At 67.5% G+C, this 55416-nt stretch carries 54 protein-coding genes (2 of these 54 cut by a window edge); 27 read left to right on the top strand and 27 right to left on the bottom strand.

Going from position 1 to position 55416, the window contains the following annotated elements; translation table 11 throughout:
• Positions 1 to 46 carry the start of a poly-beta-1,6-N-acetyl-D-glucosamine N-deacetylase PgaB gene (gene pgaB, locus AC6CIE_RS21655; RefSeq protein WP_498093907.1) on the bottom strand. 1988 nt of this gene lie to the left of the window's left edge, so the window shows 46 of its 2034 coding nt (coding positions 1-46); its start codon is at positions 44 to 46; its stop codon lies beyond the left edge, outside the window.
• 21 nt (positions 47 to 67) lie between these two features.
• Complete coding sequence (pgaA, locus tag AC6CIE_RS21650; protein ID WP_498093905.1) at positions 68 to 2470, bottom strand: poly-beta-1,6 N-acetyl-D-glucosamine export porin PgaA; 2403 nt, start codon at positions 2468 to 2470, stop codon at positions 68 to 70.
• A 613-nt stretch (positions 2471 to 3083) separates the two neighbouring features.
• Here pgaA and AC6CIE_RS21645 point away from each other — a divergent pair.
• Positions 3084 to 4313: a GGDEF domain-containing protein gene (locus AC6CIE_RS21645; RefSeq protein WP_175124057.1), complete on the top strand. Its 1230-nt coding sequence runs from the start codon at positions 3084 to 3086 to the stop codon at positions 4311 to 4313.
• Here the strand turns inward: AC6CIE_RS21645 and AC6CIE_RS21640 are convergent.
• Positions 4303 to 6219 (bottom strand): S9 family peptidase, encoded by a 1917-nt coding sequence (locus AC6CIE_RS21640; protein ID WP_498093903.1) that lies wholly within the window; start codon positions 6217 to 6219, stop codon positions 4303 to 4305. The genes AC6CIE_RS21645 and AC6CIE_RS21640 overlap by 11 nt on opposite strands.
• A 155-nt stretch (positions 6220 to 6374) precedes the next feature.
• On the opposite strand from AC6CIE_RS21640, the gene AC6CIE_RS21635 reads away from it, so the two are divergent.
• Positions 6375 to 6830: a BPTD_2524 family lipoprotein gene (locus AC6CIE_RS21635; protein WP_175124059.1), complete on the top strand. Its 456-nt coding sequence runs from the start codon at positions 6375 to 6377 to the stop codon at positions 6828 to 6830.
• A 17-nt stretch (positions 6831 to 6847) separates the two neighbouring features.
• Here AC6CIE_RS21635 and AC6CIE_RS21630 read toward each other — a convergent pair whose 3' ends face one another.
• Positions 6848 to 7270, bottom strand: coding sequence for a PaaI family thioesterase (locus AC6CIE_RS21630; RefSeq protein ID WP_175124060.1), 423 nt, complete (start codon positions 7268 to 7270; stop codon positions 6848 to 6850).
• 75 nt (positions 7271 to 7345) lie between these two features.
• Between AC6CIE_RS21630 and dinB the strand changes: the two genes are divergently transcribed.
• Positions 7346 to 8443 (top strand): DNA polymerase IV, encoded by a 1098-nt coding sequence (gene dinB / locus AC6CIE_RS21625; RefSeq protein ID WP_498093901.1) that lies wholly within the window; start codon positions 7346 to 7348, stop codon positions 8441 to 8443.
• A 39-nt stretch (positions 8444 to 8482) separates the two neighbouring features.
• On the opposite strand, the gene AC6CIE_RS21620 is transcribed toward dinB, so the two are convergent.
• Entirely contained in the window at positions 8483 to 8941 is a 459-nt protein-coding gene (locus tag AC6CIE_RS21620; protein WP_056569773.1) for a GatB/YqeY domain-containing protein, read from the bottom strand.
• Between the two features lie 148 nt (positions 8942 to 9089).
• Between AC6CIE_RS21620 and hmpA the strand changes: the two genes are divergently transcribed.
• The 6 genes from hmpA to AC6CIE_RS21590 all read left to right on the top strand — a co-directional run bounded on the left by hmpA (position 9090) and on the right by AC6CIE_RS21590 (position 15209).
• Positions 9090 to 10307 carry an NO-inducible flavohemoprotein gene (hmpA, locus tag AC6CIE_RS21615; protein ID WP_218343390.1) on the top strand — a complete coding sequence of 406 codons (1218 nt, stop codon included), beginning with the start codon at positions 9090 to 9092 and terminating at the stop codon, positions 10305 to 10307.
• Positions 10308 to 10366: 59 nt separating this feature from the next.
• A complete protein-coding gene (locus AC6CIE_RS21610) occupies positions 10367 to 10804 on the top strand; it encodes an Rrf2 family transcriptional regulator (RefSeq protein ID WP_175185039.1) in 438 nt (145 codons plus the stop codon).
• 107 nt (positions 10805 to 10911) lie between these two features.
• Positions 10912 to 12159 (top strand): D-amino acid dehydrogenase, encoded by a 1248-nt coding sequence (locus AC6CIE_RS21605; protein ID WP_239213870.1) that lies wholly within the window; start codon positions 10912 to 10914, stop codon positions 12157 to 12159.
• Positions 12160 to 12365: 206 nt separating this feature from the next.
• Entirely contained in the window at positions 12366 to 13274 is a 909-nt protein-coding gene (locus AC6CIE_RS21600) for a DMT family transporter (protein WP_498093899.1), read from the top strand.
• A gap of 133 nt (positions 13275 to 13407) precedes the next feature.
• Complete coding sequence (locus tag AC6CIE_RS21595; protein WP_367351844.1) at positions 13408 to 14367, top strand: proline dehydrogenase family protein; 960 nt, start codon at positions 13408 to 13410, stop codon at positions 14365 to 14367.
• A 20-nt stretch (positions 14368 to 14387) separates the two neighbouring features.
• Positions 14388 to 15209: a helix-turn-helix transcriptional regulator gene (locus AC6CIE_RS21590; protein WP_498093897.1), complete on the top strand. Its 822-nt coding sequence runs from the start codon at positions 14388 to 14390 to the stop codon at positions 15207 to 15209.
• Here the strand turns inward: AC6CIE_RS21590 and AC6CIE_RS21585 are convergent.
• The gene (locus tag AC6CIE_RS21585; RefSeq protein ID WP_239213874.1) at positions 15149 to 15823 is read right to left on the bottom strand and encodes a flavodoxin family protein; all 675 of its coding nucleotides are present in this window, start codon (positions 15821 to 15823) and stop codon (positions 15149 to 15151) included. The genes AC6CIE_RS21590 and AC6CIE_RS21585 overlap by 61 nt on opposite strands.
• A 116-nt stretch (positions 15824 to 15939) precedes the next feature.
• Between AC6CIE_RS21585 and AC6CIE_RS21580 the strand changes: the two genes are divergently transcribed.
• Positions 15940 to 16824 (top strand): LysR substrate-binding domain-containing protein, encoded by an 885-nt coding sequence (locus AC6CIE_RS21580; RefSeq protein ID WP_498093895.1) that lies wholly within the window; start codon positions 15940 to 15942, stop codon positions 16822 to 16824.
• Here the strand turns inward: AC6CIE_RS21580 and AC6CIE_RS21575 are convergent.
• Positions 16781 to 18124 (bottom strand): MFS transporter, encoded by a 1344-nt coding sequence (locus AC6CIE_RS21575; RefSeq protein WP_498093893.1) that lies wholly within the window; start codon positions 18122 to 18124, stop codon positions 16781 to 16783. The two genes, AC6CIE_RS21580 and AC6CIE_RS21575, sit on opposite strands and share 44 nt — an antisense overlap.
• Before the next feature lie 104 nt (positions 18125 to 18228).
• On the opposite strand from AC6CIE_RS21575, the gene AC6CIE_RS21570 reads away from it, so the two are divergent.
• The 4 genes from AC6CIE_RS21570 to AC6CIE_RS21555 all read left to right on the top strand — a co-directional run bounded on the left by AC6CIE_RS21570 (position 18229) and on the right by AC6CIE_RS21555 (position 21787).
• Positions 18229 to 19146 (top strand): LysR substrate-binding domain-containing protein, encoded by a 918-nt coding sequence (locus AC6CIE_RS21570; protein ID WP_498093891.1) that lies wholly within the window; start codon positions 18229 to 18231, stop codon positions 19144 to 19146.
• Positions 19143 to 20048 (top strand): LysR family transcriptional regulator, encoded by a 906-nt coding sequence (locus tag AC6CIE_RS21565; protein ID WP_239213880.1) that lies wholly within the window; start codon positions 19143 to 19145, stop codon positions 20046 to 20048. The genes AC6CIE_RS21570 and AC6CIE_RS21565 overlap by 4 nt, the downstream gene beginning before the upstream one ends.
• A 105-nt stretch (positions 20049 to 20153) precedes the next feature.
• Positions 20154 to 20807, top strand: a complete 654-nt coding sequence (locus tag AC6CIE_RS21560; RefSeq protein WP_498093889.1) for a glutathione S-transferase family protein — start codon at positions 20154 to 20156, stop codon at positions 20805 to 20807.
• A gap of 29 nt (positions 20808 to 20836) precedes the next feature.
• Positions 20837 to 21787, top strand: a complete 951-nt coding sequence (locus AC6CIE_RS21555) for a pyridoxamine 5'-phosphate oxidase family protein (RefSeq protein ID WP_498093887.1) — start codon at positions 20837 to 20839, stop codon at positions 21785 to 21787.
• Positions 21788 to 21789: 2 nt separating this feature from the next.
• On the opposite strand, the gene AC6CIE_RS21550 is transcribed toward AC6CIE_RS21555, so the two are convergent.
• On the bottom strand, positions 21790 to 22242 hold the full coding sequence (locus AC6CIE_RS21550; protein ID WP_218343399.1) for a winged helix-turn-helix transcriptional regulator: 453 nt from the start codon (positions 22240 to 22242) through the stop codon (positions 21790 to 21792).
• Between the two features lie 92 nt (positions 22243 to 22334).
• On the opposite strand from AC6CIE_RS21550, the gene AC6CIE_RS21545 reads away from it, so the two are divergent.
• Positions 22335 to 23582, top strand: a complete 1248-nt coding sequence (locus tag AC6CIE_RS21545; RefSeq protein ID WP_498093885.1) for an MFS transporter — start codon at positions 22335 to 22337, stop codon at positions 23580 to 23582.
• Positions 23583 to 23606: 24 nt separating this feature from the next.
• Here the strand turns inward: AC6CIE_RS21545 and AC6CIE_RS21540 are convergent, their stop codons facing one another.
• The 6 genes from AC6CIE_RS21540 to AC6CIE_RS21515 form a co-directional block, all read right to left on the bottom strand.
• Positions 23607 to 24617: a transketolase family protein gene (locus tag AC6CIE_RS21540; protein ID WP_175124075.1), complete on the bottom strand. Its 1011-nt coding sequence runs from the start codon at positions 24615 to 24617 to the stop codon at positions 23607 to 23609.
• On the bottom strand, positions 24614 to 25477 hold the full coding sequence (locus AC6CIE_RS21535; protein WP_498093883.1) for a transketolase: 864 nt from the start codon (positions 25475 to 25477) through the stop codon (positions 24614 to 24616). The genes AC6CIE_RS21540 and AC6CIE_RS21535 overlap by 4 nt, the downstream gene beginning before the upstream one ends.
• 27 nt (positions 25478 to 25504) lie before the next feature.
• Complete coding sequence (locus AC6CIE_RS21530) at positions 25505 to 26764, bottom strand: TRAP transporter large permease (protein WP_175124077.1); 1260 nt, start codon at positions 26762 to 26764, stop codon at positions 25505 to 25507.
• 13 nt (positions 26765 to 26777) lie between these two features.
• A complete protein-coding gene (locus AC6CIE_RS21525) occupies positions 26778 to 27308 on the bottom strand; it encodes a TRAP transporter small permease (RefSeq protein WP_175124078.1) in 531 nt (176 codons plus the stop codon).
• A gap of 74 nt (positions 27309 to 27382) precedes the next feature.
• Complete coding sequence (locus AC6CIE_RS21520; protein WP_175185047.1) at positions 27383 to 28372, bottom strand: TRAP transporter substrate-binding protein; 990 nt, start codon at positions 28370 to 28372, stop codon at positions 27383 to 27385.
• A 34-nt stretch (positions 28373 to 28406) separates the two neighbouring features.
• Positions 28407 to 29156 carry an SDR family NAD(P)-dependent oxidoreductase gene (locus tag AC6CIE_RS21515; protein ID WP_218343403.1) on the bottom strand — a complete coding sequence of 250 codons (750 nt, stop codon included), beginning with the start codon at positions 29154 to 29156 and terminating at the stop codon, positions 28407 to 28409.
• 125 nt (positions 29157 to 29281) lie between these two features.
• On the opposite strand from AC6CIE_RS21515, the gene AC6CIE_RS21510 reads away from it, so the two are divergent.
• A complete protein-coding gene (locus AC6CIE_RS21510) occupies positions 29282 to 30178 on the top strand; it encodes a LysR substrate-binding domain-containing protein (protein WP_175138495.1) in 897 nt (298 codons plus the stop codon).
• Between the two features lie 33 nt (positions 30179 to 30211).
• Here AC6CIE_RS21510 and AC6CIE_RS21505 read toward each other — a convergent pair whose 3' ends face one another.
• Positions 30212 to 31981, bottom strand: coding sequence for an acyl-CoA dehydrogenase family protein (locus AC6CIE_RS21505; RefSeq protein WP_495601869.1), 1770 nt, complete (start codon positions 31979 to 31981; stop codon positions 30212 to 30214).
• 35 nt (positions 31982 to 32016) lie between these two features.
• Positions 32017 to 33672 carry an acyl-CoA synthetase gene (locus tag AC6CIE_RS21500; protein WP_175138493.1) on the bottom strand — a complete coding sequence of 552 codons (1656 nt, stop codon included), beginning with the start codon at positions 33670 to 33672 and terminating at the stop codon, positions 32017 to 32019.
• A gap of 160 nt (positions 33673 to 33832) precedes the next feature.
• Here AC6CIE_RS21500 and AC6CIE_RS21495 point away from each other — a divergent pair, with 160 nt between their 5' ends.
• The gene (locus AC6CIE_RS21495) at positions 33833 to 34543 is read left to right on the top strand and encodes a Crp/Fnr family transcriptional regulator (RefSeq protein WP_498093882.1); all 711 of its coding nucleotides are present in this window, start codon (positions 33833 to 33835) and stop codon (positions 34541 to 34543) included.
• Between the two features lie 6 nt (positions 34544 to 34549).
• Here AC6CIE_RS21495 and AC6CIE_RS21490 read toward each other — a convergent pair whose 3' ends face one another.
• On the bottom strand, positions 34550 to 35284 hold the full coding sequence (locus tag AC6CIE_RS21490) for an aspartate/glutamate racemase family protein (protein WP_498093881.1): 735 nt from the start codon (positions 35282 to 35284) through the stop codon (positions 34550 to 34552).
• 255 nt (positions 35285 to 35539) lie between these two features.
• Between AC6CIE_RS21490 and AC6CIE_RS21485 the strand changes: the two genes are divergently transcribed.
• Together AC6CIE_RS21485 and AC6CIE_RS21480 are read left to right on the top strand one after the other, a co-directional pair.
• Positions 35540 to 37825: a nitric-oxide reductase large subunit gene (locus AC6CIE_RS21485; protein ID WP_175124194.1), complete on the top strand. Its 2286-nt coding sequence runs from the start codon at positions 35540 to 35542 to the stop codon at positions 37823 to 37825.
• Between the two features lie 111 nt (positions 37826 to 37936).
• Positions 37937 to 38776: an SUMF1/EgtB/PvdO family nonheme iron enzyme gene (locus AC6CIE_RS21480; protein WP_498093880.1), complete on the top strand. Its 840-nt coding sequence runs from the start codon at positions 37937 to 37939 to the stop codon at positions 38774 to 38776.
• An 88-nt stretch (positions 38777 to 38864) separates the two neighbouring features.
• Here the strand turns inward: AC6CIE_RS21480 and AC6CIE_RS21475 are convergent, their stop codons facing one another.
• Complete coding sequence (locus AC6CIE_RS21475) at positions 38865 to 39725, bottom strand: Crp/Fnr family transcriptional regulator (protein ID WP_498093878.1); 861 nt, start codon at positions 39723 to 39725, stop codon at positions 38865 to 38867.
• Positions 39726 to 39916: 191 nt separating this feature from the next.
• Between AC6CIE_RS21475 and nirK the strand changes: the two genes are divergently transcribed.
• A complete protein-coding gene (nirK, locus tag AC6CIE_RS21470; RefSeq protein WP_175124087.1) occupies positions 39917 to 40999 on the top strand; it encodes a copper-containing nitrite reductase in 1083 nt (360 codons plus the stop codon).
• Between the two features lie 71 nt (positions 41000 to 41070).
• The gene (locus tag AC6CIE_RS21465; RefSeq protein WP_175124088.1) at positions 41071 to 41397 is read left to right on the top strand and encodes a c-type cytochrome; all 327 of its coding nucleotides are present in this window, start codon (positions 41071 to 41073) and stop codon (positions 41395 to 41397) included.
• 73 nt (positions 41398 to 41470) lie between these two features.
• On the opposite strand, the gene AC6CIE_RS21460 is transcribed toward AC6CIE_RS21465, so the two are convergent.
• A complete protein-coding gene (locus AC6CIE_RS21460) occupies positions 41471 to 42094 on the bottom strand; it encodes a LysE family translocator (RefSeq protein ID WP_498093876.1) in 624 nt (207 codons plus the stop codon).
• Positions 42095 to 42220: 126 nt separating this feature from the next.
• Here AC6CIE_RS21460 and gorA point away from each other — a divergent pair, with 126 nt between their 5' ends.
• Positions 42221 to 43579, top strand: a complete 1359-nt coding sequence (gorA, locus tag AC6CIE_RS21455; protein ID WP_498093874.1) for a glutathione-disulfide reductase — start codon at positions 42221 to 42223, stop codon at positions 43577 to 43579.
• A 57-nt stretch (positions 43580 to 43636) separates the two neighbouring features.
• On the opposite strand, the gene AC6CIE_RS21450 is transcribed toward gorA, so the two are convergent.
• Positions 43637 to 44458, bottom strand: coding sequence for a DUF72 domain-containing protein (locus tag AC6CIE_RS21450; RefSeq protein ID WP_498093872.1), 822 nt, complete (start codon positions 44456 to 44458; stop codon positions 43637 to 43639).
• 153 nt (positions 44459 to 44611) lie between these two features.
• Here AC6CIE_RS21450 and AC6CIE_RS21445 point away from each other — a divergent pair, with 153 nt between their 5' ends.
• On the top strand, positions 44612 to 45244 hold the full coding sequence (locus AC6CIE_RS21445; protein ID WP_498093870.1) for a LysE family translocator: 633 nt from the start codon (positions 44612 to 44614) through the stop codon (positions 45242 to 45244).
• Positions 45244 to 45540 carry a hypothetical protein gene (locus AC6CIE_RS21440; protein ID WP_175124093.1) on the top strand — a complete coding sequence of 99 codons (297 nt, stop codon included), beginning with the start codon at positions 45244 to 45246 and terminating at the stop codon, positions 45538 to 45540. Before AC6CIE_RS21445 ends, AC6CIE_RS21440 begins: the two co-directional genes overlap by 1 nt.
• Before the next feature lie 6 nt (positions 45541 to 45546).
• Here the strand turns inward: AC6CIE_RS21440 and pdxR are convergent, their stop codons facing one another.
• A complete protein-coding gene (pdxR, locus tag AC6CIE_RS21435) occupies positions 45547 to 47040 on the bottom strand; it encodes a MocR-like pyridoxine biosynthesis transcription factor PdxR (protein WP_498093868.1) in 1494 nt (497 codons plus the stop codon).
• Between the two features lie 122 nt (positions 47041 to 47162).
• On the opposite strand from pdxR, the gene AC6CIE_RS21430 reads away from it, so the two are divergent.
• Positions 47163 to 47915, top strand: a complete 753-nt coding sequence (locus tag AC6CIE_RS21430) for a GNAT family N-acetyltransferase (RefSeq protein WP_175185060.1) — start codon at positions 47163 to 47165, stop codon at positions 47913 to 47915.
• A complete protein-coding gene (locus tag AC6CIE_RS21425) occupies positions 47906 to 48790 on the top strand; it encodes a DMT family transporter (RefSeq protein WP_218343416.1) in 885 nt (294 codons plus the stop codon). The genes AC6CIE_RS21430 and AC6CIE_RS21425 overlap by 10 nt, the downstream gene beginning before the upstream one ends.
• Before the next feature lie 46 nt (positions 48791 to 48836).
• On the opposite strand, the gene AC6CIE_RS21420 is transcribed toward AC6CIE_RS21425, so the two are convergent.
• The 5 genes from AC6CIE_RS21420 to AC6CIE_RS21400 form a co-directional block, all read right to left on the bottom strand.
• Positions 48837 to 50189, bottom strand: a complete 1353-nt coding sequence (locus tag AC6CIE_RS21420; RefSeq protein WP_498093866.1) for a carotenoid oxygenase family protein — start codon at positions 50187 to 50189, stop codon at positions 48837 to 48839.
• Positions 50190 to 50291: 102 nt separating this feature from the next.
• Entirely contained in the window at positions 50292 to 51257 is a 966-nt protein-coding gene (locus tag AC6CIE_RS21415) for a DMT family transporter (RefSeq protein WP_498094167.1), read from the bottom strand.
• Positions 51258 to 51259: 2 nt separating this feature from the next.
• Positions 51260 to 51595, bottom strand: a complete 336-nt coding sequence (locus AC6CIE_RS21410) for a thioredoxin family protein (protein ID WP_175124098.1) — start codon at positions 51593 to 51595, stop codon at positions 51260 to 51262.
• A gap of 8 nt (positions 51596 to 51603) precedes the next feature.
• Complete coding sequence (gene ertE, locus AC6CIE_RS21405) at positions 51604 to 52881, bottom strand: N-carbamyl-l-glutamate amidohydrolase ErtE (protein WP_498093864.1); 1278 nt, start codon at positions 52879 to 52881, stop codon at positions 51604 to 51606.
• A gap of 62 nt (positions 52882 to 52943) precedes the next feature.
• Positions 52944 to 53738 (bottom strand): enoyl-CoA hydratase/isomerase family protein, encoded by a 795-nt coding sequence (locus tag AC6CIE_RS21400; protein ID WP_498093862.1) that lies wholly within the window; start codon positions 53736 to 53738, stop codon positions 52944 to 52946.
• Positions 53739 to 53878: 140 nt separating this feature from the next.
• On the opposite strand from AC6CIE_RS21400, the gene AC6CIE_RS21395 reads away from it, so the two are divergent.
• Positions 53879 to 54790, top strand: coding sequence for an SDR family oxidoreductase (locus tag AC6CIE_RS21395; protein WP_498093860.1), 912 nt, complete (start codon positions 53879 to 53881; stop codon positions 54788 to 54790).
• Here the strand turns inward: AC6CIE_RS21395 and AC6CIE_RS21390 are convergent.
• Positions 54754 to 55416: the 3' portion of a TetR/AcrR family transcriptional regulator gene (locus tag AC6CIE_RS21390; protein WP_239213923.1), read on the bottom strand. 69 nt of this gene lie beyond the right edge of the window; only the last 663 of its 732 coding nucleotides appear in the window; the start codon falls outside the window, past its right edge; its stop codon occupies positions 54754 to 54756. The genes AC6CIE_RS21395 and AC6CIE_RS21390 overlap by 37 nt on opposite strands.

Raw genomic sequence — 55416 nt, 5'->3', positions numbered from 1 at the left:
ACAGGATGCCGGCCAGGAGCAGCCGGGTATGCAGTTTGAGCATCATGTCGTTTCCGGAAAAGCCAGGTCAGAAGCGGTAGGCAAGGTCGAAGACGACGCGCAGTTCACGCTCGCGCTCGCCGTCATAGGGCCGGCTGGTGCCGGTGACCATGAAGCCCATGTCCAGAACGTCGTTCGCGCGGTAGCGCTGGCCGTAGCCCAGCGCGACGACGCCGCCCGTGCCGTAGCCCTGCTGGCTGTAAGTGCCGGCGCCCAGCGTGCCGATCTGTTCCCATGCGGTTTCGTAGCGGCGGTGCAGCGTGTGCGTCAGCCGCACGCCGGGCAGGGCCAGGAAATCGGCGCTGGGGTTGAAGTAGGGCGCGTCGTCGCGGTTGTTGTGCTGGGTGGACAGGCCCAATTCCAGGTCGGCCTTCAGGTGCGGCGCGGTGTAGACACGCTCGCGGCCAGTCAGTGCGAATGCCCAACGGGTGTTGCCGTCGCTGAAACGGGACGGGGCGGCCGACAGGGTCCATTCGCGCCGCTCGTCGGCGCGCCAGCGCACGTACATCGACAGGCCGTTGGACGAGACGTCGTTGGTCAGCGCGCGCAGCGGCGTGTCGCGCGACAGGATTTCGGCCGAGCCGCCCACCTGCCAGTGGTCGTTCAGGTCGTAGGCGGCGGACAGCCGCGCGCCGGGCTTGACGCCGTGGCCGTAGTCGTTGGTGGAGACTTCGCCTTCCACCGTCAGATCGCGCACGCGCCATTCCACGCCGGTGCGCAGCCAGCGGTAGATGCCGCGGCCTTCCTCGAAGTCACCCGATGCGTAGCCGCCGCCGCCAAAGACGCGCCAGTCGTAGCCCATGGGCGGGGAATACAACACCGCGTCGATGCCGAAATCGCCGTTGCCGGTGACCGGACTGTCCGAGGCCAGGCCGCGGTAGCCGGTGATGCGCAGCTCGGCCTTGCGGTGGACCTCCCACTCGCGGGCCAGCCGCCGGCTGGTCAGGTTTTCGGGCGAGCGGGCCAGCGTGTCGGCGGATAGCGCTTCGGCCTGACGCCATTCCTGCAGGTCCATCGCCGTGAAGCCCTGGCCGTTCTCCACCGCCAGGTCGCGCGGCGCCAGCGTTTCGGCCAGCTTCAGTTCGATTTCCGACGCGCGGGGCTGCGAGCGGACGCGGTGGACGGTGGCCAGATCGCTGCGCAGCGCGGAATTGTTGGGCGCCTGCTGCACCATCTGCGCCAGGCGCTGGTGGGCCTCGATGGTGTCGTCGGCCTGAAGGTGCGTGGCGGCCAGCGTCTGGCGGCTTTCCAGGTTCAGGTCGTTGGGCATGCGCGTGGCCTGGCCCTTGTAGTAAAGCCAGGGGGCGTAGCCGGCCTGGACGGCGTCCGTGATCGGGGGCGTTTCGTCGAATTGTTCGCCTTCGGCCAGCGCGTAGTACAGGCCGGTCTGCGTGGCCAGACGCTGCGCCGGATCGTCGCCGGGCGCGCTGTCGCTGGCGGCCACCTGCCGGTACAGGTCGCGGGCGCGCTCGGGCTGGCGCAGGTACAGATAGGCGGAGGCCACGTCGCTCAGCGCGTAGCGCGGTACGTCGATGCCTTCGGCCAGCAGCGCCTCGTACTCCTGGATCAGCGTCTGCATCTGCACCCGGGCGTGCAGGGCGTGCAGGCGGTCGATGCGGGCGCGCAGCACGTCGGCGCGGGCGTCGTCGCCCAGTTTGCGCCAATCGGCAATCGCGGCGTCGTAGCCGGCCAGCGCGCGGTCGGCGATGGCAAACCGTTCGGCCTCGCCGCGCGCGGGCATGGCCGCCAGCCGCGCCTCCTGCGCCAGTGCGTCGGCCTGCAGGGCGCGCATCTGGGCGGGGGTAAACAGCGTTTCATGGCGACGCGCCCAGTCCAGCGCCACGTCGGCCATGCGCGCGCTCTGAAGCGCCCGGATGTATTCGCGCAGCACGTAGGGCGTGGCGGGCGCCAGCGCCAGTGCCTGGTCGGCCTGATGCAGGGCTTCAAATGGTTGGGACTGGCGCGCGTAGACGTAGCTGAGCGCCAGCCGGGCGTCGGCGTCGCGCGGCTGACGGGCGATGCGTTTCTCGCCTGCGGCGATCGCGGCTGGGAATTGCCCGGCGTCCGCCAGCGTCATGATCTCGCCCGCCGCGAAGGCGGCTTCGCCTGGATGGCGGCGCATCCCCTGGCGGTAGGCGTCGAGCGCCTGCGGCCAGCGCTGCTGGTCGCGGTAGGCCCGCGCCACGGCCAATTGGACGTTGGCCGGCAGCACGGCGCCGGCCGGCAGCGTCTCGTACGCGACGATGGCTTCGTCAGGCTTGCCCGCCCAGCCGGCGATGACGATCCGGTCGTAAACGGGCCGCATGCCCGCGGCGCTGCCCTGCGCGCGCAGCATTTCCAGCGCAGGTTCGTAGTCGCCGGCGCGAGCGCGCTCGATCAGCGCGTCGTAGTGGCTTGACGGGGCGGCCAGCGTCAGCACGGGCGCGAGCATTGCGCTGGCCGCCATCAAGTTCAGTCTGGGTCCAACGGCGTTTGACCGCCTGGTTCGTTCGATTGGCATCTGTATGACATCCGCAGTGGCAATTCGGGGCGTCCATGGCTCCGCCACGCCGGACGGGCGCGAGCACCCGGCAAGGGCGGCCGCAGGCGAACCAGGCGCCTGCAGCGCGGAAATGAACGTTTGATTGGGACTTGCGCGGCGCCCGCTACGGGGACCTTCGCACTCGCGCTATCGGAGTGCATGGCTAGTACGCGCCACGCCCGTTGGGCGTGATCGCGGCGCTTATGCTGCGCCATCGACGGATGGAACTTTACGGAAGATTGCCCAAGTTAACTGTCAATTACTGCAAAGGGGGCGTCACGGCGAAGGCGCCTTGGCGTATTCTCTCGTCGCAGGCCGTGCAATCGTCTTGGCGCGGCGGTAAAGGTTCTGGTCGGACGGACGCGCGGTGCCCAACAGGGCAAACGTCATGCGCGTCCTTTCGCCATTCTCGTAACAAAAAGCATCAAGAATGCTGACGTGTAACGCGCTTTGCTTGCGCGAACCCAGTGCAACTGCAGTCCCAACGGCGGGGCGGGCCGACAAGCCTGAGCCCGAGCGAACCATGACGACTAGCTTGTTTTTCCTGATGTGGGGCCTGGCCACGGCGCTGGCGTTGCCGTTGCTGCTGCCCTTTCACGTCCGCGGCGTCGAAGGCGTGCCTGCGTTCATGGCGGCCAACGCGCTGGCCGTGCTGTCTCTGCTGGCCTACGCGTCGGCCGAGATGATCCCGCCCGCCGCCTATGTGATGGTGTCCAACGCCGCCTGGGCCTGTTCCGCCGCGCTGGTGTACATCGGCGTGCGCCAGTTCTTCGGCATGCATCCGCATATCCTGCGCACCACCTTGTTGTGCTCGCTCTGCACCTTCGGCTTTGCCCTGCTGCTGTACCGCAGCGACAGCCTGGTGTGGCGCATGGTGCTGTATTCCGTCTACACCTGCGTGCTGATGGCAGCGACCGGCGCCGTCATCTTCCGGCAGCGCAGGCGCATCAAGACGAAAGGCGTCGTGCTGTATCTGCTGCTGGCATTTTTCGGGGTGGTGGCGTTGCACGCGCTGCGCGGATATGTCTACGGCGCGGGCGTGGAGACGCCGGTGTCGCTGCTGCAGCCGTCGGCGTGGAGCCTCTTTTTCATTGTGTGCGGCTCGGTCACGGTGCCCGGACTCTTCCTGGCGCTGCTCTTCATGATCCAGACCAGCCAGGCGGAAAAGATGCAGGCCGCGCTGACATTCGACAGCCTGACGCAAGCCTATTCGCGGCGCAGCATCATGGACGAGCTTGAACACGAGCTGCTGCGCTGTGAGCGCACGGGCGGCAAGCTGGCGGTGCTGGTGCTGGACATCGATCACTTCAAATCCATCAACGACCGCTACGGCCACGCGGGCGGCGACACCGCGCTGCGTCACTTCGCGCGCGTGGTGCAGAATGCGGTCCGGTCGAGCGATCGCTTCGGCCGCCTGGGCGGCGAGGAGTTCGTGCTGCTGATGTACGACTGCGATCCGGCGAGCGCGCTGGTGCAGGCGCAGCGCGTCTGCGACGCCTTGCGCGACATGCCGCTCTATCTGCAGGGGCTGGAAGTGCAGCTGACCACAAGCGGCGGGCTGGCGTCCTATCAGCCGGGCGACAGCGCCGACGTCATCCTGGCGCGGGCCGACGTGGCGTTGTACCGGGCCAAGGAGCAGGGGCGGGACCGCGTGGAAATGGCCTGGAGCGGCCGCGGCGTCGTCAAGACAAGCGGCGGCCTGCCGGCCGCCGCGAATGCCCTGGAAGCGGAAACCGCAGGGACTACGGCTTGAGGTGTTCCGTCAGGAACTTCTCCATGGCCTCGTAGAACTCGAACTTGTTCTCGTCGTTGTGAAAGCCATGGCCTTCGTTGTCTTTGACCATGTATTCCACGTCCACACCGCGGGCCTTGAGCGCTGCCACCATCTGGTCGCTCTCGTCCTTGATCACGCGCGGATCCTTGGCGCCCTGCGCGACGAGCAGCGGCGTCTTGATCTTGTCCGCGTGCAGCGCCGGTGAAGTTGCGGTCAGGCGGTCGCGGTCGCGCACCGGGTCGCCCACCATGTCCTGCATCTTGTCCAGCATGGGTTTCCAGTACGGCGGAATGGACTTCATGAACGTGAAGAGGTTCGATACGCCCACGTAGTCCACGGCCGCGGCGTACAGGTCCGGCGTGAAGGCCACGCCGGCCAGCGTGGCGTAGCCGCCGTAGCTGGCGCCATAGATGCCGATGCGCTTGGGGTCGGCGATGCCTTGCTCGACCAGCCATTGCACGCCGTCGGTGATGTCGTCCTGCATCTTCAGGCCCCATTCCCCGAAGCCGGCTTCCCAGAAGTCGCGGCCGTAACCGGTGGACCCGCGGAAGTTCATCTGCAGCACGCAGAAACCGCGGTTGGCCAGGAATTGCACTTCGGGGTTGTAGCCCCAGCCGTCGCGGGCCCACGGGCCGCCGTGCGGATTGACGACGCAGGCCAGGTTCTTGGGGTCGCGGCCGGCGGGCAGCGTGAGGTAACCATGGATGGTCCGGCCGTCGCGACTTTGATAGCTGATGGGCTGCACCCGCGACATGTCAGCTTCGGGGATGGCCGGGTTCAGGTCCGCCAGCTTGGTCAGCGTGCCGGCCACGGCGTCGTAGATGTAGCGCGCGCCGGGCGTGCGGTCGTTGTAGGCCGCCACGATGAACTTGTTCTCGTCGCGGTTGCCGCCCTGGATGACGACGTCGTAACCCGGCAGGAGATCGGCAAGCGTCTTGTACAGCGCTTCGGTTTCCGCGTCGAAGAACTTGTATTGCGGCTTGTCGGTCTGGTAGGACGCCACGGTCAGCACGCGGCGCTTGCGCGAGAACGCGGCGCCGTCCAGGTCGACGGCCTCGGGCGTGAAGATGACATCCTCGGCGTCCGGCGTGGCCGGGTCGATGACGACCAGCGAGAGCTTGTCGCGATTGCGGTTGCTCAGCGCGTAGAACTTCTTGTCGTCGAACGTGAAGAATGCGGGGCTGACGCTGGTGCGGTAGTCGGTGGTGATGAGCGGGCGGAAGTCGGACGCTTCGTCGTCGCGGTAGAGCAGGGTGGTGTTCAGCCCGTCGCTGGCGACGGCGGCGCGCACCTTGCCCGCGTGGTCGGTCTGCCAGCCGACGATGTTGCCCGGATTCTGCGCCACCAGCACAGCCGCGCCGGTGTGGACGTTGACGCGGTAGACGTCGAAGACCTCGGGGTTGCGCTGGTTGTGGCTGATCAGCACGTGGTCGGGGTCGTCTTCGAGGTCGTCCTCGATGCCGGCGCGCACGCCCTCGTACGGGGTCAGGTCCGTGATCTTGCCGGTCTTGGCGTTGACGGCCAGGACGTGGAAGTTTTCGTCGCCGCCAAAGTCCTTCTGGTACAGCACCACGTCCGGGCCTTTCCAGAAATAGCCGCTGATGTCGCGCGCGGTCTCGCTGGTCAGCTGGCGCGGCTCGCCCACGAGCTGGCTGCCTTGCAGCGGCTGCACGTAGATGTTCATGCGGGCGGGGTTGCCGTCCACGCTGGTGGGCTGCATGAACGATAGCGTCTGGCCGTCGTCGGCCAGCCGGAAATAGCCGCGCTCGGGATTGCGGAAGAAATCTTTCAGGGGATAGGCGCGGGGAGGCGGCTGCGTGGCGCAGGCACCCAGGGAGGCGCCGACGATGCCGGCAGCCAGGACGGTGCGCAGAAATGAGAACAAGGGGAAACCTCCGTGATGTCGATCCGCGTTGCAAATAGGCTGGTCGATAATGCCATAGCCGCGCAAGGGGTGTCGAACCGGCCCCGCCGATCCGGCGCCACTTATGCCGCCAGGCGGTTTGCGGGATAATCGCGGCACTTCTTCTGGAGATTTACATGTACAGGAATCTGGTCGCGGCCTCGGCGCTGGCCCTGGGGCTGGCCGGCTGCTCGCTCGGCATTTCGCCGGACAGCGCGTCGCCGCACAGCGAATTCAAGGCGCCGGTGGCCTTCAAGGACGCCTACGATGCGGTCATCCGCCAGTCCAACGCGTGCCTGCGCAGCACCGACAACGCCTACCGCGTCGTTTCCGACCTGAACGAAAGCGCGCAATCCGGTGTGGTGCGCGTGCTGGCGCCGTATTCCGATCGCGAGATGTCGCGCGTTGACCTGAAGTCCGAGGGGCCGAAGTCCACGGACGTGCGCATCGTGATGTGGGGCAAGGGCACGTGGGACCCCGCTGCCATGCGCGCGATGCAGGACGCGGTGTATTACGGGTTGGTGTCGTGCAGCACGTACATGCCGCTGGATCCGCGCCCGCCCGTCAAGCCGACGCGCGACCTGCCGAAATAAGGCAGGACGAAAAAAGATCAGTCGCCGCCCGGACGGCGGCGGATGATCTTGAAGGTGGCGGTGGCGCGCGCCACCAGTTCACCGTCGGCGCGGCGGATGTCGCCCTCACAGAAGGCGATGGACGCGCCGCGGCGCAGGCAACGCGCTTCGATGACCAGGTCGCCCGTGCCGGGAGACAGGAACGTGGTGTTCATGTCGATGGTGGCCATGCCCTCGGTGGCGTCCGCGGAGCCGCGTGCGGCGGCGCTCAGGGTGAAGTCCAGCACGCTCATCAGCGTGCCGCCGTGCACGTCGCCGCGGCTGTTGGTCAGGTCTTCGCGCCACGGCAGCGTCGTGCGGGCATAGGCGGGCGCGATGCTTTCCGGCACCAGGCCGATGAAACTCATGAAGGGAATGGTCAGGCCGAAATAGTCGGTTTTGGCGGAGGCGGGTGCAGTCATGGAACCGTCGTGGGCGAGAAGGGATAGCGGATTGCCGCCGGTCATAATATATGTTTTTGCCACGGGATTGAGGTCATGACGGGGCAGGCGTCGGCGCAGTCTGCGCGCAAAATCGTGCATGTGGACATGGATGCGTTTTACGCGTCCGTGGAGCAGCGCGACAATCCCGACCTGCGCGGCAAGCCAGTGGTGGTGGCCTGGACCGGACCGCGCTCGGTCGTGTGCGCGGCGTCCTACGAAGCGCGGCGCTACGGCATCCATTCCGCCATGTCGGCCATCAAGGCCGAACGCCTCTGTCCGCACGCGATCTACGTGCCGCCCGATTTCAACCGCTACCGCGACGTGTCGCGACAGGTGCGGCAGATCTTCGCCCGACATACCGACCTGATCGAACCCTTGTCGCTCGACGAGGCCTACCTGGACGTGACGGTCAACAAATGCGGGCTGCCATCGGCCACCGAGGTGGCGCAGGTGATTCGCCAGCAGATCCGCGAGGAAACCGGACTGACCGCGTCGGCCGGTGTAGCCCCGAACAAATTCCTGGCCAAGATCGCGTCGGACTGGAACAAGCCCGACGGCATTTTTGTGGTGCGGCCCAGCAAGGTGCTGGCGTTCCTGGAGCCCTTGCCCGTGCGCAAGGTGCCGGGCGTGGGCAAGGTCACGCAGGCGCGCCTGGAGCAGCTTGGCATCCAGACCGTGGGCGACCTGGCCACGCACAGCGCGCAGGAGCTGGAGCACTACTTCGGCCGCTATGGCCGGCGGCTGTACGAGCTGGCGCGCGGCATCGACGAACGCGAGGTCCAGACCGACCAGCCGTTGCAACAGGTGTCGGCCGAAACCACGTTTTCCAACGACGTCCGGCTGGAGGCCGTGGGCGACGCCCTGGACCGCATGGCGGAAAAGGTGTGGGATCAGGCGCTGAAGAAGGGCGCCTTGGGACGCACGGTGGTGCTCAAGCTGAAGACCGACCGCTTCCGCATCCTGACGCGCAGCCAGACCTGCGCCCAGCCGCCAACGTCCGCCATGGAGTTGGCCGCGCTGGCACGGCTGCTGTGCGATCGCGTGGAACTGCCGCCGGACACGCTGTACCGGCTGGCGGGGGTGGGGATGAGCAACTTCGCAGATCCGGGCGAGCAGTCGCGCCAGCCGGATCTGTTTGGAGGGGCCTTCTAAAGCCGGGCCCTATGGGATGCGGGCCCGACAACGCGACCTTTACAGGCGGGCCTTCACTTGTTGCGACAGCGCCGTCATGTCGGCGCGGCCGGCCAGCTTCTGCTTCAGGATTGCCATCACCTTGCCCATCGCGGGCGCGCCCGTCACGCCTTGCGCGGCGACTTCAGCCAGTGCGGCGTCGATGGCGGCGGCCACTTCCTCGGGGGTGGCGGCCTGGGGCAGGAATTCCTGCAGCACGGCCAGTTCGCCCTTTTCCTGCTCGGCGGTTTCCGTGCGGCCGGCCTGCTCGAACGCGGCGATCGACTCGCGGCGCTGCTTGACCTGCTTTTCGATGATGGCGGTAATTTCGGCGTCGGACAGGTCGCGGCGTTCGTCGACTTCCTTCTGCTTGACGGCGGCCAGCAGGAAACGCAGCGTGGTCAGGCGCTCGCTGGCCTTGGCGCGCATCGCGTCCTTGACGGCGTCGGACAGGCGGGTCTTGAGCGTAGCAGTGCTCATCGGTAAACCTTTGTGGTGTTGCGGTAATCGGGAAGTGTAAACCGGGCCGGGGCACGACGTCGCCAAGCCGATTTCGCCGTTCGGATTTAAAGATGTATTATGAATATATGTTTAAAGGCGAGCCCGTTCGCCATTCAAGGAGCAGTTGATGTTGAGCCCCCAAATCCGCGAGCTGGTCAAGGCCACGGCCCCTGTCCTGAAGGTTCATGGCGTCGCCCTGACCAAGCATTTCTACGCGCGCATGTTCCAGCACAATCCGGAACTCAAGCACGTGTTCAACCAGGCCCACCAGGCGGGCGGCGCGCAGCAGCATGCGCTGGCCGGCGCGGTGACCGCGTATGCCGAGCACATCGACGATCCCTCGGTGCTGATGCCGGTGGTGACGCGCATCGTGCACAAGCACGTCAGCCTGGGCATCCGGCCCGAACACTACGCCATCGTGGGCAAGCATCTGCTGGCTTCCATCCGTGAAGTGCTGGGCGATGCCGCCACCGACGAGCTTGTCGATGCCTGGGGCGCGGCCTATGGCCAACTGGCGGACCTGCTGATCGCCGAAGAGGCGCGTCTGTATGCGGAATCGGCCAACAAGCCGGGCGGCTGGACGGGCTGGCGCGCGTTCCGCGTTGTGGGCAAGCAGCCCGAAAGCGCCGAAATCACTTCTTTCTACCTGGCCCCTGCAGACGGCGGCACCGTGCCGGCATACCGCCCGGGTCAATACGTGTCCGTGCGCGTGTTCGTGCCGGAACTGGGCTTGATGCAACCGCGCCAATACAGCCTGTCGGACGCACCGGGCCACGATCGCCTGCGCATCTCGGTCAAGCGCGAGCCGGCCGGCGATCAGACGCCGGCGGGCCGCGTGTCCAACGCGCTGCACGACCGTCTGGAAGAGGGCGGCGTGCTGGACGTGGCGCCGCCGCAAGGTGATTTCCACCTGCGCGAAGACGGCGATGCCCCCGTCGTGCTGCTGAGCGGTGGCGTGGGCCTGACGCCCATGGTGTCGATCCTGAACCACCTGGTGCGCGCCAACGACGAACGCCAGATCCGCTTCGTGCACGGCTGCCGCAACCGCTCGGTGCACGCCATGCGCGAGCACGTGAACGACATTACGGCGTCGCGCGCCAACGTGCGCAAGGCGGTGTTCTACGAAGAGGTGGGCCACGGCGACCAGGCCGGCCGCGACTACGACCACACGGGGCGCGTCGACCTGCACGCCATTCGCGATGAAGCCATCGTCCCCGGCGCCGATTACTACCTGTGTGGACCGGCGGCCTTCATGCGTGCCCAGCGTGAAGCGTTGCTGGGGCTGGGCGTGGCCGAAGACCGCATCCACGCCGAGGCGTTCGGCACTGGCGGCCCCGGCGCCTGAGCGGTGTATCCTGGCGGCCTGATGTTTCCGGGCCGCCCGGGCCACGCTCCCCACCCATCATGCAACTGAACCGATTCACCGACTTCGGCCTGCGCGTCCTGATGTATCTGACGCAATGCCGCGACCGGCCCGTCGCCGTCACGATTCCCGAGATCGCGGATCGCTTCGGCCTGTCCCGCAATCATCTGGTGAAGGTGGTGCACTTCATGTCGCAGCGCGGCTGGGTCAGCACCACGCGCGGCAAGGGCGGCGGGCTCAGCCTCGCCCGTCCCGCCACGGAGTACCGGGTGGGCGATTTGGTGCGGGAACTCGAACAGCAGGGCCCCCTGATCGATTGCCGCGAACCGCCCTGTGCCCTGGATGGCGTGTGCCGGCTGTCCGGCGTGCTGGCGAAGACCCTGCAGGCGTTCTACGACACGCTCAATGGCTACACGCTGGCCGATCTGGTCCGCGAACCCACCGCCGCCGCCATCATCAAGCTGCATCGGGTGGCCTGAAGCCCCGGGCATGATGTTTGGTTATGGCCCCTGCGGCGTTTGGCATTTGCCGGCGCGGGGGCGGCCGTTACAGAATGGGCCCGTTCGCGGTCTTCTTGGATAACGGTATGCGCGTTTGTGTGATCGGCGCCGGCGTGGTCGGTGTGACGTCGGCCTATTTCCTGGCGCGCCAGGGACATGAGGTGGTGCTGGTCGACAGCCAGCCCCGCCCGGCGGAAGTCTCCAGCTATGCCAACGGCGGCCAGCTCAGCTACAGCTATGTGGCGCCGCTTGCCGGGCCTGGCGTGCTGCCCAGCGTGCCGGGATGGCTGCTGCGCCATGACTCGCCGCTGCGATTCCGGCCCCGGCTGGACCCGCATCAATGGCGCTGGTGCCTGCAGTTCGCGCTGGCCTGCCGCGCATCGGTGGCCAAGGCGTCCACCGCGCAGATGCTGACGCTGTCCTACCTTAGCCGCGACGTCATGCATTCGCTGCTGGAACAGGAAGACCTGGCGTTCGGCCACCTGAAGAACGGCAAGCTCATTGCGTACCGCAGCCCCGATCTGCTGGAAAAGGCGCGCGCGCTGGTGGCCTACCAGGCGGCGCACGGCGCAGACCAACAGGTGCTGGACGCCGCGCAGGCCGTGGCGCGCGAACCCGCGCTGGCCGGCATGGGCGCCAGCCTGGCGGGCGCCATCTATACCCCCAGCGAAGAAGCCGGCGACTGCCGGCAGTTCACCGAAGCGCTGTTCGACCGTCTGCAAACGATGGGTAACGTGCAGTGCGCCATGTCCAACCCCGTCTCCGGCCTGCAGCGCGAAGGCCGCCGCATCGTCGCGGTCAATACGCGCGACGGCGACATCGGCGCGGATGCCGTGGTGCTGGCCACCGGCATCGGCACGCGGGCGTTGCTCGGTCCCCTGGGCCACGACGTGCCGCTCTATCCCTTGAAGGGCTACAGCCTGACCGTGCCGCTGGCGCCGGACGACACCGTGGCGCCCCGCATCAGCGTCACCGATTACGAACGGCGCATCGTCTACGCCCGCGTGGGCGGCGTGCTGCGGATCGCGGCCATGGTGGACATCGGCAGCAACAACGCCGACATCGACCCGGCGCGCATCAGTCTGCTCAAGCAGCAGGTGCTCGAAGCTTTCCCGCAGCTCGACCTGCGTCAGGCCATTCCGTGGGCGGGCCTGCGCCCGGCCACGCCGACCGGCAAGCCGCTGATCGGCCGCAGCCCCGCGGCGGACAATCTGTGGTTGAACGTGGGGCAGGGGGCGTTGGGCTTCACCTTGTCCTGCGGCAGCGCGGCGTTGCTGACCGCGCAGATGGGGGGAATGGAGTTGCCGCTGGACCCGGCGCCGTTCAAGCCCTGACCGCTAAGCCCGAACCTGGAGCCTGGCGCCTGAGCCCTGCCTCTGTCGCCCTGCGCGCCGCAACAGGCAATGTCCATTTCGCAATAGCCGATGCCATTTCATCGGCAGACGGGCTGATGCCGGCTCAATAGGATAGCGATCATCCTTTGCTCGCCGCCGCAATCGGCGGCAGCGAAGGAGCCGATCCATCCTTCGAGTTCATCGCCATGTCCTTTCTCTTTCCGTTGTTCGCCATCCTGTTCTGGGCGGGCAACGTCATCGTCTCCAAGATGGCCGCCAGCGCCATCTCGCCCACCGCCATCACCTTCTACCGCCTGCTGCTGGCGCTGTTCCTGATGGGGCTGTTCACGGCCCGTCCGGCGTGGCGCAACCGGCGGGTCATCATGCGGCACTGGCCCAAGCTGGCGCTGTACGGCGCGCTGTCGGCGGCCGTGTTCCAGGCGCTGTCCTACCGGGCGGCAGAGACCACCACCGCCACCAACATGGCCATCCTGACGGCGCTGATCCCGCTGCTCAGCATGCTGCTCAGCGTGGTGATCCTGCGCGATCCGCTGACGCTCGGCATGGCCGCGGGCGGCGCGTTGTCGTTCCTGGGCCTTTTGTACCTGGTGGGGCAGGGCGACATGCTCAGCGTGTTCCAGCATGGCGTGCACGTGGGCGACGGCCTGATGCTGCTGGCCGCCTTGTCGTATGCGCTGTACGGCGTGCTGCTGCGCCACTGGAAGGTGCCGGTGCCCGCCTGGCAGTCCACCTTCGTGCAGTCCATCTTCGCGCTGATCTACATGTTCCCGCTCTACCTGCGCGTGCCGGCAGCGCAAGCGGCGCTGGACGTCAATACGGTGCCGCTCATTCTGTATGCCGGCATCTTCTCGTCGGTGTTGCTGTCGTATCTGTGGATCGAAGGCGTGCAGCGCTTGGGGCCCAACCGCTGCAGCATTTTCATCAACCTGCTGCCGCTCTTCACAGCGCTGGCCGCCTTCGTGATGCTGCGCGAACGCCTGCACAGCTATCACCTGCTGGGTGGCGCGGTCACCCTGGCGGGCGTGCTGCTGGCGCAGACCGTGCAGCGGCCGCTGTTCGGCGCCGGACGCGCGCTGGCGGCAGGCAAGGCCTAGCCGGGCATTCACGGGTGCTCACGTCCGGCGCTGGCCTTGCGCCGGAGGGAGGTAATGCCTGGCCACGCATTCACGGGCGTTCAAGACAGGCGCCCGCAGCCGCCGCATAGTGGCCGCTTTGCGCGGTGAGGCAATGAGCATTTTCCAGAAGACCACGATTGCGCTGGCCCGCAGCCCGGCGGTCGGCCACATGATGCGGGCGATGGCCGCCCGGACGTCGCTGGCGCGCCGTTTCGTCGGCGGCGCCGATGTGGACGAGGCCGTGCGGACCGCCGTGAAGCTGCGCGAGGCGCACGGCATCCGCGCCTCGCTCTTCTATCTGGGCGAATACGTGGCGGACCGCGCTGCAATCGACCATAACGTCAATCAGGCCGTCGACGCGTGCCGGGCGCTGGCCGCGGCCGGCCTGGACGTGCACGTCTCCGTCGATCCGACTGCCATCGGCTACATGCGCGATGACACGCTGGGCGAGGAAAACGCGCGGCGCATCGGCACGGCGGTGCAGCGCTTTGGCGGCCAAGGCTGCGACTGGCTGGTGCTGGACATGGAAGATTCCAGCATCCGCGACCGCACCTGCACGCTGCATCGCACGCTGTTGGAAGCGGGCATCCCCGCCGGCCTCACGCTGCAGGCCCGGCGGCGCCGCACGCCGGAGGACCTGGCCTGGGCGATCCGGCAGCGCACCTCACTGCGGCTGGTAAAGGGTGCGTTCCCCGAGCGTGAGCTTGACCACGCCGGGCGCGCGCGCATCGACCAGGCCTATCTGGACGCGGCGTCCATCATGCTGTCGCGCGAGGCGCGGGACTCTGGCTTTTACCCGGTCTTCGGCACGCACGACGACCGGCTGGCCGGCGCCATCATCGACCTGGCGCGCGAGCGCGGCTGGCCTGCCGGCAGTTTCGAATTTGAGATGCTTTACGGCGTGCGGCCGGACTGGCAGATCGCGCTGCGCCGGTTGGGCTATAACGTCAGGGTCTATCTCCCGTTTGGCGCGGACTGGTGGCCGTATGCCATCCGCCGGGTGGGGGAAAATCCTCGCAACGCGTGGCTCCTGGCCCGTTCGCTGAAAGCGGACGGGCATTACTTCGGGTAGCCGCGAATGGCTGGCAATTCATGGCGGTTTCTCAACATATCTGGCATTGCGGCGCGGGACTGCCCGGCGACGTACTGATCGCGGATCTGCGCGCGTATCGCTACGCGCCGCATTTCCACGACGCCTGGTCCATCGGCGCCATTGAACACGGCCGCTGCGACTTCACCGTGCAGGGCGTGGCCCATGCCGCCAGCGCGGGCGAGCTGGTGGTCATCGCGCCCGGGCAGGTGCATACCGGCGGCACAGCGGCGGGGGCGCTCGCCTATCGGATGGTCTACATCGATCCCGCGTGGTTCCGGGATCATGAACGGACGTTGCACGCGCACGGTGCGCGGCTGGCGGGGCCGGTGATCGCGGATGCCGCGCTTTGCGCGCAATGGCTGGAGGCGCTGGCGCCCGGCGAGATCGCGCCGGCTGAGCGCAGCGCACGCATTTCGGCGGCCCTGTTCGGGACGCTGGCCGCGCATGGAGAGGCGGCGGAGGGCGGTGCTGCGCCGGCCGCCGGCCTCGCCGATGTATGCGCCTTGCTGCGCGAGCGCATGGCGGCGGATCCCGCCTGCGCACCCGACCTGGACGCCTTGGCGCAAGCGCAAAACCGCCATCGCACGACGCTGGTCAAGCAGTTTGCCCGGCGCTATGGATTGCCGCCCCAGGCGTGGCTTCGCAATTGGCGGGTGGCGCGCGCACGGGTGCTGTTGCGCGGCGGCCTGCCGTTGGCCGATGCGGCACAGGCCGTCGGGTTTGCCGACCAGGCGCATCTGACGCGGGTGTTCAAGCAAGTCTACGGCAGCCCGCCGGGCGTGCTGCTCAAGGCCGGCGCGGGCGGCTCCCACACGTTGTGACTGCGGGGCGTCTCAAGCCGGTAGTCCGAGTATTTCCGCGTGAAGAATTCCGCGCCCAGCGACTGCGCCGCGGCAAGCGGCCGCCGCGGATCGAGCGCCACCTCGCCGCGCCGGTTGCCGGCGCCATGCACGTAGCCCACGAAATCCGAATGCGTATACCGCGCATATTCCTGCACCTGATGCACGATGCCCAGCGCCGCGCCGGGATAGGTTTCTTCCGAGGCCACGGCCAACCCCAGCCGCTTGCCGGCCATGCCGGCCTTGACGCGTTCCGGCTCTGGCCCGGATCCCGCGTAATGGCTGAATGACCGGTCGAAGAACGCCTTGGTCTGCGCGGACATGCCATACCAGTAGATGGGCGTGCAGAACAGCACGCCATCGGCGGGCAGGAAGTGTTCAAGGAAGAGCTCGGCGTAACGGTCGGCGGGCGGCTTGGCGTGGCGCAAGTCGGGCAGCAGACCCTGGATGTAGTCGTCCAGGAAATGCACCGACGCCAACGTGCCGGCCGTTTCCGCGCCCTGGCGGGCGGATGCGGCCAGCGCGGCGCTATTGCCATCGCGGCGGGGACTGCCGACCAAGATCAACAAGCGTTTGACTCGATGAGTTGAATTCATGCCTGGCTCCTATCAAAGATAACGATCTGAAGCCGAATGGTGGCGTCATCGGGCATGAGGCGACAACTGATCATTCCTTCACTAAGATGAACGCAATTCATCCCAGGATTTCCGCGATGTTTGCTACGCTTCCCGTCACAGCGCTGCGTACGTTCGAGGCCGCCGCGCGGTTGCGCAGTTTCAAGCTGGCCGCGGCCGAGCTGTCGGTCACGCCCACCGCGGTGTCGCATCAGGTCAAGGCACTGGAGCGGCATGTGGGCTGCGCGCTGTTCGAGCGCGTGCCGCGCGGCGTGCGGCTGACCGACAAGGGGGCGCGTCTGTTTGCCGGCGTACATGGCGCGTTGCTGGACGCCGCGCAGACGCTGGACGCCTTGCGGCCCGCGCCCGAGTCCGGCGCGCTGACCGTGTCCACCACCCATTCCTTTGCCGCTTTGTGGCTGGTGCCGCGGCTGGGGCGCTTTCACGAGGTCTATCCGCAGTACCAGTTGCGCCTGGACACGTCGCCCGACCCCGTGGACCTGTTGCAGGACGCCAGCGTGGATGTCGCCATCCGCTACAGCCGCCGGCGCTATCCCGGCTTGCATGCGGCCTGCACGCTGCCCGAGTGGTTTGGGGTGTATGGCGCGCCCGCGCAGATCGCGCACGCCGGCCGCCGTGCGCCCGCGCTGGTGACGGTGCGCTGGCGCGATTCAGAACTGTATGACGAAGGCTGGCAGGCATGGTGCGCGGCCGCCGGCCTGACAGCCTGGCGGCGGCCTGCGGCCGAACATGCCTACACCGAGGAACACTACGCGCTGCAGGCCGCCATTGCAGGCCAAGGCCTGGTGCTGGCCAGTTCGGTCATGGTGTCGGACAGCGTGGCCGCGGGAACGCTGGTTTCCTTCCGGCCGGAGATACGCGTCGCGGGGTCGGCCTACACGGCGCTGTGCGCGCCGGGGCGCGAACGCCACCCGCCGGTCAAGGCTTTCCTGTCGTGGCTGCGCAAGGAATTCCGCGCGTAGCGGCATCCGTGGCCGGACGCGCGGCGGCGCGCGGCAGCAGCGGCAGAGCGGCCAGCATGCAGGATCCCGCGATCAGCCAGGCGACGGGCCACGAGCTCGCGGCGACGATATGCGCGATACCCAGCGGCGTGGCAAACAGCACCAGATAGACGCAGGTGTTGGCCATGCCGAGCGCCGTGCCCGCCCGCGAGGCGCCCGCCAGCGTGGCAAGTTCGGTGTAGGCGACGCCGTGCCAGGCCGACGCGCAAATGCCGGCGGCGGCCAGCAGCACGGCCAGGGCGAATACGTGCCATCCGGTGGGGCTGGCGCCCGCCGCCCATGCCGCGCCTGCCAGCGCCGCGTACAACGCAAAGCTCAGCAGCGCGCAGCCGCGCAGGTAAGCGCGCCGGTTGCCGCGGCGATCGGTCCATCGTCCGCTCGCGATGCGCGCGGCCATGGCGCCCAGTTGAACGGCCACCATCACTGCCGTGAGCACGCCGATCCCCGCATGCAGGGCATCGTGCAGAAAGACGGCGGCAAAGGTCAGCACTGCGAATTGCGGGCCGCACATGATGCCGATGGCGAACGCCGCGCGCCAGACGCGGGTGTCGGTCATGGGGCTGCTGGTGGAAGGGCGAGCTGGCGCGGGCGCATATGAAACTTTCGGCTCGCCAGGCACAGCCGGCAAAGCGGCCACACCCGCCACACCCCGCTCGCCCGGCTCCCGCAGCCAGCACGCCGCAAGCAACGCTGCCGTGCCGCACATCACCGCCAGCACGCCAAACACCGCCCCGAACCCGGCATTGGCCGCCAGCCAAGGCAACAGCAGTGCGCCCAGGCCGCCGCCCAGCGGCACGGCGGTCTGGCGGATGCTCATTGCCAGTCCGCGCTCGCCGTCGTCGAACCACGCCATCACGGCGCGGCCGCTGGCGCCATTGACGCTGCCGCCCAGCATGCCGACCAGCACCAACCCCACGGCCAGCAGCCAGAGGCTGGGCACGAAGCCGCCCACCGGCGCCACCCAGCCGCTCATCCAGGCCAGCGCTGCCGCGGTCGAGCCTAAACCGCCGAGCAGCACGGGACGGTCGCCCCACCGATCGGTCAGCAATCCCCAAGGCAGCTCAAAGAGCGCCACGCCCAACCCCAACAAGCCCAGCGCCAGCGCCAATTGATCGGTATCGAGACGGTAGCCCGCGCGCATGAAGACAGCGGTGGTGGGCAGGCCGGCCGCGACGGCGGAGAACGCGGTGTTGGCGGCGACGCCCACGGCCAGCACCTTCCAGCGGTGAGGTGGGCGGACAAGGGTAGGGCGATCGGACATGGCAGGCGCCTGCAGAAACATTGACGGCGCCAGTGTGCGCGCCTAGCATGCTTCTGAAAATCAGGAAGTTTTGTACCAATGCTTTTGAAAATCGGGATTATCGAATGAGGCCGAGCACGTTCGACCTGGAGGTGCTGCGCAGCTTCGTCGCGGGCGTCGACCTGGGCAGCTTCGGGCGCGCGGCTGACCGGTTGGGCCGGTCGACGTCGGCCGTCAGCGCGCAGCTGAAAAAGCTGGAAGAGCAGGCCGGCGTACCACTGCTGCGCAAGGACGGGCGGGGCTTGGCGCTGACCGATGCCGGCGAGACCATGCTGGCCTACGCCCGCCGGCTGCTCGACCTGAACGACCAGGCCGCGCGCGCCGTGCGCGGCACGCAATTGCACGGCCGCGTGCGTCTCGGCCTGCAAGAGGACTTTGCCGAGATGCTGCTGCCGCGCGTGCTCGGCCGCTTTGCGCGCGCCCATCCCAAGGTCCGGATCGAGGCGCGCGTCGCCCGCAACACGGAACTTCTGGAACGCGTCGCGCTGGGCCAGCTTGATTTGGCGCTGGCCTGGGACCACGACGCCCGCCAGCCGCAGGCACAGCGGCTGGCCGAGCTGCCGATGTGCTGGATCGGGCCCGCGCACCCTGCGCCGGTGCCGGATGCGGACGGCGCGCTGCCGCTGGCGGCCTTCGAGTCGCCCTGCCTGTTCCGCGGCTGCGCCACCGACGCGCTGGACGGCGCCGGCATTGCCTGGCTGGCTGCCTTCACCAGCCCGAGTCTTTCCGGCCTGTGGGCGGCAGTTTCCGCGGGGCTGGGAGTGGCCGTGCGCACGCCCCTTGGCCTGCCGTCCACCGTTCGCGTGATGAAGCCGGGCGAACACGGGTTGCCCGACTTGCCGGTCATCGCGTTGTCGCTGTACCGCGCGCAGGCGCAGCCCGATCCGGTCTGCGCGGCGCTGGACGAAATCCTGGTGCAATGCGTCAATGACAGCGTCGCCGCGTTGGCGGCCACGCGTTTTCAGGAGCGGGCCTCGCTGTGAACCAATTCCATGAAATGACGGTATTCCTGGCCGTGGCGGACGCGGGCAGTTTTTCCGGTGGGGCCCGGCGCCTGGAAATGTCCGCGCCCACCGTCACGCGCAGCGTGGCGGCGCTGGAACGTCGTCTTGGTGCCTTACTGCTGGTGCGCACCACGCGCAGTCTGCGCCTGACCGAAGCCGGCCAGCGCTATGCCGCCGATTGCCGCCGCATCCTGGAAGACGTTGAACGCGCCGACGACGCCGCCGCCGGTGCTATGGCGGTGCCGCGCGGCGCGCTGGCGATCACCGCGCCCGCGCTGTTTGGCGAGCTGCATGTGATGCCGGCAGTGCTGGGATACTTGCGCGCCCATCGCCAGGTGTCGGTGCGGGCGCTGCTGGTGGATCGCGTCGTCAATCTGGTGGACGAAGACATCGATGTCGCCGTGCGGATCGGCGCACTGCCCGATTCCTCGTTGACGGCGGTGCCCGTGGGACACGTCCGCCGCGTGGTGTGCGCCGCGCCCGGCTTTCTGCGCGACCATGGCGAGCCGGCCGACCCCGAGTCGCTGCATCGCTTCTGCACCATCACGGCTGCCATGGAAGGCCGCGCGCCGCAGTGGCGTTTTGCGCAGGCCGGCCAGACCGTGCGCCTGAACCTGCAATCGCAGTTGACCGTGACGTCGTTCCAGGCGGCGGTGGCGGCCGCGCGCGAAGGCTGGGGCCTGACGCAGGTGATGTCCTATCAGGTGGCGCCGCACCTGGCCAGCGGCGCCTTGCAGGTGGTGCTGCGCGGCTTCGAGATGCCGCCCGTGCCCGTGCATCTGGTGTATCCGGAAGGGCGCAAAAGCTCGGCCAAGGTGCGCAGCTTTGTGGATTTCTGCGTGGATGCGCTACGCGCGGACCTGGCGGCGCTGCCCGCCTGACCGGTTTATTTCATTTACCGCAAGAGTGTCTTGCCGGCGCCGGCCGTTCCGGATTTGCGTCGCGGGTCCCAACATGGAGTCTCGAATCCACCAGGGAGATCCCCGATGCAAACCAACCCCGCCCCGGCGCAGGATGCCGCTCCGCTGAAGTTCTACAGTTTCCCGCTGTCCGGCCACGCGCATCGGGTCGCGCTGATGCTGTCACTGCTGGATGTCGCGCACGAACGCATCGACGTCGACCTGCGACAGCGCGAACAAAAGCGGCCTGATTTCCTGGCGCTCAATGCCTTCGGCCAGGTGCCCGTCATTGACGACAACGGCGTCGTGGTGGCCGACTCGACCGCCATCCTGGTGTACCTGGCCAAGCAATACGGCGGCCGCGCCTGGCTGCCTGACGATCCGGTTGGCGCGGCCGCCGTGCAGCGCTGGCTGTCGGTGGCATCGGGGCCGCTGGCCGGCGGGCCCGCATCGGCGCGGCTGGTGACGCTATTCGGCGCGCCGCTGGATGTGGACGCCACGTTGGCGCGGGCCCATGCGCTGCTTGGGGTGATGGAGGGAGAACTCACGCACCGCGAGTTCCTGGCCGGCAGCGCGCCGACCATCGCCGATGTCGCCTGCTACGCCTATGTGGCGCATGCGCCCGAAGGCAACGTGTCGCTGGCCGATTACCCGCGCATCCGTGCGTGGCTCACGCGCATCGAAAACCTGCCGCGCTTCGTTCCCATGGCGTCGTCGCCCGTGGGCCTGCTGGCCGCCTGAAGACCCGCGCACACTGCAAGGACACCGTCATGAATCTGCCCGAACACACCGCACCGTCTCCCTGGCATGCGGGCGAACTGCAGTTGCAGGAGCACGCCGGCGTGGCCGCGCGCATGGACATGGTGGGCCGCAAGGTCATCCGCGACTACATGCCGGATCAGCATCGCGAATTCTTCGCGCAGTTGCCGTTCGTGGTAGCCGGCGCCGTGGATCCGCAGGGCGATCCGTGGGCCGGCATTCTGGAAGGGCAGCCGGGCTTTGCCGTGTCGCCGGACCCGCATACGCTGCGCATCGCGGCCATGCCGGACGAGGACGATCCGCTGCGCGCCGGGTTGGGATTGGGCCAGCCCGTCGGCTTGCTGGGCATCGAGCTGCACACGCGCCGGCGCAACCGCATGAACGGCCGCATCGCCGCCTGGGATGGCAAGCGCTTCGACGTGGCGGTGGCGCAATCATTCGGCAATTGTCCGCAGTACATCCAGTCGCGCGACTTCTTCTTCTCGCGCTCGCCGTCGATGCGCTTTGCCGCCGCATTGCCGGAGCGCGGCGGACTGGATGACGCGGCGCGCGCCCTGATCTCGGCGTCCGACACCTTCTTTGTCGCCAGTTATGCCGGGCACGCCGTCGATGTGTCGCACCGGGGCGGCAAGCCCGGCTTCGTGCGGGTGGACGGCGACGTGCTGACCATTCCGGACTTTTCCGGCAACCGCTTTTTCAACACCCTGGGCAACCTGGCCGCGAATCCCGTTGCCGGTCTGCTGTTCATCGACTTTGAACGCGGCGACCTGCTGCAACTGACGGGGCGCGCCGAGGTGATTCTGGACAGCCCCGAAATCGCCGTGTTCGAGGGCGCCGAACGCCTGTGGCGCGTGCACGTGCGCCGCGTGGTCCGCCGGCCGGGTGCACTGGCCCTGCGCTGGCGCTTCGATGCGTGGTCGCCCACGGCACTGGCGACCGGGCGGTGGCCGGCAGCCGCCTAGTCTCAGGCGTCCGCCACCTTGCGCACGACAGTGTCGTCGGGGTGCAGCAGGCGGCCGTCCTGCGCGCGGATCTCCATCCGTTGCACCGGCTGCCCGCGCTGGCGGTCGATCAGGGTGGAATGCGCCTCATCGGGGCCGTAGTAGTGGTCCTCGCCCCACTGGCGCAGTCCGACGATCACCGGAAACAGCGCCTTGCCTTTATCCGTGAGCACGTATTCCTGGTAGGCGCTGCCGTCGGACGCCGGCGCGACGGCAAGAATGCCGTGCGCGACCAGCGTGCGCAGCCGGTCGCTCAGGATGTTCTTGGCCATGCCCAGGCTTTTCTGGAATTCGCCGAACCGGCGCAGGCCGTCAAAGGCATCCCTCACGATAAGCAGTGACCACCAGTCGCCGATGGCGTCGAGCGAGCGGGCGACCGGGCAGGCGGCGCCTTCAAGGCTGGTGCGTTTGACCATGCGGGCTCCTTGCAGTTTTTCAGAACGAAGTTGGTTGCATTATAAAACCTGGAGGTCTAGCATTCTGGTTTCGTAATAAAACCAGACTAATCATGAACCCGACCGCCCGATCCGACCCGCCCGAAGGCGATGCGACCCCCTCGATGCCGCCCGCGCTGGTTTTTCTGCTGGCAGCGGCGTGCGCGCTCAGCGTCGCCAACGTGTATTACGCGCAGCCGTTGCTCGACGCCATCGGCCGCGAATTCCGCCTGGACCAGGCGGCCGTGGGCATCGTTATCACCGCCACCCAGCTGGGCTGCGCGCTGGCGCTGTTCTTCGTGGTGCCCCTGGGCGACCTGCTGGATCGGCGGCGGTTGATGCTGGGGCAGTTGGAACTTCTGGTGCTGGCCTTGGCCGCGGTGGCGGCGTCTGCGAACGCGCCGTGGCTGCTGGCTGGAATGGTGGCGTTGGGATTGCTGGGCACGGCGATGACGCAGGGCCTGCTTGCGCTGTCCGCGGCGCTGGCGGCGCCGGCTGAGCGCGGACGCGTCGTAGGCGCGGCGCAGGGCGGGGTGGTCATCGGCCTGTTGCTGGCGCGCACCTTGGCCGGCGCGCTGGCGGACTTGTGGGGCTGGCGCGCGGTGTATGTGGCGTCGGCCATTCTGTCGGCGGTGCTGGCGCTGGTGCTGGTCCGCTGGCTGCCGCGGCGGCAGCTGCCGGTGGCCGGGCTGGGCTACGGCGGCCTGCTGCGTTCCGTCTTCACGTTGCTGGTCACGGAACGCGTGCTGCGCGTGCGCGGCATGATCGCGCTGTTGATGTTCGCCGCGTTCAGCGCGTTCTGGACCGCGCTGGTGCTGCCGCTGAGCGCGCCGCCGCATTCGCTGTCGCACACGGCGGTGGGGGCGTTCGGACTGGTCGGGGTGGTGGGCGTGCTGATGGCGGCGCGCGCCGGCCGTCAGGCCGACGCCGGGCATGGCCAGCGCACCACCGCGATCGGCCTGGCGCTTCTGTGCATGGCGTGGGCGCCGATCGCTTTGCTGGACCACAGCCTGTGGCTGCTGGCGCTGGGCGTGCTGGCGCTGGACCTGGCGCTGCAGGCGCTGCACGTGACCAATCAGGCGATGATCTTCAGCATCAGCGCGCAGGCGCACAGCCGGCTGGTGGCCGGCTACATGATGTTCTACGCGGTGGGCAGCGGCCTGGGGTCGATTGCCGCGACCGCCGTGTACGCGCGCGCGGGCTGGCTGGGCGTGTGTGTGCTGGGCGCGGGCATCAGCGTGGCGGCGTTGGGGTTCTGGGCGGCGACGGTGCCGCGCGGGGCGCGCGCGGTGTGTCCCGCTGACGGACAGGCGCGCATCTAGCCGCGCGCGCCCGCCGTTTTCCGATCACGCCAGCCAGCGCTTGATGCGGCCGGCCAGCGCTTCGCGGCTGATGCCGTAGCGGTCATGCAGGGTAGGCAGGGCGCCGGCATCCAGGAACGCGTCCGGCAGCCCGGCCAGCTGGAACCCGGCCGGCTGCACGCGGTGCCGCAGCAATGCGCTGGCCACCGCTTCGCCCAGTCCGCCGATCACCGAATGGTTCTCGGCCACGACCACCAGCCGGTGCTTGTAGCGCACCGCCTCGACCAGGCTGGCCTCGTCCAGCGGCTTGATGGTCGGGCTGTGCATCACCGCCACGCCGATGTTGTCGCGCGCCAGGTCCTCGGCGGCTTCCAGCGCGCGCATCGTCATGATGCCGCTGGCAATGATGAGCACGTCGCTGCCTTCGCGCAGCATCTTTGCCTTGCCCAGCTCGAACCGGTAACCCTCGATCTCGTCGAGCACCAGCGGCACCTGGCCGCGCAGCAGGCGCATGTACACCGGGCCCTGGTGCTCGGCGATCTGCGGCACGGCCTGTTCGATGTCCAGCGCGTCGCACGGATCGACGATGGTCAGGCCGGGAATGCCGCGCATCATCGCCAGGTCCTCGGTGGCTTGGTGGCTGGGGCCGTAGCCGGTCGTCAGCCCGGGCAGCGCGCAGCAGATCTTGACGTTGAGGTTTTCCTCGGCGATCACCTGATGGATGAAATCGTAGGCGCGCCGCGTGCCAAACACGGCGTAGGTCGTGGCGAACGGCACCAGGCCTTCCTTGGCCATGCCGCCCGCCGCGCCCATCAGCAGCTGTTCGGCCATGCCCATCTGGTAGAAGCGCTCGGGATACGCCTGCGCAAACAGGTGCAGGTCGGTGTATTTGGCCAGGTCGGCCGTCAGGCCCACGACGTCCGGACGCGATTCCGCGTACGCGACCAGCGCCTTGCCGAAGGGCGCCGCGCGGACGCGCTGTCCCTCCGAGGCAATCGACGCGATCATCGCGGACGTGGTGAGGCGGGGTTTTTGCTGGGTGCTGGCGCTGCTCATGACCAGACTCCTTCGGTCGAGGGGGTGGGGCGGTTCTGGTCCAGGATGTCGAGCGCCTGTTGCCATTCCGGCGGGTCGACACGGATGAAGTGGTTTTTCTCGCGTTGCTCAAGAAACGGGATGCCCTTGCCCATCCGGGTATCAAACAGGATGACGCGCGGCTTGGCGTCGGGCAGCGCGCGCGCGGTATCGAACGCCTGGACCACGGCGGCCAGGTCGTTGCCGTCCACGCGCTGCACGTGCCAGCCAAAGGCTGCCCACTTGTCAGCCAGCGGCTCGAATCCCATCACCTTGCCCGAAGGGCCGTCCGCCTGCTGATTGTTGATGTCCACTAGGCAGATGAGGTTGTCCAGTTCGTGGTGAGCGGCGCCCATTGCCGCTTCCCAGGTCGAACCCTCGTCCAGCTCGCCGTCCGACATGGAGTTGTAGACGAAGGCCGGATTGCGTTTGTGCTTGAGCCCCAGCGCGATGCCGACGCCGATGGACAGGCCCTGGCCCAGCGATCCGCCCGAGATCTCCATGCCCGGCGTGTACGTCGCCATGCCGGACATGGGCAGGCGGCTGTCGTCGCTGCCATAGGTGTCGAGTTCGCTCTCCGGGATGACGCCGGCCTCGATCAGCGCCGCGTAGTGGGCAATGGCGTAGTGGCCATGCGACAGGAGAAAGCGGTCGCGGCCTTCCCATTGCGCGTCGCCCGGCTGTACGTTCATGGCGTGGCGGTAGGCGACGGCCAGCACGTCGGCCCAGCCGAGCGCCTGGCCGATGTAGCCCTGGCCCTGGACTTCGCCCATGCGGACCGCGTAGCGGCGGATGCGCCAGGCGGCGGACGCCAGGTCGCTCAAAGATTTGGACTGCTCCATTCGAAGCTCCTATTCATGGTGTGGGGTTCATTTCAGGATGCTGGCGGGCACGTAGGACACCAGTCCCAGCACCGCAAAGGCGACCAGATAGAAGGGCGCCAGCTCGCGCACGGTCTGGCCGACCTTCACTTTGGCCAGTGCACTGGTGATGAAAAGCGTGGTGCCGACGGGTGGCGTATACAGGCCGATGGCCAGGTTCACGACCATCATCACGCCCAGCTGCGTCATGTCCATGCCGATGCTCTGCGCCAGCGGCACGAACACCGGCGCCAGCAGCAGCACGGCGGCGGGCAGGTCGATGAACATGCCCAGAAACAGCATCATCAGGTTCATCAGCAGGATGACCAGCCATTTGGCGTGGACGTTTTCCTGGACCCAATGCGCGATGCCCTGCGGCGTCTGGTCGAAGGTCAGCAGCCAGCCGATGGCCGAGGACGCCATGATCACCAGCAGGACCACGCCGGTCGCCAGCCCCGCGTGGACGATGGCGGCATTGAGCCGCGACCACGACAGATCGCGGTACATCACGGCCGACACCAGGCCCGCGTAGAACGTGGACAGGACCGCGACCTCGGTCGGCGTGGCAATGCCGAACCGCAGGAACACGATGATCAGCAGCGGCAGAACGACGGCGGGCAAGGCATACAACAGGTGCCGGCGGAACGCCGCGCCGTTGAAGGGCGACGTGTCGCGGGGAAAGTTGCGGCGGCGGCCCACCCACCAGCAGGCCAGCATGAAGCCGCCGCACAGCAGTAGGCCGGGCAGAATCCCCGCCACGAACAGCGACGCGATCGACGCATTGGCGGTAAGGGCAAACAGGATCAACGGGATCGACGGCGGAATCAGGATGTCGATGGTGGCGGCGGCGGCCAGCGTGGCGGCCGAGAAGGCGGCCGGGTAGCCCAGCCGCTTATGCCACGGAATCATCAGCGAGCCGATGGCCGACGCATCCGCCACCGCCGAGCCCGACACGCCGCCGAACAGCGTGGACGACAGCACGCCGACCTGCGCGGGTCCGCCGTGATAGCGGCCGATCAGCGCGGACAGCACGCCCACCAGCGCTTCGCCGAGCTTGCCGCCCATCATCAGCGACCCGGTCAGCATGAAGAACGGAATGGCGATCAGGGGAAAACTCTGCACCTGCGAGACCATCTGCTGGACCACCACATCCAGCGGCACGCGGTCCGTGCTGGCGACGGCCGCCATGGCGGCGACGAGCAAGGCGTGGGCGATGGGCATGGCCGCAACGGCGGCGCCCATGAAGACGATCAGAATCAATGCACTCATGGCTGTTCTCCCGTCACCAGTGCACGGCGGGCGCCTGCGGCTCGCCGTCGGGCTGCGCCGCAGCGTCGCGGCAATGCCAGCTCTGCCACGCCGACTGCCCCGCCAGCACGGCGAGCAGCAGCATGCCGCCCATCACGCACCCGTAGGTGAGCGAGCCGGGCATTTGCAGGATGGGGGATTTTTCGTCGTGGACGATCTCGATCATGTTGAATGTCGCCCAGGACAGGGTGGCGTACAGGACGGCGACCACGCTCCAGGCCACGGCCGCGACCACGCGGCGGGCATGAGCCGGCAAGGCGTCCATCAGGAACGTGGTGGCGATATGCGCGTTGTGCAGCGCGGCCAGCACGACCCCTGACATGACGAGCCAGGGAAAAAGCAGTTCGGGGATCTCGTTGGCCCATTCCAGGCTTGAACCGGTTGCGTATCGCAGCGCGGTGTTGACGACGAGGATCACGAAGATCACCGTGGTGGACAGCCACAGGATCACGCGGCATATGCCGTCGATGACCCTGCCGACCAGTCCGTGTCGATCGGTATTCATGTTGTCTCCTGCCTTGTGGCCGGTCCGCCGCCGTGCCGTCGCGAGGGACGGGACGGGGCGGCCGAAAGGACATATCAGTTGCCGCGCGCCGCGGCCAGAACCTTCTTCACGTACGGGCCGATGGGACCAGCCAGCCATTTTTCGTCGACCGGTGCGGTGGCCTTGGCGAAGGCGGCGGTGTCGGGCGTCGTGACCTGCACGCCCTTGGCTTTCAGATCGGCCAGCAGCCGCGTATCGGCGTCCCGGCTCAGCTTGCGCTGAAATGCCGACGCTTCGTCGGCGGCTTCACGCACGGCCTTGCGGTCGGCGTCGCTCAGCCGGTCCCAGGTGCGCTTGCTCATCAGGAAGGGCGTCATCTGGAACTGGTGATTGGTCATCGCCAGGTGCTTCTGCACTTCGTACAGCTTGCTGGCCTCGAAGTTCACCAGCGGATTCTCCTGGCCGTCCACCACGCCCTGCTGCAACGCCACATACAGTTCCGCGAACTTGATCTGCTGCGCCTGCGCGCCCAGGGCGTTCATGATGTCGACCAGCGTCGCGTCGGGCGGCACGCGCATCTTCAGGCCCTTCATGTCCTCGACCTTGTTGATGGGGTGCTTGCTGTTGGTCATCTGGCGGATGCCGTTGTCCCAGGTGCCCAGCAGGATCAGGTTCTTGGCGGCCGATTTTTCGGCCAGCTCCTTGCCCAGCGGCCCGTCCAGCAGCTTGAATGCCGCGCTGGCGTCCGGGAACAGGAATGGCATGCCGAAGGCGGCGTACTCCGGCACGGCGGCGGCGACGGCGCCCTGGGAGTTGGCGCTCATGTCCAGGGCGCCCGTGCGCAGCGCAGTGACCATGGCGGCGTCGTCGCCCAACTGCGCGGACGGCGCGACCTGGACTTCGATGCGCCCGCCTGTCTTTGCCTTCAGCACCTCGGCAAACTTCACCGATGCGTCGTGGCGGGGATTACCGACGGCTGCGCCGTGGCCCAGCGTCAGCTTGAGGTTTTGCGCCTGCGCCGCCAGCGGCAGCAGGGTGGCGGCGGCCAGGACCAGGCTCGCCTGAAGCATTTTTCTGCTTTTCATGATGTCTCCTCCAATTTTTGTGGGGTACTGCGGATCAGTGAATCAACATGCCTCCGTTGACGTCCAGCGTGATGCCCGTGCAGTACGCCGACAGGTCGCTCGCCAGGAACACGCACGCGCCCGCCACGTCGTCCGCCCGGCCCAGGCGTGCCAGCGGGATGGTGCCTTCGATGTCGGCCTTGCGCTCGGCGGACAGCTTGCCTTGCGTGATGTCGGTTTCGATCAGCCCGGGTGTGATGCAGTTGATCCGGATGCCGTCGCCGCCGAACTCGCGCGCCATGGCCCGCGCCAGGCCCAGCACGCCTGCCTTCGCGGCGGAGTAGTGCGGTCCGCCAAAGATGCCGCCGCCGCGTTGTGCCGACACGGACGAAATGCAGACGATAGAACCGGACCGCTGCGCCTGCATGGCGGGCAGGACGGCCTGCGACAGGTAAAGCGTGCCGCGCAGGCTCACGTCCAGGATGCGGTCGTAGTCCGCGCCGGTGATCTCCAGCGTCTTGACCGGCTGCGTAATGCCGGCGTTGTTCACCAGGATGTCGATCCTGCCGAACGTCTTGACGGCCTGTTCGATGGCGGCGATGCAGGCCGTCTTGTCGGTCACGTCCGCCACCAGCCCCAGATGACCGTCGCCCAGCCGGGCGGCGGCGCGGGCGGGCTCGGCGCGTTCCAGGTCCAGGATCACCACGCGCGCGCCGTGCGCTGCCATCTGGCGGGCGGTGGCAAATCCCAGTCCGTTGATTCCTGCGCCGCCGGAAATCACGGCCACCTTGTCCTTGAGCAACATCTGTCTTCCTCCTGTCCTTGTTATGAAATCGATGCGGACCATTCTGGAGGCCGTCTAGCATTAAGACAAACGATGTGTCATCAGTCTAAGATGACGGATCGTCATCTGAAGTCAGGGACAACCCCATGCCTGCGCTGCCGCCCATCGTCAACCTGCTGGCGTTCGAAGCCGTGGCGCGCCGCCGCAGCTTTGCCATCGCCGCTACCGAATTGCACCTGACTGCGTCGGCGGTCAGCCACCAGATTTCGCGGCTGGAATCGGACCTGGGCGTGCGCCTGTTCGAGCGCAGTGCACACGGCGTGCGGCTGAGCAGCGCGGGCGAACAATATCTGGTGCGAATCGGCGGGGCGCTTGCGGCGATCTCGTCGGCCACCGAAGACCTGCGCCAGGGCGTCAGCAACAGCCTGTATGTGCACTCCGCGCCCAGCATCGCCAGCTTGTGGCTGATGCCGCGGCTGCGGCGGTTTGCCGAGGCGCATCCGCACGTGGCGCTGAACCTGTCGGCCGCGCATTCGCACAGTGATTTCGCGCTGGGGCAGTCGGACATCGACATCCGCTACGGCGTGCCGCATTGGGATGATGTGGTGGTGGAGCCGCTGTTCGAAGAACGGATACTGCCGCTGGCCAGCGCGGCGTTCATTCGCGAACACGGCATCAAGCGCATCGACCAGTTGCTGGACGTGCCGCTGATCCAGAGCAACGTCAGCGTCATTCAGTGGTCCGACTGGTTCGGGCGCTATTCGGAACGGCGTGCGCCGGATCACTTCACGATCCGCTTCGACCGCGCGCAGATGTCGCTGGACGCGGCGGCGCAGGGATTGGGCGTGGCGCTGGAAAGCGCCACCATTGCCGGCATGCATCTGGCGCAAGGCAGCCTGCAGCCGGTATTTGGAATGGCCAAGGCCATTGCGGTGAAGGCGCACTTTGCCGTCTACCCGGCGCGGCACGCCAAGCGTCCGTCCGTGGAGGCTTTTCTTGCCTGGATCCACGCCGAGGCGGCCGCGACGGCGATCACACGCTGAGCCCGGCCCGCCCAAGCAGGCCGGGACAATGCGTCAGGGCTGCACGTCGTACTCGGCCGTGCCCAGCACGACCGCCGCCAGGCCCGGCGCCTGCGTCAGCTTGTGCAGCGCAAAGGCTTGCGCGGTGGCGATCTTGGCGTTGTGGAAGTCCGGGTCTTCAGCCTGCAGGTCCAGGCTGGCAAGCAGGGCGCGGGCCATCTGCCAGCCGGCGAACGTCGTGCCCGCCAGCAGCAGGTAAGGCACCGCGGCGCCAAAGACCGCATTGGGATTGCCGGCCGCGTTGGCAAGAATGAACTCGACCGCGCTGGCCAGCGCTTCGCGGGCCTCGCGCAGCGGCTTGAGCATGCGGCCGGCGGCCGGCTCGGTGCGGGCCTGAAGGTCGGCTTCGGTCTGGCGCACCGCGTCCAGCAGCGCGCGCGCCACGGCGCCGCCGTCGCGCAGCGTCTTGCGGCCAACGAGGTCGTTGGCCTGGATGGCGGTCGTGCCTTCGTAGATGGTCAGGATGCGGGCGTCGCGGTAGAACTGCGCGGCGCCGGTCTCTTCGATGAAGCCCATGCCGCCATGGACCTGCACGCCCAGGCTCGCGACATCGATCGACATCTCGGTGCACCAGCCCTTGACGATCGGCACCAGGTATTCCTGGATCGCCAGGTGGCGCTTGCGCGTGTCGGCGTCGGGACTGGCGTGGGCCAGGTCGGCATGGCCGGCGGTCACGTAGGCCAGCGCGCGGCCCGCTTCGGTCAGGGCGCGCATCGTGCCCAGCATGCGGCGCACGTCCGGGTGCTGGATGATGGGCACGGCGTCGCGCGACGAGCCGTCCACCGGGCGGCTCTGCACGCGCTCGGCGGCATAGGCCAGCGCGTGCTGGTAGGCGCGGTCGGCGATGGCGATGCCCTGAACGCCCACCGCGTAGCGGGCGGCGTTCATCATGATGAACATGGCGTCCAGGCCACGGTTTTCCTGGCCGACCAGGTAACCCAGCGCGCCGCCGGCGTCGCCGAACTGCAGCGTGCAGGTGGGGCTGGCCTTGATGCCCAGCTTGTGCTCGATGGACACGCAGGTCACATCGTTGCGCGCGCCCAGCGAGCCGTCTTCATTGACCAGGAACTTGGGCACCAAAAAGAGCGAAATGCCCTTCACGCCCTCGGGCGCATCAGGCAGGCGGGCCAGCACCAGATGCAGGATGTTCTCGGCAAGGTCGTGCTCGCCATAGGTGATGAAGATCTTGGTGCCGGACAGGCGGTAGGTGCCGTCGCCCACGGGTTGGGCGCGCGTGCGGACCATGGCCAGGTCCGAGCCGGCCTGCGGCTCGGTCAGGTTCATGGTGCCGGTCCATCGGCCGGAGATCATGGGGCCGATGAAGCGCTCGCGCAGCTCGGGCGAGCCAGCCGTCATCAGGGCTTCGATGGCGCCGTTGGTCAGCAGCGGGCACAGCGCGAACGACAGGTTCGCGGCGTTCAGCATTTCAGAGCACGGCGAGCCGATCAGGCCGGGCAGCCCCTGGCCGCCGTATTCGGCGGGGTGGGACAGGCCCTGCCAACCGGCGTCTGCATATTGGCGGAAGGCCTGCTTGAAGCCGGGGGCGGTGGTCACCGCGCCGTCCTGCCAGGTGCTGGGCGCCTTGTCCGCCGGGTGGTTCAACGGCGCCAGGACTTCGGCGGCGAAGTGGGCGGATTCTTCCAGCACGGCTTGCGCGGTGTCGGGCGTGGCCTCCTCGAAACCGGGCAGGGCGGCCACCTGCTGCAGACCGGCCAGATGGTTCAACACGAACAGCATGTCTTTCACGGGGGCTTGGTACGTCATGGCGTAGGCGCTCCTGGTTTTATGGGTTAAGCGGATCAGGCCGGCTTGCCGGGGTCGGCCACGTCGATCGCGGACGTGGCGCCGACCGCGGCGCGCAGCTCGAATTTCTGGATCTTGCCGGTGGAGGTCTTGGGCAGGTCACCGAAGCGTACCGCGCGCGGCACCTTGAAGCCGGACAACAGCAGCTTGCAGTGCGCGATGATCTCTTCGGCGGTGGCGGTGCAGCCGGGCTTGAGCTCGACGAAGGCGCAGGGCGTCTCGCCCCATTTGGGATCGGGCATGGCCACCACGGCTACCGCCGCCACGGCGGGATGCCGGTACAGCGCGTCCTCGACTTCGATGCTGGAGATGTTCTCGCCGCCCGAGATGATGATGTCCTTGCTCCGGTCTTTGATGCGGACATAGCCGTCGGCCGTCATCACGCCCAGGTCGCCGGTGTGGAACCAGCCCCCGGCAAAGGCGTCCTCGGTCGCGCGCGCGTTCTTCAAGTATCCCTTCATGCAGATGTTGCCGCGGAACATGACCTCGCCGATGGTTTCCTCATCGCGCGGCACTTCGGCCATCGTTTCCGGGTTGCGCACCGACACGCCGGCCTGCAGGTGATAGCGCACGCCCTGGCGCGCGGTCAGCAGCGCGCGGCGCTCGGGGTCCAGCGCGTCCCAGGCGTCCTGGTGCGCGCAGACGGCGGCCGGTCCGTAGACTTCGGTCAGGCCATACACGTGGGTCAGCTCAAAGCCGATCTCCCGCATCTTGTCGATGACGGCTGGCGCGGGCGCGGCGCCCGCCACCATGGTGCGCACTGTGTGCGTGATGCCCGCGCGCAGCTCGGCCGGCGCGTTGGCCAGCGCGCTCTGCACGATGGGCGCGCCGCAGTAGTGGGTGACGCCTTCGTCGCGGATCAGGTCGAACACCGTCTTGGGATCGAACTTGCGCAGGCACACGTTCACGCCCGCACGCGCCGCGATGGTCCAGGCGAAGCACCAGCCGTTGCAATGAAAGAGCGGCAGCGTCCACAGGTAGACGGGATGCTTGGGCATGTCCCATTCGAGGATGTTGCTGACCGCGTTCAGGTAGGCGCCGCGGTAGTGATAGACCACGCCCTTCGGGTCGCCCGTGGTGCCGGACGTGTAGTTCAGCGCGATGGCGTCCCATTCGTCCGCGGGCGGCTTCCAGTCGAAGGTGGCGGGCGCGGCGGCCAGGAAATCTTCGTAGTCGGCGGCGCCCGGCAACGTGGCGGCGGCGCCTTCCAGGTCGTGCACCGAGATGATTTTCAGGTGCGGGAATTCGGCGCGGGCGCGCTGCGCGACGTCGGCGTATTCGGTGTCAATGATGAGCGCGCGGGCCTCGCCGTGGCCCAGCATGAACAACACGCTGGGCGCGTCCAGCCGCGTGTTCAACGTGTTCAGCACGGCGCCCAGCATGGGCACGCCGAAGTGCGCTTCCACCATGGCGGGGATGTTGGGCAGCATGACGGCAACCGTGTCGCCGCGCTGGATGCCGGCCTGCGCCAGCGCGCCGGCCAGGCGCTGGGCGCGTTCATACGTTTGCGCCCAGGTGCGGCGGATCTTGCCGTGGACGACGGCCAGCTTTTGGCCATAGACCTGCGCCGCGCGGGCGATGAAATCCACCGGGGTCAGGGCTTCGTGATTGGCTTCGCGGCGCGCGAGGCCGTGATCGAACATGCCGGTCATGCTTGTCTCCAATGGGGCGGGGTGGCCCCTTATCCAGGTCTGCGGGGTTTGATCCCCGTCGCTTGCCCTAGCTTATGGCCGGCCGGAAAATGGCGTCTGTCGCCTGCATGACAGACCCTCGGCCGGCGGCGCAATCCCCAAGTTTTACACGGTTCTTCCCATGTCCGATGTTTCAAACACAGTTTCCCCCGACGAACTGCCGATGCTGTTTCGGGCCTGTCCGTGGTTCGGTGCGCTGGAGGCACGGCACCAGGACCTGGTGCTGGCGACCTCGCGCGCGGAACTCGTCGGCAGCGGGGCGTGGATTGCGCGGCGTAATGCGCCGTCGGACTACTGGCTGGGGGTGAGCCGCGGGCTGCTAAAGCTGGCGATCTACAACGAGTCCGGCCGCAGTTGCACGTTCTCCGGTGTGCCGCCGGGCGGCTGGTTCGGAGAGGGCAGCGTCATCAAACGCGAGCTGCGCAAGTACGACGTGGTCGCCATCCAGCCGTCGCTGGTGATGCTGGTGCCCGCTGCAACCTTCCATGCGCTGCTGTCGGCGAGCCTGCCGTTTTCGCACTTTGTCATCGGCCAGTTGAATGACCGCATGGGCGAGTTCATCGCGTCCATCCAGAACCACCGTTTGCTCGATGCCGACGCGCGCGTGGCGCAATCGCTGGCGCAGCTCTTCAATCCGCAGCTGTATCCGTCCACCGACCTGACCCTGGCCATATCGCAGGAAGAATTGGGATATCTGACCGGCCTGTCGCGCCAGCGGGTCAACCAGGCGCTGCAGACGCTGGCCGACCAGGGAATGTTGGCGCTGGCGTACAACCAGATCAAGGTGCTGGACCTGGGCCGGTTGCGGCAGTACGGGCTGGATCAGCTCTGACGGGAATCAGGGCGCCGTGCCGCCCCGCGCAACGTCAAAGGCGGGGGCCAGCGCACGGTCCAGCGCGGCGCGCGCCAGCAGGCGGGTCGAGTCGAGCGTGGGCAGGGCGCAATTGCCGTCGTTCAGCACCAGCGGCAGTTCGGTGCAGCCCAGCACCACCGCGTCGCAGCCGTCGTCTTTCAGGCGTTCGACGATGCCTTGCAACTGCGCCACCGACGCGGGCTTGATCACACCGTGGACCAGCTCGTCCATGATGATGCGGCCCAGCAGCAGGCGGTCGTCCTGCGGCGGCCGCGCGTAGTCCAGGGCACGTGCCGCCAAGGCCGCGGGGTAGACGTCGCTGTCCACCAGCCAGTGCGTGCCCAGGATGCCGATCCGCCGGTAACCGCGCGCCGCCGCCACGGCGGCGACCTCCTGCGCGATGTGCAGCCACAGCCGCGGCGAGTCCGCCACGACGCGGTCCATCGCCTGGTGGATGGTGTTGTCCGGGCAGATCAGGAAATCCGCGCCGGCGCGGGCCAGCTTGTTCGCCGACGACAACATCAGGGCGGCAACGCCGTCCAGGTCGCGGGCGTCCAGGCAGGCGACGTAATCCGCCAGCGAATGGGTGTGTAGCGAAATCTCGGGATGGGCGTGCGGGCGCATGCGCTGCGCGCCTTCGGCGCACAAGGTGCGGTAGCAGAGCGCGGCGCCCTCGGCGGAGCAGGCGACGATGCCGATGTGCAGCGGCGTGGCGTTCATCCAGTCGATTCCTTCTTCAGGGCCCGGTAGCCGGACGGCAGGGAACAGGTCGGGCGTGATCGATTGTAGGGGTGTCGGCCGTTAGGGTATTGCAGGGTCAAATTCACCTCGTGGCGGTGATTTGTACCCGTCCAGTCAACAGTAAAAATCACCACGCCGAATCCAACCTGTTGATTCGGCGTGGTTTTTTTCTGGCATGGATTTCGCATGAGGACACGTACCCAACCAACCGCAACACAGGAGGGCGTTCCCATCATGGGTCCGTATCGGAAATTATGGTTCACGTTGATCGCCGTGGTGGCGATCACATTTGCGCTGCTAGGCTTCTACGGCGGCGAGGTCTACCGCCAGGCGCCGCCCATTCCCGGGCAGGTGGTGACGTCCGATGGCCGCGCACTGTTCGGCCGCGAAGACATTCTGGACGGGCAGACCGCCTGGCAATCCGTCGGCGGCATGCAGCTTGGCTCGATCTGGGGCCACGGCGCGTACCAGGCGCCTGACTGGACGGCCGACTGGCTGCATCGCGAACTGACCGCCTGGCTGGACCTGGCCGCGCGCGACGAGCACGGCCAGGCCTACGCCCAATTGCCCGCGCCGCAGCAGGCCGCGCTGCGCGAAGCGCTCAAGGCCGAGTACCGCGCCAATCGCAGCGACGCAGCCACCGACACGCTGACCATCACGCCGCGCCGCGCGAAGGCCATCGAACAGACGGCCGCTTACTACGAGCAGCTGTTCTCCGATGCGCCCGCCCTGCAAGGCAGTCGCGAGAGCTTCGCCATGAAGGAAAACACGCTGCCCGACGCCAAGCGCCGCACGCAGCTGACGCATTTCTTCTTCTGGACAGCCTGGGCGGCAGCCACCGAACGCGAAGGCATGTCGGTCACCTACACCAACAACTGGCCGCACGAACCGCTGATCGGCAACCAGCCCAGCGCTGAAAACGTCATGTGGTCGATCATCAGCGTGGTTGTGCTGCTGGCGGGCATCGGCTTCCTGGTCTGGGCCTGGGCCTTCATGCGTGGCCAGGAAGAAGAAGAGCCGCAAGCGCCCGCGCGCGATCCGCTCACCGCCTTTGCCCTGACGCCCTCGCAGCGCGCCCTGGGCAAGTATTTGTTCCTGGTCGTGGCGCTGTTCGGCTTCCAGGTGCTGCTGGGCGGTTTCACCGCGCACTACACCGTTGAAGGGCAGAAGTTCTATGGCATCGACGTCTCGCAGTGGTTCCCGTATTCGCTGGTGCGCACCTGGCACATCCAGAGCGCCCTGTTCTGGATCGCAACGGGCTTCCTGGCCGCCGGCTTGTTCCTGGCCCCGCTGATCAACGGCGGACGCGATCCCAAGTTCCAGAAGGTAGGCGTCGACATTCTGTTCTGGGCGCTGGTGCTGGTCGTGGTCGGCTCGTTCGCCGGCAACTACCTGGCCATTGCGCAGATCATGCCGCCCGAGCTGAATTTCTGGCTGGGTCACCAAGGCTATGAATACGTCGACCTGGGCCGTCTGTGGCAGATCGGCAAGTTTGCCGGCATCTGCTTCTGGCTGGTGCTGATGCTGCGCGGAATCGTGCCCGCGCTGCGCACGCCGGGCGGCGACAAGAACCTGCTGGCGCTGCTGACGGCCTCCGTCGGCGCCATTGGTCTCTTCTACGGCGCCGGCTTCTTCTACGGCGAACGCACCCACCTGACCATCATGGAGTACTGGCGCTGGTGGATCGTCCACCTGTGGGTCGAAGGCTTCTTTGAAGTGTTCGCCACCACGGCGCTGGCCTTCATTTTCTCGACCCTGGGTCTGGTGTCGCGCCGCATGGCAACGACCGCCAGCCTGGCCTCGGCCTCGCTCTTCATGCTGGGCGGCATTCCCGGCACGTTCCACCACCTGTATTTCGCGGGCACGACCACGCCCGTGATGGCCGTCGGCGCCAGCTTCTCGGCGCTGGAAGTCGTGCCGCTGATCGTGCTGGGCTACGAAGCCTGGGAAAACTGGCGCCTGAAGACCCGCGCCGCGTGGATGGACAACCTGAAGTGGCCGCTGATGTGCTTTGTGGCCGTGGCCTTCTGGAACATGCTGGGCGCTGGCGTCTTCGGCTTCATGATCAACCCGCCGATCTCGCTGTATTACATCCAGGGTCTGAACACCACGCCGGTGCACGCGCACGCCGCGCTGTTCGGGGTGTACGGCTTCCTGGCGCTGGGCTTCACGCTGCTGGTGCTGCGCTACATCCGTCCGCAGTATGCGTTGAACCCGGGCCTCATGAAGCTGGCGTTCTGGGGCATGAACATCGGCCTCGTGCTGATGATCTTCACCAGCTTGTTGCCGGTGGGCCTGATCCAGTTCCATGCCAGCGTCAGCGAAGGCATGTGGTACGCCCGCAGCGAAGCCTTCATGCAGCAGGACCTGCTCAAGACCCTGCGCTGGGGCCGCACGTTCGGCGACGTGGTGTTCCTGCTGGGCGCGCTGGCGATGGTGATGCAGGTGATCCTGGGCCTGCTCAGCAGCAAGCCTGCGCTGGTCGAGCCGCGGCTCACGCCCAAGGCCGCGCGCGGCTGATCCCGGCACCTTCGCGACTTTGCGCCAGCGCAACGTTGCGAAGGCGGCCTCCCGGTCCAATGGAAGCCAAGCCTGCGCCGGTTCGGCGCGGGCGCTTCGGAGAAACTCCGCATGCGCTTCCTGCCGATCGCCGCCGCCCTTTCAATATTGTTGACCGCTTGCGGGCCCGCAGACCGGGCCCGCTTTGCATTGCCGGAACTGACGCGGCTGCCGCCCGGCGAGGTCACCCATCAGCCACCCGGTGATGCCCTGCGTAACGGTTATCCCGTCACGCCCGCGCCGGTCACCACGCGGCATTCACGCGGTGTCGCCATCATGACGCGTCAGGTCAGCCAGGCGGAATACGCGGCGTGCGTGGCCGCCGGCGCCTGCAAACCGTTGGACGCGGAACACCGCAAGGACAATTCTCCGGATCTGCCCGCCACGGGCATCAGCTGGTCGGACGCCTCGGCCTACGCGGCGTGGTTGTCCGGGTCGACGGGTCAGCGCTATCGATTGCCGCGCTACGCGGAATGGATCTATGCGGCGGGCGAGGCCTATCGCGAAGAAACACCGCCAGCGGCCTTGCAGGACAACAACCAGGATCCCAACGACCCCGCACAGCGCTGGCTGGCGGAATACGAACAGGAAAGCCGCCGCAGCGGGCAGGGCGCCGAAACCGCGGTGCGGCCGTTCGGCCATTACGGCGCCAACGCGGCGGGCATCAAGGACATGGCGGGCAGCGTGTGGGATTGGACTTCGGACTGTCACTCACGCCGCGTGCTGGACGCGGGAACGGGGGCGGAGTCGCCGGAAGACGCCGACCTCAGCCGCAACTGCGGCATCCGCGTCGCGGCGGGGCGGCACATCGCGTATCTGCCGGATTTCATCCGCGACCCCAAGAGCGGCGCCTGTTCAGTCGGCGTGCCGCCCGCCAATTTGGGATTGCGGCTGGTGCTGGAAGAGGGGTAGGCCGCACAGGCGGCGCTGTACACGCGGCACTGCAGTCGCGGCACTGCAGTCGCGGCGGATGCGGGCAGTGAGCCCGCCCTCGCCAACGCTAGTGCGCAGCCAGTTCAGCGGCAGTGCGATCGCCGGCCGTATGACCGGCAGCCGCACGATCGGCGGCCGTACGAGCGGCGCCTTTGATTTTCATGGCGGCGTCGGTATCCGTTGCCGGCGAGCCGCTGCGGCACGACAGGCACGACGCGCAGTCCATGGCGGGCTGCGCGTTTTCGGACAGCCGGGTCAGCGCCGCGGGCGACCGCAGCACGATGCGCTTGCGGCCGCTGCTGACGATGCCGCGCTGCTTCCAGTCGCTGAGCAGGCGGCTGACCGTATGCAGCGTGGTGCCGGTCATCTCGGCCACGTCCTGGCGCGTGATGGGAAAGCTGATGCCGATGCCGTCGTGCGTGGGCTGGCCGGATTGCTGGACCAGCCGCAGGATGGCGCGCGCGACGCGTTGCTCGACTTCGTCGGTGGACAATTCCTGGATGCGGATGTGCGCGTCCTGCAAGCGTTGCCCCATGGTCTGCAGCGCGATCGCACCCAATTGCGGATGGCTGGCCATGAAGCTTTCCCAGGCTTCTGCGGGCCACGCCAGGCAGACGCTTTCCTGCACGGCCAGCACGCTGGCCGGGTAACAGGACTGCCGCATGGCGCAAGCCAGGCCAAACATATCGCCCGGATTGACATATCTCACGACAACTTGGTCGCCTTCCGATGTAATTTGTGTGACCTTGAGGCAGCCGTGCAGCAGCACGAAGAAATGGGCGCCTTCCGCACCCTGGCGGTAGGCGGCTTCGCCGGCTTCAAGACGGCATGGAACGGCGTCTTTCAGTGCGGCATCAAGCTGCGTATCGGACAACGGCCTGAACAGGTCCAGGTTGCGCAGCAAGGCATGGCATAAGGGCGATGGCATGGCGGTCCGCTTATGGGCGTGGTGAAATTTTCCACGCGTCGATGGTGACACCTGGGGGTCACCCTGACAACGTGTGGGCGCTCGCAGGGTTATCCCGAATTTGCGCTACAGCAAAGAACGCGATCGCTCGCGGTTCTTCAATGGAGGTGCCGACAGACTCGGCTTTGAAGAAACCGAAAGAGGAGTAGCACATGAACGCGTTGCGCCCCACCTTGCTTGCCGCCGCCCTGATGTTCTCGATGGCAGGCGGTCTGGCTTCCGCCCAGAATGCGGACACGCTGCCGCGCGCCAAGGTCACGCTGGTTGCCCCGCCGATGGTCCATCCGCATGAGCAGGTGGCCAAGTCGGGACCCAAGGTTGTCGAATTCACCATGACCATCGAAGAAAAGAAGATGGTCATCGACGGTAAGGGCACCACGCTGCAGGCCATGACTTTCAACGGATCCATGCCCGGCCCCACGATGGTCGTGCACGAGGGCGACTACGTGGAGCTGACCCTGGTCAATCCCAAGACCAACGCCATGCCGCACAACGTCGACTTCCACGCCGCGACGGGCGCACTGGGCGGCGCCAAGCTCACCAACGTGAACCCCGGCGAACAGGCCACGCTGCGCTTCAAGGCCGACCGCGCCGGCACCTTCGTCTATCACTGTGCCCCTGAAGGCATGGTGCCGTGGCACGTCGTGGCCGGCATGAGCGGCACGATCATGGTGCTGCCGCGCGATGGCCTGAAGGATCCGCAGGGCAAGTCGCTGAAGTACGACCGCGTCTACACGATCGGCGAGTTCGACCTCTACATCCCCAAGGACGCCAACGGCAAGTACAAAGACTACGCGACCCTCGCCGAAAGCTACGGCGACACGGTGGAAGTCATGCGCAAGCTGACCCCGTCGCACATCGTCTTCAACGGCAAGGTCGGCGCACTGACGGGCGACAACGCCCTCACCGCCAAGGTTGGCGAAACCGTGCTGCTGATCCATTCGCAAGCCAACCGCGACACGCGCCCGCACCTGATCGGCGGCCACGGCGACTGGGTCTGGGAAACCGGCAAATTCAACAACCCGCCCGAAAAGGACCTGGAAACCTGGTTCATTCGCGGCGGTTCCGCCGGGGCGGCGCTGTACACGTTCAAGCAGCCCGGCGTGTACGCCTACCTGAACCACAACCTGATCGAAGCCTTTGAACTGGGCGCGGCCGGGCACATCAAGGTCGAGGGCAAGTGGAACGACGACCTGATGAAGCAGATCAAGGCGCCGGGTCCCATCCCGCAGTAATGGCCGGCCGGCAAGGCGCGCGCGGCGCGTCTTGCCGGGTTGTTCCCCTTCTAAAGCCTGGACTCTCCGCCATGCCCAAATTTGCTCGACTCTTTTTTGCCCTTGCGCTGACGGGCCTGCCCGTCCAGCATGCCGCGGCTGACACCGTTGCCGCCGTCAATCCCGCCGGCGAAAAACTCTACAAGTCCGCCTGTGTCGTCTGCCATGCCAGCGGCGTGGCCAATGCCCCCAAGCTGGGCGACAAGCAGGCCTGGACGCCTTTCCTGGCGCAGGGCACGGACGCGCTGATGCTTACCGTGCTGAAAGGCAAGGGCGCCATGCCGCCGCGCGGCGGCTCGGCCGCTGACGACGCCACGCTACGTGCCGCGGTGGAATACATGATGGCTGCGGCAAAGTAACGCGTAACCTGGCGCGGCGCGGATTGAAACGCGCGGGATGCCGGCCGCGCGTTTCGCCGTGCTTTTCGCCACGCTACGCGCGGCGGGCCAGCAAGGCCCACACGCCGGCGGCCGACAGCAGCGCGCCGCCACCCAGGTTGAAGCCGCGCTGCGCGCGCGGCGACGCTAGCATGCGCCGGGCCGAGCCGGCAAAGATTGCATAGGCCGCGGCATTGATGCCGGCGCAGGCGACAAACGTCGCCGACAACACCCACAGCTGCTGCGTCACGTCTCGTGCCGGATCGATGAACTGCGGCAGGAAGGCCACGAAGAAGATCATGCCTTTCGGATTCAGTGCGGTCACCAGGTAAGTGTTGGCAAACAGCTTCCAGCGCGAACCCGCCACCGTCGCAACGGGCAGCGTGGCGGGAGACACGCCGGCGCGCAGCAGCCGGTAGCCGAGATACAGCAGGTACAGGCCGCCAATGGTCTTGACCACCGTGAACCAGAACGCGGATGCGGCAAGCAGCGCGCCCAGGCCCAGCAGCGACAGCACCAAGGCGGTGGAATCGCCCAGCGCCACGGCCAGCACCAGCGGCAGGCGGGCGCGCTTGCCGTGCGTAAGCGAATAGCTGATGACGGTAAGAATGGTGGGGCCGGGCAGCATGACGAGCAGGGCGGAAGCGCCCAGGAAGGCCAGCCAGGTTTCGAACGACATGGAAGGAACTCCGTAGGAAGGGCCAGCGCGCGGGGCCGGCTGCGGCCAATGTATTCCAACCGTGGTGTTAAATACAGCTTTCCCGGACAGTGAACGCCGGCTGGCAGGCCGCGCGAAGGAAACCCCATGGCATTTGACTTTGACCTGTTTGTGATCGGCGCGGGCTCGGGCGGCGTACGCGCGGCCCGCTTTTCCGCCAGTTTCGGTGCGCGCGTGGCGGTGGCGGAAAGCCGCTACCTGGGAGGCACGTGTGTGAACGTGGGCTGCGTGCCCAAGAAACTGCTGGTCTACGGCGCGCACTACAGCGAAGACTTCGAGCAGGCGCACGGTTTTGGCTGGAGCGCGGACGCGCCCAAGTTCGACTGGCCCACGCTGATCGCGAACAAGAACCGCGAGATCGAGCGCCTGAACGGCATCTACCGCAACCTGCTGGTCAACAGCGGCGTGACGCTGCTTGAAGGCCACGCGCGCATCGTCGATCCGCACAAGGTCGAAATCAACGGCAAGACCTATTGCGCCGAACACATTCTGGTGGCAACGGGCGGCTGGCCGCAGGTGCCCGACATTCCCGGCAAGGAACTCGCCATCACCTCCAACGAGGCCTTCTTCCTGAAGGACCTGCCGCGCCGCGTGCTGGTCGTGGGCGGCGGCTACATCGCCGTGGAGTTCGCGTCCATCTTCAACGGCATGGGCGCACAGACCGTCCAGTCGTATCGCGGCCCGCTCTTCCTGCGCGGATTTGACCTGGGCGTGCGCGAGCACCTGCGCGACGAACTGGTCAAGAAGGGCATCGACCTGCGCATGAACACCGAGGTCGCGCGCATCGACAAGCGCGCCGACGGATCGCTGGCCGCCACCTGCAAGGATGGTTCCGTCATCGAGACCGATTGCGTGTTCTACGCTACGGGCCGCCGTCCGATGCTGGACAACCTGGGGCTGGAAAACACCGGCGTGAAGCTGCGCGAAGATGGCTTCATCGAGGTCGATGACGAGTACCGCACCGCGGAGCCGTCCATCCTGGCTATCGGCGACGTGATCGGCCGCGTGCCGCTGACGCCCGTGGCGCTGGCCGAAGGCATGGCGGTGGCGCGGCGCCTGTTCCGCCCGCACGAATACCGCAAGGTCGACTACAAGCTGATCCCCACTGCGGTATTCAGCCTGCCCAACATCGGCACGGTGGGCCTGACCACCGAAGAGGCGCGCGAAGCCGGCTACGAGGTCCGGCTGTTCGAAAGCCGCTTCCGCCCCATGAAGCTGACGCTGACCGAATCGCAGGAACGCACGCTGATGAAGGTGATCGTCGACGCGCAGACCGATCGCGTGCTGGGCGTGCACATGGTGGGTCCGGAGGCCGGCGAGATCGTGCAGGGACTGGCCGTGGCGCTGAAGGCGGGGGCGACCAAGGCGGTGTTCGACGACACCATCGGCATCCATCCCACGGCAGCCGAAGAGTTCGTGACGATGCGCACGCCCGTCGCGGAATAAAGCCTGTGAACCGGCGGGGCCGCAACCGCCAGATGGCGCGAGCGGCGTGCGCCGGCGCTACAGGCGTTGAATCATCGCGCGCGCCGCTGCCGGCGCGCGTTCTTTTGCGCCATTGATGAAGTACGCGAAGACATCTTGCGATTTTTTCCCGGAGGCCGCTTTGCCGATAAGCGGCAGGTCCTCCGGGTCCGCGCCGCGTGACCAGATCCGGAATCGCTCCGCCCAGGTGTCCAGCGCCTTGGGCGCGTAACCGGCCTTGTAGGCCGTGCTGGCGCGCATCAGCCGCGCGTAGACAAAGTCCGCCGTCCGGTCGGCGATGGCGGGAAACTCATCGCTATCGGTGTACACGGTCGCCGCGCGATGGCGGCGCGCAAGGGCCACGTATTCCTCGCAGGCAAAGCTGGGATGGCGCACGTCCAGCGCGTGCCGCAACGGCAAACCGTCCACCTTGTCCGGCAGCAATTCCAGGAAGGCGCCAAAATCCTCCGGGTCGAACTGTTTGGTCGGCGCGAACTGCCACACGATGGGCCCCAGCTTCGGTCCCAGTTCGGCGATGCCGCTGTTCACGAACTTGGCAATCGAGTCCTTGGCGCCCGCCAGTTCGCGCCGGTCGGTCGAATACCGCGATGCCTTCAGCGAAAAGACGAAGTCGTCGGGCGTTTCATCGCGCCACTTGGCGAAGGTGGCGGGCTTCTGGGTGCCGTAGTAGGTGCCGTTGATCTCGATGGCCGTGACCTGCCGGCTGGCGTATTCCAGCTCGCGCGCATGGGGCAGGTCGTCGGGATAGAAGACGCCGCGCCACGGTTCGAAGGTCCAGCCGCCGATGCCGACTCGGATCGCGGCGGGGCTGTCTGCCGGGGACGGATGACGTTTCGGCATGGGCTGCGCTCCACAGGAAGGGGTCGAGCGGTCCACTGTATCGCCGGCGCGACGAGCCGCCAACCCCGCCCGAAAATTCCGCTGTTCCGATACAGTTTTCGGCTAAGGTGTGCAGTCACGACCCGACTTCTGACCGGCGCGCGCCGGCACTCCATGCCTGACCTGACACATCTGCTGACTTTCGCCCTGGTAGCGCTGGGCATGGTGCTCACGCCCGGGCCCAACATGATCTACCTGGTGTCGCGCTCCATCTCGCAAGGGCCGCAGGCCGGCCTGATTTCGCTGGGCGGGGTGGCGGTGGGATTCATCTTCTACGTGGCCTGTGCGGCGTTCGGCATCACTGCCTTGCTGATGGCTGTGCCCTATGCCTACGACGTGCTGCGCATCGGCGGTGCGCTTTACCTGCTCTACATGGCGTGGCAGGCAATCCGTCCGGGCGGCCGCTCGCCGTTCCAGGTGCATGACCTGCCCAAGAGCAGCCCGCGGCAATTGTTCACGATGGGTCTGCTCACCAATCTGCTCAATCCCAAGATCGCCGTCATGTACGTGTCGCTGCTGCCGCAATTCATCCAGCCCGACCACGGCAGCGTCTTCGCCCAGTCGCTGGCGCTGGGCATGACGCAGGTCGTGATCAGCTTGTCGGTGAACGCCCTGATCGCCATCATGGCCGGCTCCATTGCCGGGTTCCTGGCGGGCCGTCCGCTGTGGATGGTGGTGCAGCGCTGGCTGATGGGCACCGTGCTGGCCGGCCTGGCCGTGCGCATGCTTGTGGATACGCGCCGCTGATGCCCGCCGACGACGGATTTTTCGCGACGCTGGGCGGCATGCTTGGCGAGGGCCTGCGCGCCATCGTTGCAGGGATCAAATGGCTGCTCGGCGGGCTGGGCGGCGCGCTGGCCGATTTCTATGGCGGGCTGGCCGGCGCGATGGGCATGAGCCCGTCGATCTTCAATCTGGTGCTGTTGGCGCTGGGCCTGATGTTCCTGTGGGGCGCGATCAAGGCGCTGCTGCGGCGGTCCATCCTGGGTTTTCTGTTCTGGGCGTTCATGACGCTGCTGGTGCTGGGCGGGCTGGTCGACTAGCGCGTCCTAAGCCGCTTTCGCCACCGCCAGCGCCACGTCCCGCAGCCGGCGCACCAGCGCCGGAAACCGCTCCGCACCCGTGTTGCCGTAGCCGATCACCAGGCCGTTGTCTTCAATGCGCGGTGTCAGCGCAAACGACGACAGCGCGCCCGGATTCATGCCCAGCTTGCGCGCCTCGGCCACGATCGCCGTGTCGGCATAAGCCGGCGGCAGCCGCACGGTCAGGTGCAGGCCGCAGTGCCCGCCCAAGACTTCGTGCTCAATCCCCAGATGCAAGGCCAGCGCCTCGCGCAGCGCCGCCTGGCGTTCGCGGTACAGGCGCCGCATGCGGCCCAGATGGCGCGAGAACTGGCCGTTTTCGATAAAGGCGGCCATGGCCAGCTGTTCCAGCCGGTGGCCGCCGCGCTGCATTTCGATGACGGATGGCATGGCTTCGCGCGCCAGGGCTTCGGGCAACACCAGAAAGCCCAGGCGCAGGGCCGGGAACATCGTCTTGCTGAACGTGCCGACATACAGCACCGGCGCATCCGGCAGCAGCCCCTGCATGGCGGCGATCGGTTCGCCCTGGTGGCGGAATTCGCTGTCGTAGTCGTCTTCGATGATCCACGCGCCGGCGCGTCGCGCGCGTTCCAGCAGATCGAGCCGGCGGGTCAGCGACAGCACCGCACCGGTCGGGTACTGGTGCGACGGCGTCGTCTGGATCAAACGAGGCGGCTGGCGGGTCCAGGCGCTCTCCGGGATGACAATGCCGTCGGCGTCGACGCGCATGGCCACCACATTGAGGTCGCCGGCATGGAAGGCGGACTTGGCGCCGCGGTAGCCGGGATCTTCCAGCCAGGCGGTATCGCCAGGGTTGGTCAGCAGTTGCACGCACAGCGCCAGCCCGCCCTCTGCGCCTTCGGTGATGACGATGCGCGAGGCGTCGCAATGCACGCCGCGCGACACGCGCAGGTATTGGGCGATGGCTTCGCGCAGTGCAGGTTCGCCGGCCGGATGACCGTAGCCCAGCGCGGTGGCCGGCGCCGCCTGCAGGGCACGGTCCTGCGCGCGGCGCCACGCGTTCACGGGGAATTGCGTCAGCGCGGGCGTGCCGGGCGTCATCGGCAGCGTACCGTCGTGGGTATAGCGGGTGGAGACGATGCGGGAGAGGCGCTGCGCCGTGGCTGGCGGCTGCGCAGGGAGAGGGGCTGCCTCGCGCGCGGCGCTGCGGGCGGCGGCGGGCAGCGGCGCCACGCGGGTGCCCTGGCGGTCGGCAATCACGTAGCCCTCGGCCGTCAATTGCTCGTAGGCGATCAGCACCGTATTGCGCGAGATATCCAATTCTTCGGACAGCGCGCGGGACGACGGCAGCTTGCCGCCCGCGGGTAGCTGGCCGGCAAGGATGGCCTGCTTGAGGCGCTGGATAAGCTGCCGCTGGCGCGGCAGCGAACCCGGGCCGCGTGCCAGCGGACTGGACAGCAGCGGGGCAGTGGCGGTATCGCCCAATGAAGTTTCGATCATGGCCCTATTAAATTCCGGTTTCGTGGCACTTTTTATGATGCCACGGTTCCGATATCGTGAGGCCCTGGGTGTTGCGCCACCGTCGGCGGCGCGCCCTGAACCGATTCCCGAGGCACCGCCGCATGCAACCCCGCACCAACGATTTTCAGCAACCCATCGGCCCGGCGCTGCCCGGCTGGACCACGCGTCCGCGTCCGCCGCTTGAACCCGCGCTTGGCCGCTATTGCCGCCTGGAGCCGCTGTCGGCCGAGCGTCACGCGGCAGATCTGTACCAGGCGTTCAGTCAGGCGCCCGACGACAGCGACTGGACGTACATGGGCGTCGGGCCGTTTGCCGACGAGGCTGCCTACCGGACGTTCGCCGAGGCCGCGCAGGCCAGCCCGGACCCGATGCACCACGCCATCATCGACCTTGCGACGGGCCGCGCCGTCGGCACGCTGGCGCTGATGCGGATCGACGCGCCCAACGGCGTCATCGAGGTCGGGTTCGTGTCCTATTCGCGTCAGCTCAAGCGCACGCGTATCGCCACGGAAGCGCAGTACCTGCTGATGCGCCGTGCCTTCGATGAACTGGGCTACCGCCGTTACGAATGGAAGTGCGACAGCCTGAACGCGCCGTCGCGCGCCGCGGCGCTGCGCCTGGGCTTCAGCTTTGAGGGCATCTTCCGGCAGGCCACGGTCTACAAGGGCCGCAGCCGCGACACGGCGTGGTTCTCGATCATTGACAGCGAATGGCCCGCGCTGCGCGCCGCGTACGAACGCTGGCTCAGCCCGGACAACTTCGATGCCGAAGGCAACCAGCGCCAGGGGTTGGCATCGCTGATCGCCACTGAGCGGGGCAGCAACGCCGGGGGAGACCACGCGGCGTGCGCCTGATCCCGGTGGCATTGGCCCTGTTCTGGGGCCTGAACTGGCCGGCGGTGAAGATCATTCTGTCGATCTTCCCGCCGTTCACCTTGCGCGTGCTGGGACTGGGCAGCGGCGCGCTGCTGCTGTTGCTGCTGGCGGGCGCCAAGCGGCTGCCGCTCTTGCCGCCGCGCAGCGCGTGGCCCGGCATTGCGGTGGGCGGCGTCTTGGCGGTGGCCGTATTCAATCTGGCCGTGGCCTGGGCGCAGCTCAGCACCAGCACGTCGCGCGCGGCAGTGCTGACTTTCACCATGCCGATGATGTCCGCGCTGTTGGCGTGGCTGGTGCTGGGCGAACGGCTGGACCGCCGCCGCGGCCTGGCGCTGCTGCTGGGCGCGTGCGGCGTCGCGGTGCTGGCCTGGCCGGTGCTGCAGGCGGTGTTCGGCGGCAATGACGTGGCCGCCGCCAAGGGGCTGGTGTTTCCGCTGGTGGCGGCGTTCGGGTGGGCAGCCGGCACGGTGTATCTGAAGCGCTGGCCCGTCGCGGGCGATCGCATCGTCATCACCGCGTGGCAGCTCGTCGTCGGCGCCGGTTGCGCCCTGGCCGGCGCGCTGATCGCCGGCGAATCCTTTCCCACGCGCGGCTGGACCGTCAGCGTCGCGGGGGCGCTCTCGTTTCACATCATCCTGGGCACTGCGGTCGCGTACTGGCTGTGGTTCGTGCTGAGCGAGCGTGTCAGCGCCACCGTCGCCGCGCTGACCACGCTGATGGTGCCGGTCGTGGGCGTGCTGGGCGCGATGGCGCTGGTGGGCGACCGGCCGGCCCCGGCGGACTGGTGGGGATTTGCGTTCGTGATGGCCGGGGCGGGGCTGATCGTGTTGAATCTAGGTCAGCGGCGCGCCTGACCTGGATCAGCGGCGCATCTGACCCAAGTCAGCGACGCGCCCGAGGCTAAGCGGCTGCGGGCGAGGGCATCCAGGATCCGTGCAGCCCGCCGGGCACGCGGCGCGGCAGGCGCACCTGCGCGACCGGCCCGGCAGCCAGGTCGCGCGCGTCCAGCACGATGAACCGGCCGCCCGCGTCGTCTTCCGTGTGCACGAAGCTCAGGAGGTAGCCGTCCGCTTCACCCGCGCCGGCCGGATCGGCGGCAAACACCGGTTCGCACGCGGTCTGCCCGGCGGGCAGGCGGTACACGGTCTTCGCACCCGTCTCGACGTCATAGCGTGCAAATGCCTCGAAGGCGCCCGGCTGCGGCGTTTCGCCCGGACGCGGATCCCGCAGGCCGGCATAACAGAACCGTGTGCGCCGCCCCAGCCACGCGTCGTTGACCCGGCCGAACTCGCAGGGCTGGTCGTCCAGCGTCTGGTCGTCCACGCGTCCGCTGGCCATGTCGATGCGCAGCCGGTGCATTTCCAGCCGCTTGCGCGACGTGGGCCCGTAGCCATCGTGCCAGGGCAGCACCGCCTCGATCACGTTGCTGTCCACGTAGGCATTGGCGACGTGCCAATTGAAGAAGGGGTCGGCCTCGATCCACCGGATCTGCGCCGCGTCGGTGCAGTCGCGCGGCACCAGCAGCACCTGCGTGCCGCGCTGCGGCTCCCACCCGGGCGCCGCCGGTCCGCGGCTGAAGTCGAACACCAGCGGGCAGACAAACGCCACCACGTGGGTGGCGGTCAGGCCGATGTCGTGAACCAGCGCCGGCCAGGGCGATGCAAATGCGACCTGGCGGTCCACCCGCCCCGTGCTGTCCAGCCGCATGTATTCAAGCGTGCCCGCCATGAGGTCGTAATTGATCGCCAGCATTTCCCCGGTCAGCGGGTCGACCTTGGGGTGCGCGGAGAACGCGCCGGCGAGCTTGCCCTGGAATGTGTTGGCGCCGACCGTGCCCAGTGCGTCGTCCAGTTCGTACGGGCAGCCGCCTTCGTACAGCGCGTGGATGCGGCCGGCGTGCCGCAGCACGTTGGTGTTGGCCAGGTTCGCGTAGGGTGGCGGACCGAACGTCGGGTTGTAGATGCGATGGCCGGCGTCCCGTTCTTCCTGCAGTTCGGCAGTCAGCACCCAGCGGTTGCGGTAGCGCGCGCGGCCGCTATCTAGGTAGAGCGCGTGGATCATGCCCGTGCCGTCGAAAGGATAGGAATAGCCCGGGCCGGGCTCGAATTGCGGATTGGGTCCGTTGCGCATGAAGACGCCGGACAGGCCGGGGGGCAGGGCGCCTTCGACGGGCAGATCGGCGTCTTCGCGTTCGTCGAAGACCGGCGCGAAGGCGCGGGTCAGGGCGGGGTTGTCGCTGTGCCAGGGTTGCATGTGACCTCCAGGCCGAGGCCGCGCACCGGACTGGGTGACACCGGGAGCCCGGGGGCGGCAAAAGTCCGTTATATCCGCCCGGGCCGTCGGGAAAAAGCCGAGTTAACCATGATGCGAATTGCGCCGCGCCTGACGCTTGCGCAGCCGTTCCCGCACCATTTCGGCCCCGCTGACCAGCGTGATTCCCGCCAGCACCATCACCGCGCCGATCACGAAGCCCGCATCCAGCGGTTCATCCAGGATCAGCACGCCGAAGCTCACGCCGAACAGCGGCGTCATGAACGACAGGATCGACAGTCGGGACGCCAGATACCGGCGCAGCAGCCAGAACCAGGCCAGATAGCTGGTCAGCGCGACGACGACCGACTGGAACACGACGCTGAGCACGGCGGCCGGGGTATAGCGGATGCCATGATGGCCGGTGGCGGCTGCAAAAACCAACAGGCCCACCGAGGCCACGGCCATCTGATAGAAAAGCGTCTTGGCCGGGGCGGTTTCGGACAACGACGTCTTGCGGATCGCCACCGTCGTGGCGCCCCACAGCAGCCCGGCCAGCAGTCCCATCGCGTCGCCCAGCAGCATGTTGCGCGCGCCGTCGTGCGCCAACGGCTGGCCGCCCTTGACCAGGAACGCCACCGCGATGCCGCAGAAGGCCAGCGCGACGCCCGCCCATTGCAGCGGCTTCAGACGCTCTTCGGGTAGCAGCCAGTGCAGGCCCAGCGCCGCGAAGATCGGCGCGGTGTATAGAAACACCGACATGTGCGAGGCCGTGGTGTAGACCAGCCCTTGCGCGACGAACAGGAATTCGCCCGCAAACAGCAGCCCCACGATCAATCCAGGCAGGAACGTGCCGTCGGTGAACGCGCGCAGCCCTTCGGCGCGCCACACCACGACGGCCAGCACCAGGGCCGCGAAGGTGGAGCGCAGCCCGATCTGCATGATGGGCGCGATGTCGTCCGCGACCAGCTTGATGGCGATCTGCTGGAAGCCCCAGCACACGCACAGCGCCAGCATGGCGCCGGTGGCCAGCGTGTCCAGCGGCAGGCGCAGCGGCTTGGCGGCGGTGATGCTCACGGCAGTTCGGCGGGATAGCTGTCCAGCGCCAGGCCGATTTGCTGGCGCAGGTCCCATTCAGCCAGCGAGGCTTGCACCGGGCCATAAAAGGCGCCGTCGCGGGCGACGAACATGGCGGGCAGGTGGAAGACCTCGTAGCGCTCGACCAGGCCGCGGTTGTCGCCGGCGTCTATCCAGCAGATGCGCTCGACCGGCAGTTCCACGCCCGGAAGCTGCTCGCGCGCCACGCGACAGGTGCCGCAGGTGCGGCTGTGAAAGACGATGAGGGACAGGCCGCGCGCGTCCAGCAGAAAGCGGTCGGCGGTGCTGTCGTTGAGTTCTATCTGTTCCATCGTGTGTCTCAAGCGCCGCGCAGCACGCGGTCCAGTTCCAGCACCGACTGGTACAGCACGCGCGTGCCGTCCAGCAGTTGCGCGGGTTCGATCCATTCTTCGGGGCAGTGGCTGCGGCCGTTCAGGCAGGGGATGAAGATCATGCCGATAGGGCCGGTGGGCGCCATGTACACGGCGTCGTGGCCGGCGCCGCTGGGCAGCCGCATCGACGCGTAGCCAAGCTGGTCGGCGGCCGCCTTGACCGCGTCCATGACCAGCGGCGAACAGTCCGTGGGCTGCGCGCGGCTGAGCTGCGTGAAGCCGGCAGTCAGACGCAGCGCCTTCAGGTCGTCGGCCACGCCAGCCATCAGGGTTTCGGGAAAGGCGTCCAGCACGGCGTTGCTGTCGCTGCGCATTTCCAGCGTCATCTCGACCCGGCCCGGCACCGCGTTGGCCGCATTGGGCGTCATGCTCAGCCTGCCGACGGTGGCGACGACGTAATGCGGATTGCCGCTGGCCGCGCTGGCCTGCCGGTTGGCGGCGTCGATGATGCGGGCCGCGCCCACCAGCGCGTCGCGCCGGATGTCCATGGGCGTGGTGCCCGCGTGGTCAGGTTGGCCCTCGACCACGATCTGCACGCGGCGGATGCCGACGATGTTGGTGACCACGCCGATCGGCAGCTGGCGGCTTTCAAGAACCGGGCCTTGTTCGATATGCAGTTCGACAAAGGCGGCGGTTTCGCCTGCGCGGCGCAGCGGGGCGTTGAGCGCGGACGGGTCGCCGCCGATGCGGGCAATACCCTGCGCCAGCGTCTCGCCCTGCGGATTGCGCGCGTCCAGCATGTCGGCGCTGAGCTGGCCGCACAGCGCGCGGCTGCCGACACAGGAAATGCCGTAGTCGCTGGGTTCTTCGGACAAGAAGTCGATGACTTCGAAAGGATGGTCGAGCGTGATGCCGTGTTCCTGCATCGTGTGCGCGACTTCGATGCCGGCCAGCACGCCGATGATGCCGTCGAAGCGGCCGCCGGCCATGACGGTGTCGCAGTGCGAGCCGGTGGAAATCGGTTTGCGCGAGGCATCGCGCCCCGCGCGAGTGCCGACCAGATTGCCGCCCGCGTCCAGGCGCGTGGTCAGGCCCGCGGCTTCGAACTCGCTACGCAGCCAGGCGCGCGCGTCATCGAATAGCGGCGAAAAAGCGCGGCGCGTCCAGGGGACGTCGGGCAGGGTGAATTTGGACAGGGTGTCGACGCGCGACCAGAGGCGTTCGGCGTTCAGCGGGGGAAAAGCGGGCGGTGTGGCTTGCGGCATGAGACTTCCAGAAGATCCGCCCTGGATTATGGCATCAATGGCGCGGCGTCCTTGTCCGCCGCTTACGTCGTGCCGCGCCAGGACGGTTCACGTTTTTCCAGGAAGGCCGTCACGCCCTCGCGCGCTTCCTCGGTGCTGCGGATGGCCGCAATGCGTTCGACCGAGTCGGCAATCAGGGCGGCGTCTAGCGGCCGGCCGGCAAAGTCGCGCACGAGCCGCTTGCTGGCCTGCACGGCGCCCGGACCATTTGCGCACAGTGTGCGGCAGAGCGCTTCGGCGGCCTCAAGCGCCTGGGCCGCCGGGACGACCTCGTGCACCAGCCCCAGCCGCAGCGCGGTGGCGGCGTCGAAGCGTTCGGCGGTCAGGAAATAGCGGTTGGACGCGCGCTCGCCCAGGGCGCGGATCACGTAGGGGCTGATGGTGGCGGGCAGCAGGCCCAGGCGGGTTTCGGACAGGCAGAAATGCGCGCTGTCTGCCGCAACCGCGATGTCGCACGCGGCCACCAGCCCCATGCCGCCTGCGTAGGCGTCGCCGTTGACGCAGGCGACGATGGGTTTCGGGCAGGTCCAGACCGCGTGCAGCATGTCCGCCAACCGCGTGGCGTCCTTGCGGTTGTCCGCATCGGTCAGCGTGCCCATTTTGCGCATCCAGTTCAGATCGCCGCCGGCGCAAAATGCCTTGCCCGCGCCCGTCAGCAGCAGGACCCGCACCTGGGGATCATCGACCGCAGTCTGGATCGCGGCCGTCAGCGCGGCGATCAGCGTCTCGTCGAACGCGTTGCGCATGTCCGGCCGGTTCAGCGTCAGACGGGCGAGGGGGCCTTCTATGGTCAGGTCCAGCGGTGCGGTCAGCGTCATGCGCGGTCTCCGGTGTTGTTGATGATGGCTCAACAGAAGTTCTGATCAATTCGGTTGATTCTATGGGCAAAAGCGCGGCGTTGCGATGCTTGTTTTCAGTAGATTGAGTTATCCTCAACAAAAAATTTTCGGAGACAGACATGAATCAGCCTGCGGGGAGTCGCGCCGCCGATCAGCGTTACGCATCGGTATTCCGGCCGGGATTGTTCGACGGCAAGACGATCATGGTCACCGGCGGCGGCAGCGGCTTGGGCCGTTGCACCGCGCATGAGCTGGCGGCACTGGGCGCGCGCCTGGCGCTGGTGGGTCGCAACCCGGACAAACTGCGCACGGCGGCCGAGGAAATCGCCCGCGTCTATCCCGAGGCCGCCGATCGGATCAGCCAGCACCCCTGCGACATCCGGGACGAAGCCGGCGTACGCGGCGCCGTCACCGACGCGCTGACCGCGCACGGCCGCATCGACGGCGTCTTCAATTGCGCAGGCGGCCAGTTTCCCGCGCCGTTGGACCGCATCAGCCTCAATGGCTGGAACGCCGTCGTGCAGAACAATCTGCACGGCACCTTTCTTGTGTCGCGCGAGGTCTATACGCAGCACATGCGCCAGCACGGCGGCACCATCGTCAACATGCTGGCCGACATCTGGGGCGGCATGCCGGGCATGGGACATTCGGGCGCGGCGCGCGCGGGGGTGTGGAACCTGACGGAGACCGCCGCCTGCGAATGGGCGTATGCCGGCGTGCGCGTCAACGCCGTGGCGCCGGGCTGGATTGCATCCAGCGGCATGGACAGCTACGACGAGCACTACCGTGGCGTGCTGCGCGAGCTGAAAACCAAGGTGCCGCTACAGCGCTTCGGCACCGAAGCCGAACTGGCCGCCGCCGTGGTCTTTCTGCTGTCGCCCGCGGCCGCGTTCATCAATGGCACCGTGATCCGGGTGGACGGCGGCGTGCCGAACGCGCGCCATTCATGGAACCTGCAGCCGGCCGAGCGCGGCGAGACCTACAACGGCTTTCCTCAGTACGTGCCGCCGTCTCTGTTTTCGGAAGACTGAAGCCGATGCAGCGCGTTCTGGACTTCGCCCCGGAATTGCGCCAGCGCCAGGGCGTCCTGGCGCGGCGGCTGCAGGGCCTGCCACAGAAAACCGACCAGCTGGTCGGCCGTGGCGGCCACATCGACATTGACCTCCGCGCCGCGCCGCATCGCGTCCCACAGCACATGCTCCATCGGCCCGTACACCGCCGAGCGCAGCAACCGCAGCGGCATGTCCTGGCGGATGTCGCCGTCGGCCTGGCCTTGCGCCAGGATGCGCATCAGCGGCGCGGTGTAGCGGCGCTGCAGGTCGGCGTAGATGTCGCCGAAGTCGTCGTTGCGCGCGCGGCCTTCGGAAAGTATGAAGGCGCACAGGCCCGGACCTTCGGCCAGCAGATGGCGCAGATGCGTGTGGACCAGGTAATGCAGTTGGGCACGCGCACCGTGGATATGCGGCAGGTGGTCCTCCACCCGCGCGATGATTTCGTCGTACCAGTCGCTGATGACGCGCACGCAGAGTTCGCGCTTGCCGCCGAAGTAGGTGAAGACGGTGGCTTCCGAGACGCCCAGCCGCTGCGCGATCTCGGTGGTGGTGGCCGCGTGAAAGCCCGCTTCGGAGAACACCTGGCGCGCGACCCGCAGGATGTC

The sequence above is a fragment of the Achromobacter sp. GQ309 genome (assembly GCF_059759315.1).
Note: the sequence above shows the minus strand (reverse complement) of the source record. Positions and strands in the feature narration are given on the sequence as shown.

Coding starts and splice junctions, on each gene's coding strand:
- AC6CIE_RS21620 (WP_056569773.1), bottom strand. CDS start 8,941: ATGAGCACTGCTACGCTCAAGACCCGCCTGTCCGACGCCGTCAAGGAC.
- AC6CIE_RS21605 (WP_239213870.1), top strand. CDS start 10,912: ATGCGCGTTTGTGTGATCGGCGCCGGCGTGGTCGGTGTGACGTCGGCC.
- AC6CIE_RS21560 (WP_498093889.1), top strand. CDS start 20,154: ATGCAAACCAACCCCGCCCCGGCGCAGGATGCCGCTCCGCTGAAGTTC.
- AC6CIE_RS21475 (WP_498093878.1), bottom strand. CDS start 39,725: ATGCCATCGCCCTTATGCCATGCCTTGCTGCGCAACCTGGACCTGTTC.
- AC6CIE_RS21530 (WP_175124077.1), bottom strand. CDS start 26,764: ATGAGTGCATTGATTCTGATCGTCTTCATGGGCGCCGCCGTTGCGGCC.
- AC6CIE_RS21600 (WP_498093899.1), top strand. CDS start 12,366: ATGTCCTTTCTCTTTCCGTTGTTCGCCATCCTGTTCTGGGCGGGCAAC.
- AC6CIE_RS21440 (WP_175124093.1), top strand. CDS start 45,244: ATGCCCGCCGACGACGGATTTTTCGCGACGCTGGGCGGCATGCTTGGC.
- AC6CIE_RS21400 (WP_498093862.1), bottom strand. CDS start 53,738: ATGACGCTGACCGCACCGCTGGACCTGACCATAGAAGGCCCCCTCGCC.
- AC6CIE_RS21555 (WP_498093887.1), top strand. CDS start 20,837: ATGAATCTGCCCGAACACACCGCACCGTCTCCCTGGCATGCGGGCGAA.
- AC6CIE_RS21505 (WP_495601869.1), bottom strand. CDS start 31,981: ATGACGTACCAAGCCCCCGTGAAAGACATGCTGTTCGTGTTGAACCAT.
- dinB (WP_498093901.1), top strand. CDS start 7,346: ATGACGGGGCAGGCGTCGGCGCAGTCTGCGCGCAAAATCGTGCATGTG.
- AC6CIE_RS21545 (WP_498093885.1), top strand. CDS start 22,335: ATGAACCCGACCGCCCGATCCGACCCGCCCGAAGGCGATGCGACCCCC.
- hmpA (WP_218343390.1), top strand. CDS start 9,090: ATGTTGAGCCCCCAAATCCGCGAGCTGGTCAAGGCCACGGCCCCTGTC.
- AC6CIE_RS21490 (WP_498093881.1), bottom strand. CDS start 35,284: ATGAACGCCACGCCGCTGCACATCGGCATCGTCGCCTGCTCCGCCGAG.
- AC6CIE_RS21635 (WP_175124059.1), top strand. CDS start 6,375: ATGTACAGGAATCTGGTCGCGGCCTCGGCGCTGGCCCTGGGGCTGGCC.
- ertE (WP_498093864.1), bottom strand. CDS start 52,881: ATGCCGCAAGCCACACCGCCCGCTTTTCCCCCGCTGAACGCCGAACGC.
- pgaA (WP_498093905.1), bottom strand. CDS start 2,470: ATGCTCGCGCCCGTGCTGACGCTGGCCGCCCCGTCAAGCCACTACGAC.
- AC6CIE_RS21480 (WP_498093880.1), top strand. CDS start 37,937: ATGCGCTTCCTGCCGATCGCCGCCGCCCTTTCAATATTGTTGACCGCT.
- AC6CIE_RS21410 (WP_175124098.1), bottom strand. CDS start 51,595: ATGGAACAGATAGAACTCAACGACAGCACCGCCGACCGCTTTCTGCTG.
- AC6CIE_RS21485 (WP_175124194.1), top strand. CDS start 35,540: ATGGGTCCGTATCGGAAATTATGGTTCACGTTGATCGCCGTGGTGGCG.
- AC6CIE_RS21420 (WP_498093866.1), bottom strand. CDS start 50,189: ATGCAACCCTGGCACAGCGACAACCCCGCCCTGACCCGCGCCTTCGCG.
- AC6CIE_RS21540 (WP_175124075.1), bottom strand. CDS start 24,617: ATGAGCAGCGCCAGCACCCAGCAAAAACCCCGCCTCACCACGTCCGCG.
- nirK (WP_175124087.1), top strand. CDS start 39,917: ATGAACGCGTTGCGCCCCACCTTGCTTGCCGCCGCCCTGATGTTCTCG.
- AC6CIE_RS21430 (WP_175185060.1), top strand. CDS start 47,163: ATGCAACCCCGCACCAACGATTTTCAGCAACCCATCGGCCCGGCGCTG.
- AC6CIE_RS21520 (WP_175185047.1), bottom strand. CDS start 28,372: ATGAAAAGCAGAAAAATGCTTCAGGCGAGCCTGGTCCTGGCCGCCGCC.
- AC6CIE_RS21610 (WP_175185039.1), top strand. CDS start 10,367: ATGCAACTGAACCGATTCACCGACTTCGGCCTGCGCGTCCTGATGTAT.
- AC6CIE_RS21595 (WP_367351844.1), top strand. CDS start 13,408: ATGAGCATTTTCCAGAAGACCACGATTGCGCTGGCCCGCAGCCCGGCG.
- AC6CIE_RS21445 (WP_498093870.1), top strand. CDS start 44,612: ATGCCTGACCTGACACATCTGCTGACTTTCGCCCTGGTAGCGCTGGGC.
- AC6CIE_RS21525 (WP_175124078.1), bottom strand. CDS start 27,308: ATGAATACCGATCGACACGGACTGGTCGGCAGGGTCATCGACGGCATA.
- AC6CIE_RS21450 (WP_498093872.1), bottom strand. CDS start 44,458: ATGCCGAAACGTCATCCGTCCCCGGCAGACAGCCCCGCCGCGATCCGA.
- AC6CIE_RS21570 (WP_498093891.1), top strand. CDS start 18,229: ATGAGGCCGAGCACGTTCGACCTGGAGGTGCTGCGCAGCTTCGTCGCG.
- AC6CIE_RS21460 (WP_498093876.1), bottom strand. CDS start 42,094: ATGTCGTTCGAAACCTGGCTGGCCTTCCTGGGCGCTTCCGCCCTGCTC.
- AC6CIE_RS21395 (WP_498093860.1), top strand. CDS start 53,879: ATGAATCAGCCTGCGGGGAGTCGCGCCGCCGATCAGCGTTACGCATCG.
- AC6CIE_RS21510 (WP_175138495.1), top strand. CDS start 29,282: ATGCCTGCGCTGCCGCCCATCGTCAACCTGCTGGCGTTCGAAGCCGTG.
- AC6CIE_RS21495 (WP_498093882.1), top strand. CDS start 33,833: ATGTCCGATGTTTCAAACACAGTTTCCCCCGACGAACTGCCGATGCTG.
- AC6CIE_RS21575 (WP_498093893.1), bottom strand. CDS start 18,124: ATGTCCGATCGCCCTACCCTTGTCCGCCCACCTCACCGCTGGAAGGTG.
- AC6CIE_RS21465 (WP_175124088.1), top strand. CDS start 41,071: ATGCCCAAATTTGCTCGACTCTTTTTTGCCCTTGCGCTGACGGGCCTG.
- AC6CIE_RS21500 (WP_175138493.1), bottom strand. CDS start 33,672: ATGACCGGCATGTTCGATCACGGCCTCGCGCGCCGCGAAGCCAATCAC.
- AC6CIE_RS21590 (WP_498093897.1), top strand. CDS start 14,388: ATGGCGGTTTCTCAACATATCTGGCATTGCGGCGCGGGACTGCCCGGC.
- gorA (WP_498093874.1), top strand. CDS start 42,221: ATGGCATTTGACTTTGACCTGTTTGTGATCGGCGCGGGCTCGGGCGGC.
- AC6CIE_RS21630 (WP_175124060.1), bottom strand. CDS start 7,270: ATGACTGCACCCGCCTCCGCCAAAACCGACTATTTCGGCCTGACCATT.
- AC6CIE_RS21580 (WP_498093895.1), top strand. CDS start 15,940: ATGTTTGCTACGCTTCCCGTCACAGCGCTGCGTACGTTCGAGGCCGCC.
- pdxR (WP_498093868.1), bottom strand. CDS start 47,040: ATGATCGAAACTTCATTGGGCGATACCGCCACTGCCCCGCTGCTGTCC.
- AC6CIE_RS21585 (WP_239213874.1), bottom strand. CDS start 15,823: ATGAATTCAACTCATCGAGTCAAACGCTTGTTGATCTTGGTCGGCAGT.
- AC6CIE_RS21535 (WP_498093883.1), bottom strand. CDS start 25,477: ATGGAGCAGTCCAAATCTTTGAGCGACCTGGCGTCCGCCGCCTGGCGC.
- AC6CIE_RS21515 (WP_218343403.1), bottom strand. CDS start 29,156: ATGTTGCTCAAGGACAAGGTGGCCGTGATTTCCGGCGGCGCAGGAATC.
- AC6CIE_RS21645 (WP_175124057.1), top strand. CDS start 3,084: ATGACGACTAGCTTGTTTTTCCTGATGTGGGGCCTGGCCACGGCGCTG.
- AC6CIE_RS21550 (WP_218343399.1), bottom strand. CDS start 22,242: ATGGTCAAACGCACCAGCCTTGAAGGCGCCGCCTGCCCGGTCGCCCGC.